This window comes from Kineococcus endophyticus (genome assembly GCF_040796495.1).
Taxonomy (GTDB): Bacteria; Actinomycetota; Actinomycetes; order Actinomycetales; family Kineococcaceae; genus Kineococcus; species Kineococcus endophyticus.
In genome coordinates, this window is sequence record NZ_JBFNQN010000003.1 from 1 (window position 1) to 56,314 (window position 56,314).

Annotated in this window: 57 protein-coding genes, 2 tRNA genes, 1 other RNA gene and 1 riboswitch; of the genes, 28 read left to right on the top strand and 32 right to left on the bottom strand. The window is 70.8% G+C overall.

Features of this window, described 5'->3' with window-relative positions; genetic code table 11:
• Together AB1207_RS04160 and AB1207_RS04165 are read left to right on the top strand one after the other, a co-directional pair.
• Positions 1-115: integrase core domain-containing protein (locus AB1207_RS04160; protein ID WP_367636920.1), on the top strand; the 115-nt coding region annotated here is incomplete at its 5' end.
• Positions 116-335: 220 nt separating this feature from the next.
• Positions 336-1,241 (top strand): hypothetical protein, encoded by a 906-nt coding sequence (locus tag AB1207_RS04165; protein WP_367636537.1) that lies wholly within the window; start codon positions 336-338, stop codon positions 1,239-1,241.
• A 338-nt stretch (positions 1,242-1,579) separates the two neighbouring features.
• Here the strand turns inward: AB1207_RS04165 and AB1207_RS04170 are convergent, their stop codons facing one another.
• Genes AB1207_RS04170 through AB1207_RS04195 form a run of 6 tightly spaced genes read right to left on the bottom strand, consistent with a single transcriptional unit; the run spans position 1,580 to position 6,698 of the window.
• Positions 1,580-2,749: a site-specific integrase gene (locus AB1207_RS04170; RefSeq protein ID WP_367636538.1), complete on the bottom strand. Its 1,170-nt coding sequence runs from the start codon at positions 2,747-2,749 to the stop codon at positions 1,580-1,582.
• Positions 2,749-2,949 carry an excisionase family DNA-binding protein gene (locus AB1207_RS04175; protein WP_367636539.1) on the bottom strand — a complete coding sequence of 67 codons (201 nt, stop codon included), beginning with the start codon at positions 2,947-2,949 and terminating at the stop codon, positions 2,749-2,751. The genes AB1207_RS04170 and AB1207_RS04175 overlap by 1 nt, the downstream gene beginning before the upstream one ends.
• Positions 2,950-2,978: 29 nt before the next feature.
• Entirely contained in the window at positions 2,979-4,418 is a 1,440-nt protein-coding gene (locus AB1207_RS04180; protein ID WP_367636540.1) for a replication initiator, read from the bottom strand.
• Positions 4,419-4,462: 44 nt separating this feature from the next.
• The gene (locus AB1207_RS04185; protein ID WP_367636541.1) at positions 4,463-5,977 is read right to left on the bottom strand and encodes an FtsK/SpoIIIE domain-containing protein; all 1,515 of its coding nucleotides are present in this window, start codon (positions 5,975-5,977) and stop codon (positions 4,463-4,465) included.
• Positions 5,977-6,276, bottom strand: a complete 300-nt coding sequence (locus AB1207_RS04190) for a hypothetical protein (RefSeq protein WP_367636542.1) — start codon at positions 6,274-6,276, stop codon at positions 5,977-5,979. The genes AB1207_RS04185 and AB1207_RS04190 overlap by 1 nt, the downstream gene beginning before the upstream one ends.
• Positions 6,276-6,698 carry a plasmid replication, integration and excision activator gene (locus AB1207_RS04195; protein WP_367636543.1) on the bottom strand — a complete coding sequence of 141 codons (423 nt, stop codon included), beginning with the start codon at positions 6,696-6,698 and terminating at the stop codon, positions 6,276-6,278. The genes AB1207_RS04190 and AB1207_RS04195 overlap by 1 nt, the downstream gene beginning before the upstream one ends.
• A gap of 209 nt (positions 6,699-6,907) precedes the next feature.
• On the opposite strand from AB1207_RS04195, the gene AB1207_RS04200 reads away from it, so the two are divergent.
• Together AB1207_RS04200 and AB1207_RS04205 are read left to right on the top strand one after the other, a co-directional pair.
• Complete coding sequence (locus AB1207_RS04200; protein WP_367636544.1) at positions 6,908-7,567, top strand: DUF5919 domain-containing protein; 660 nt, start codon at positions 6,908-6,910, stop codon at positions 7,565-7,567.
• A 10-nt stretch (positions 7,568-7,577) separates the two neighbouring features.
• Entirely contained in the window at positions 7,578-8,054 is a 477-nt protein-coding gene (locus AB1207_RS04205; protein ID WP_367636545.1) for an NUDIX hydrolase, read from the top strand.
• On the opposite strand, the gene AB1207_RS04210 is transcribed toward AB1207_RS04205, so the two are convergent.
• The gene (locus AB1207_RS04210) at positions 8,042-8,614 is read right to left on the bottom strand and encodes an HD domain-containing protein (protein ID WP_367636546.1); all 573 of its coding nucleotides are present in this window, start codon (positions 8,612-8,614) and stop codon (positions 8,042-8,044) included. The genes AB1207_RS04205 and AB1207_RS04210 overlap by 13 nt on opposite strands.
• Before the next feature lie 627 nt (positions 8,615-9,241).
• Here AB1207_RS04210 and AB1207_RS04215 point away from each other — a divergent pair.
• On the top strand, positions 9,242-10,354 hold the full coding sequence (locus tag AB1207_RS04215; RefSeq protein ID WP_367636547.1) for a DUF4365 domain-containing protein: 1,113 nt from the start codon (positions 9,242-9,244) through the stop codon (positions 10,352-10,354).
• Positions 10,355-10,389: 35 nt separating this feature from the next.
• Here AB1207_RS04215 and AB1207_RS04220 read toward each other — a convergent pair whose 3' ends face one another.
• The 4 genes from AB1207_RS04220 to AB1207_RS04235 all read right to left on the bottom strand — a co-directional run bounded on the left by AB1207_RS04220 (position 10,390) and on the right by AB1207_RS04235 (position 15,831).
• The gene (locus AB1207_RS04220) at positions 10,390-12,081 is read right to left on the bottom strand and encodes a GmrSD restriction endonuclease domain-containing protein (RefSeq protein WP_367636548.1); all 1,692 of its coding nucleotides are present in this window, start codon (positions 12,079-12,081) and stop codon (positions 10,390-10,392) included.
• A 124-nt stretch (positions 12,082-12,205) separates the two neighbouring features.
• Entirely contained in the window at positions 12,206-13,339 is a 1,134-nt protein-coding gene (locus AB1207_RS04225) for an XRE family transcriptional regulator (protein WP_367636549.1), read from the bottom strand.
• Entirely contained in the window at positions 13,340-14,062 is a 723-nt protein-coding gene (locus AB1207_RS04230; RefSeq protein WP_367636550.1) for a hypothetical protein, read from the bottom strand.
• 1,058 nt (positions 14,063-15,120) lie between these two features.
• Entirely contained in the window at positions 15,121-15,831 is a 711-nt protein-coding gene (locus AB1207_RS04235) for a TetR/AcrR family transcriptional regulator (protein WP_367636551.1), read from the bottom strand.
• Between the two features lie 88 nt (positions 15,832-15,919).
• Between AB1207_RS04235 and AB1207_RS04240 the strand changes: the two genes are divergently transcribed.
• On the top strand, positions 15,920-16,783 hold the full coding sequence (locus tag AB1207_RS04240) for an NmrA family NAD(P)-binding protein (protein WP_367636552.1): 864 nt from the start codon (positions 15,920-15,922) through the stop codon (positions 16,781-16,783).
• On the opposite strand, the gene AB1207_RS04245 is transcribed toward AB1207_RS04240, so the two are convergent.
• Entirely contained in the window at positions 16,770-18,239 is a 1,470-nt protein-coding gene (locus tag AB1207_RS04245; protein ID WP_367636553.1) for a flavin-containing monooxygenase, read from the bottom strand. The genes AB1207_RS04240 and AB1207_RS04245 overlap by 14 nt on opposite strands.
• Positions 18,240-18,428: 189 nt before the next feature.
• Between AB1207_RS04245 and AB1207_RS04250 the strand changes: the two genes are divergently transcribed.
• Positions 18,429-19,586, top strand: coding sequence for a GNAT family N-acetyltransferase (locus AB1207_RS04250; RefSeq protein WP_367636554.1), 1,158 nt, complete (start codon positions 18,429-18,431; stop codon positions 19,584-19,586).
• On the opposite strand, the gene AB1207_RS04255 is transcribed toward AB1207_RS04250, so the two are convergent.
• The 3 genes from AB1207_RS04255 to AB1207_RS04265 all read right to left on the bottom strand — a co-directional run bounded on the left by AB1207_RS04255 (position 19,567) and on the right by AB1207_RS04265 (position 22,189).
• On the bottom strand, positions 19,567-20,373 hold the full coding sequence (locus AB1207_RS04255; RefSeq protein WP_367636555.1) for an ABC transporter permease: 807 nt from the start codon (positions 20,371-20,373) through the stop codon (positions 19,567-19,569). The two genes, AB1207_RS04250 and AB1207_RS04255, sit on opposite strands and share 20 nt — an antisense overlap.
• On the bottom strand, positions 20,370-21,362 hold the full coding sequence (locus AB1207_RS04260) for an aliphatic sulfonate ABC transporter substrate-binding protein (RefSeq protein WP_437178873.1): 993 nt from the start codon (positions 21,360-21,362) through the stop codon (positions 20,370-20,372). The genes AB1207_RS04255 and AB1207_RS04260 overlap by 4 nt, the downstream gene beginning before the upstream one ends.
• Before the next feature lie 80 nt (positions 21,363-21,442).
• The gene (locus tag AB1207_RS04265; RefSeq protein WP_367636921.1) at positions 21,443-22,189 is read right to left on the bottom strand and encodes an ABC transporter ATP-binding protein; all 747 of its coding nucleotides are present in this window, start codon (positions 22,187-22,189) and stop codon (positions 21,443-21,445) included.
• A 77-nt stretch (positions 22,190-22,266) separates the two neighbouring features.
• Positions 22,267-22,359: riboswitch (SAM riboswitch) on the bottom strand.
• 74 nt (positions 22,360-22,433) lie between these two features.
• Between AB1207_RS04265 and AB1207_RS04270 the strand changes: the two genes are divergently transcribed.
• The 4 genes from AB1207_RS04270 (at position 22,434) to AB1207_RS04285 (ending at position 27,549) form a co-directional block, all read left to right on the top strand.
• A complete protein-coding gene (locus AB1207_RS04270) occupies positions 22,434-23,156 on the top strand; it encodes a YqjF family protein (protein ID WP_367636557.1) in 723 nt (240 codons plus the stop codon).
• A 173-nt stretch (positions 23,157-23,329) separates the two neighbouring features.
• A complete protein-coding gene (locus AB1207_RS04275; RefSeq protein ID WP_367636558.1) occupies positions 23,330-24,730 on the top strand; it encodes a hemolysin family protein in 1,401 nt (466 codons plus the stop codon).
• On the top strand, positions 24,723-25,733 hold the full coding sequence (locus tag AB1207_RS04280) for a hemolysin family protein (RefSeq protein ID WP_367636559.1): 1,011 nt from the start codon (positions 24,723-24,725) through the stop codon (positions 25,731-25,733). Before AB1207_RS04275 ends, AB1207_RS04280 begins: the two co-directional genes overlap by 8 nt.
• 34 nt (positions 25,734-25,767) lie before the next feature.
• Positions 25,768-27,549: a prolyl oligopeptidase family serine peptidase gene (locus AB1207_RS04285; protein WP_367636560.1), complete on the top strand. Its 1,782-nt coding sequence runs from the start codon at positions 25,768-25,770 to the stop codon at positions 27,547-27,549.
• A gap of 82 nt (positions 27,550-27,631) precedes the next feature.
• Here AB1207_RS04285 and AB1207_RS04290 read toward each other — a convergent pair whose 3' ends face one another.
• On the bottom strand, positions 27,632-28,204 hold the full coding sequence (locus AB1207_RS04290; protein WP_367636561.1) for a TetR/AcrR family transcriptional regulator: 573 nt from the start codon (positions 28,202-28,204) through the stop codon (positions 27,632-27,634).
• A gap of 85 nt (positions 28,205-28,289) precedes the next feature.
• On the opposite strand from AB1207_RS04290, the gene AB1207_RS04295 reads away from it, so the two are divergent.
• Positions 28,290-29,315, top strand: coding sequence for an aldo/keto reductase (locus AB1207_RS04295; RefSeq protein ID WP_367636562.1), 1,026 nt, complete (start codon positions 28,290-28,292; stop codon positions 29,313-29,315).
• Positions 29,316-29,463: 148 nt separating this feature from the next.
• Here AB1207_RS04295 and AB1207_RS04300 read toward each other — a convergent pair whose 3' ends face one another.
• From AB1207_RS04300 to AB1207_RS04310, 3 genes are read right to left on the bottom strand one after another with little or no spacing between them, the layout of a single operon-like run.
• Entirely contained in the window at positions 29,464-30,705 is a 1,242-nt protein-coding gene (locus AB1207_RS04300) for an Nramp family divalent metal transporter (RefSeq protein ID WP_367636563.1), read from the bottom strand.
• 51 nt (positions 30,706-30,756) lie between these two features.
• Positions 30,757-31,224 carry a GNAT family N-acetyltransferase gene (locus AB1207_RS04305; RefSeq protein ID WP_367636564.1) on the bottom strand — a complete coding sequence of 156 codons (468 nt, stop codon included), beginning with the start codon at positions 31,222-31,224 and terminating at the stop codon, positions 30,757-30,759.
• Positions 31,221-32,438: an MFS transporter gene (locus AB1207_RS04310; protein ID WP_367636566.1), complete on the bottom strand. Its 1,218-nt coding sequence runs from the start codon at positions 32,436-32,438 to the stop codon at positions 31,221-31,223. Before AB1207_RS04310 ends, AB1207_RS04305 begins: the two co-directional genes overlap by 4 nt.
• 210 nt (positions 32,439-32,648) lie before the next feature.
• Between AB1207_RS04310 and AB1207_RS04315 the strand changes: the two genes are divergently transcribed.
• A complete protein-coding gene (locus AB1207_RS04315; protein ID WP_367636567.1) occupies positions 32,649-34,202 on the top strand; it encodes a glycoside hydrolase family 140 protein in 1,554 nt (517 codons plus the stop codon).
• A gap of 87 nt (positions 34,203-34,289) precedes the next feature.
• Here the strand turns inward: AB1207_RS04315 and AB1207_RS04320 are convergent, their stop codons facing one another.
• Positions 34,290-35,924 carry an ABC-F family ATP-binding cassette domain-containing protein gene (locus AB1207_RS04320; protein ID WP_367636568.1) on the bottom strand — a complete coding sequence of 545 codons (1,635 nt, stop codon included), beginning with the start codon at positions 35,922-35,924 and terminating at the stop codon, positions 34,290-34,292.
• Between the two features lie 33 nt (positions 35,925-35,957).
• On the opposite strand from AB1207_RS04320, the gene AB1207_RS04325 reads away from it, so the two are divergent.
• From AB1207_RS04325 to AB1207_RS04350, 6 genes are all read left to right on the top strand, one after another.
• On the top strand, positions 35,958-36,707 hold the full coding sequence (locus tag AB1207_RS04325) for a class I SAM-dependent methyltransferase (RefSeq protein ID WP_367636569.1): 750 nt from the start codon (positions 35,958-35,960) through the stop codon (positions 36,705-36,707).
• A 142-nt stretch (positions 36,708-36,849) separates the two neighbouring features.
• On the top strand, positions 36,850-37,161 hold the full coding sequence (locus tag AB1207_RS04330) for a hypothetical protein (protein ID WP_367636570.1): 312 nt from the start codon (positions 36,850-36,852) through the stop codon (positions 37,159-37,161).
• A gap of 50 nt (positions 37,162-37,211) precedes the next feature.
• Positions 37,212-38,930 (top strand): NAD(P)/FAD-dependent oxidoreductase, encoded by a 1,719-nt coding sequence (locus AB1207_RS04335; RefSeq protein ID WP_367636571.1) that lies wholly within the window; start codon positions 37,212-37,214, stop codon positions 38,928-38,930.
• A gap of 8 nt (positions 38,931-38,938) precedes the next feature.
• Positions 38,939-40,333 (top strand): ATP-binding protein, encoded by a 1,395-nt coding sequence (locus AB1207_RS04340; protein WP_367636572.1) that lies wholly within the window; start codon positions 38,939-38,941, stop codon positions 40,331-40,333.
• A gap of 1 nt (position 40,334) precedes the next feature.
• On the top strand, positions 40,335-40,685 hold the full coding sequence (locus AB1207_RS04345; protein WP_367636573.1) for a UBP-type zinc finger domain-containing protein: 351 nt from the start codon (positions 40,335-40,337) through the stop codon (positions 40,683-40,685).
• 214 nt (positions 40,686-40,899) lie between these two features.
• The gene (locus AB1207_RS04350; RefSeq protein WP_367636574.1) at positions 40,900-41,040 is read left to right on the top strand and encodes a hypothetical protein; all 141 of its coding nucleotides are present in this window, start codon (positions 40,900-40,902) and stop codon (positions 41,038-41,040) included.
• Here the strand turns inward: AB1207_RS04350 and AB1207_RS04355 are convergent.
• Complete coding sequence (locus AB1207_RS04355) at positions 41,006-41,590, bottom strand: DUF2238 domain-containing protein (RefSeq protein ID WP_367636575.1); 585 nt, start codon at positions 41,588-41,590, stop codon at positions 41,006-41,008. The genes AB1207_RS04350 and AB1207_RS04355 overlap by 35 nt on opposite strands.
• A 55-nt stretch (positions 41,591-41,645) precedes the next feature.
• On the opposite strand from AB1207_RS04355, the gene AB1207_RS04360 reads away from it, so the two are divergent.
• On the top strand, positions 41,646-42,932 hold the full coding sequence (locus tag AB1207_RS04360; RefSeq protein ID WP_367636576.1) for a uracil-xanthine permease family protein: 1,287 nt from the start codon (positions 41,646-41,648) through the stop codon (positions 42,930-42,932).
• Positions 42,933-42,935: 3 nt separating this feature from the next.
• Here the strand turns inward: AB1207_RS04360 and AB1207_RS04365 are convergent, their stop codons facing one another.
• Positions 42,936-43,937: a potassium channel family protein gene (locus tag AB1207_RS04365; protein WP_367636577.1), complete on the bottom strand. Its 1,002-nt coding sequence runs from the start codon at positions 43,935-43,937 to the stop codon at positions 42,936-42,938.
• Between the two features lie 116 nt (positions 43,938-44,053).
• Here AB1207_RS04365 and AB1207_RS04370 point away from each other — a divergent pair, with 116 nt between their 5' ends.
• Complete coding sequence (locus AB1207_RS04370; protein WP_367636578.1) at positions 44,054-44,422, top strand: hypothetical protein; 369 nt, start codon at positions 44,054-44,056, stop codon at positions 44,420-44,422.
• 50 nt (positions 44,423-44,472) lie between these two features.
• Entirely contained in the window at positions 44,473-44,889 is a 417-nt protein-coding gene (locus tag AB1207_RS04375; RefSeq protein WP_367636579.1) for a hypothetical protein, read from the top strand.
• 59 nt (positions 44,890-44,948) lie between these two features.
• On the opposite strand, the gene AB1207_RS04380 is transcribed toward AB1207_RS04375, so the two are convergent.
• The 6 genes from AB1207_RS04380 to ffs all read right to left on the bottom strand — a co-directional run bounded on the left by AB1207_RS04380 (position 44,949) and on the right by ffs (position 51,049).
• Positions 44,949-46,019, bottom strand: a complete 1,071-nt coding sequence (locus tag AB1207_RS04380; RefSeq protein WP_367636580.1) for an aspartate-semialdehyde dehydrogenase — start codon at positions 46,017-46,019, stop codon at positions 44,949-44,951.
• Positions 46,016-47,311 carry an aspartate kinase gene (locus AB1207_RS04385; protein WP_367636581.1) on the bottom strand — a complete coding sequence of 432 codons (1,296 nt, stop codon included), beginning with the start codon at positions 47,309-47,311 and terminating at the stop codon, positions 46,016-46,018. Before AB1207_RS04385 ends, AB1207_RS04380 begins: the two co-directional genes overlap by 4 nt.
• Positions 47,312-47,413: 102 nt before the next feature.
• Entirely contained in the window at positions 47,414-47,986 is a 573-nt protein-coding gene (locus AB1207_RS04390; RefSeq protein ID WP_367636582.1) for a DUF5063 domain-containing protein, read from the bottom strand.
• Positions 47,979-48,578, bottom strand: a complete 600-nt coding sequence (gene recR, locus AB1207_RS04395) for a recombination mediator RecR (RefSeq protein ID WP_367636583.1) — start codon at positions 48,576-48,578, stop codon at positions 47,979-47,981. Before recR ends, AB1207_RS04390 begins: the two co-directional genes overlap by 8 nt.
• Before the next feature lie 89 nt (positions 48,579-48,667).
• Positions 48,668-50,866 carry a DNA polymerase III subunit gamma and tau gene (locus tag AB1207_RS04400; RefSeq protein WP_367636584.1) on the bottom strand — a complete coding sequence of 733 codons (2,199 nt, stop codon included), beginning with the start codon at positions 50,864-50,866 and terminating at the stop codon, positions 48,668-48,670.
• Between the two features lie 86 nt (positions 50,867-50,952).
• Positions 50,953-51,049, bottom strand: an RNA gene (gene ffs / locus AB1207_RS04405) — signal recognition particle sRNA small type.
• Positions 51,050-51,158: 109 nt separating this feature from the next.
• Between ffs and AB1207_RS04410 the strand changes: the two genes are divergently transcribed.
• The 3 genes from AB1207_RS04410 to AB1207_RS04420 all read left to right on the top strand — a co-directional run bounded on the left by AB1207_RS04410 (position 51,159) and on the right by AB1207_RS04420 (position 52,336).
• Positions 51,159-51,243 (top strand) — tRNA-Ser (locus tag AB1207_RS04410).
• Between the two features lie 109 nt (positions 51,244-51,352).
• The gene (locus AB1207_RS04415; RefSeq protein WP_367636585.1) at positions 51,353-51,652 is read left to right on the top strand and encodes a type II toxin-antitoxin system VapB family antitoxin; all 300 of its coding nucleotides are present in this window, start codon (positions 51,353-51,355) and stop codon (positions 51,650-51,652) included.
• A 48-nt stretch (positions 51,653-51,700) separates the two neighbouring features.
• A complete protein-coding gene (locus tag AB1207_RS04420; protein WP_367636586.1) occupies positions 51,701-52,336 on the top strand; it encodes a LytR C-terminal domain-containing protein in 636 nt (211 codons plus the stop codon).
• Positions 52,337-52,395: 59 nt separating this feature from the next.
• Here AB1207_RS04420 and AB1207_RS04425 read toward each other — a convergent pair.
• The 3 genes from AB1207_RS04425 to AB1207_RS04435 all read right to left on the bottom strand — a co-directional run bounded on the left by AB1207_RS04425 (position 52,396) and on the right by AB1207_RS04435 (position 53,624).
• A tRNA-Ser gene (locus AB1207_RS04425) sits at positions 52,396-52,482 on the bottom strand.
• Between the two features lie 102 nt (positions 52,483-52,584).
• Positions 52,585-53,019 carry a tRNA adenosine(34) deaminase TadA gene (gene tadA, locus AB1207_RS04430; RefSeq protein ID WP_367636587.1) on the bottom strand — a complete coding sequence of 145 codons (435 nt, stop codon included), beginning with the start codon at positions 53,017-53,019 and terminating at the stop codon, positions 52,585-52,587.
• 35 nt (positions 53,020-53,054) lie between these two features.
• Positions 53,055-53,624: a tRNA adenosine deaminase-associated protein gene (locus AB1207_RS04435; protein ID WP_367636588.1), complete on the bottom strand. Its 570-nt coding sequence runs from the start codon at positions 53,622-53,624 to the stop codon at positions 53,055-53,057.
• Positions 53,625-53,738: 114 nt separating this feature from the next.
• Between AB1207_RS04435 and upp the strand changes: the two genes are divergently transcribed.
• The 3 genes from upp (at position 53,739) to AB1207_RS04450 (ending at position 55,558) form a co-directional block, all read left to right on the top strand.
• Entirely contained in the window at positions 53,739-54,374 is a 636-nt protein-coding gene (gene upp / locus AB1207_RS04440; RefSeq protein WP_367636589.1) for a uracil phosphoribosyltransferase, read from the top strand.
• Positions 54,375-54,536: 162 nt separating this feature from the next.
• Positions 54,537-54,698 (top strand): hypothetical protein, encoded by a 162-nt coding sequence (locus tag AB1207_RS04445; protein ID WP_367636590.1) that lies wholly within the window; start codon positions 54,537-54,539, stop codon positions 54,696-54,698.
• 56 nt (positions 54,699-54,754) lie between these two features.
• A complete protein-coding gene (locus AB1207_RS04450) occupies positions 54,755-55,558 on the top strand; it encodes a PH domain-containing protein (RefSeq protein ID WP_367636591.1) in 804 nt (267 codons plus the stop codon).
• 88 nt (positions 55,559-55,646) lie between these two features.
• Here AB1207_RS04450 and AB1207_RS04455 read toward each other — a convergent pair whose 3' ends face one another.
• A complete protein-coding gene (locus AB1207_RS04455; protein WP_367636593.1) occupies positions 55,647-56,246 on the bottom strand; it encodes an Lsr2 family DNA-binding protein in 600 nt (199 codons plus the stop codon).
• Positions 56,247-56,314: the final 68 nt, after the last annotated feature.

The following is a 56,314-nucleotide window of genomic DNA, read 5'->3' on the forward strand; positions in this document are numbered from 1 at the left end:
CAGCAACACCGAGCGCGCCCAGGCACTTGCCCCGTGGCTGGAGCACTACAACACTGGCCGCCGTCACAGCGCCCTCGGTGGCCTGCCCCCGATCAGCCGCCTGTCACCAACGTGATGGCTGGGTACACCTAGAGGGCTGCAGGAAATCGGCCGACTACTCGATAGGGAAATTCGCGAGGCGTTGGCCGACAGGCGGTGAAATCCTACGGTTCTTGTAGACTTAAATTGTCTATGGTCTTTTGTGCGAAGCGCACGGCCCAGTGCCGTCGCGGACCACAGGCTCGGTGTAGGGCAACTGCCACCATGCAATCGGATCGATGGTCTACTCTGCATCAATGTCCATGCACCAACGTCGCGTTTACCGCCCCAACGTATGGGACGCGGAGTTTGGAAGTCGGCTAGCTGGCGCAGAGGATGAGGTCATCCATGTCGAAGAGGGCGTGCTCATCTCTGCAGATAACGCCGTCTTGGTGGAGGCTATAGTCGAAGAGTGGGCCGCTAAGCCGCCAGTACCTCAACTTAATCAAATTTGGAGCGACCGGCGCGAGTATCGTCCCGATTCGGCCAGTGCATCTGTTCTGCAGATCAACTTTCACGCGCCTGTGACGGGAGCCGCCAGCCTTCTTCACGGGAAAAACGTGTTTACCTCGGCAGGAAATAACCAATCGCGAGATCATAGCTGGACTGTTTCGATTAGTGTCGAAGTCAGGGATGAGATGCTAGATGACCCCCGCCTAGAAGAGAACCTTCTGCACAGTTTAAACAGTTGGAAAACAGCGTTGGCAACGTCTTGCCGCGAGGTGTCGAAAGAAGTGGCTGACCATCGCGACGAAATGCGATCTAAGGTCGCAGTTCTCTTGGATCGGCGGCGCCGACGTGTTGAAATAGCGCGATCAGCTACTGTGGCCGCAGACATTAACCTGGAGCGCGTTCTTCCCGGTGAAGTTATGCACATTCCAGTGAGCCGGGAAATCATCAACCTAGAGCAGATTGAACAGTCTGCTGCTAACGGAGTCCCCGAGTACAGGCTCACTGAAGCGATAGCTCAATCCCTGCTGGCCACCATTACGTCTTTTGGTAAAGCTCTTGAGCGACTGCCGCGTACTGCGAGTCGGATCGCTGGGGAAGACGAGGAGTCCATTAGGGACGTCCTGCTTTTCCTCTTAAATGCTAACTGGAGAGGCCTGGCAACAGGAGAGACCTTTATTGGTGAAGGAAAAAGCGACATCCTCCTTCGGTGACGAGACAGGGATGCGTTCATTGCTGAATGCAAGTTTTGGGACGGTCCCGCCAAATTCAACGATGCAATAGACCAATTGCTCCGTCGTTACGTCGTCTGGCGCGATACGCATGTTGCGATTGTGCTCTTTATTCGTGGTCGCAAAGACGTAGATGGCCTTCTCGTGAAGGCAAGGCAGGTGATCGAGGCTCACCCCCTGTACCTCACTTCAGACTCTGAACCGACAGATCACGCGGAACGCCAGACATTCACCATGCGCTCCCATGTCGACCCTTTGCGCGCAATTAGGCTGGATTTCGTGCCAATTGTCATGCCAGCACTCTAGTGTGCTAATTCGTGTCATTGCGACCGTGACGATAGGCCAAAAATGGCATCCATGGTCGTCGCGCCTGATTGCACTACTGGACGGATTTGCTTGCGGTAGACGAGTTCGGTTACTGCGGTGCTGCTATGCCCCACGAGTCGCGAGATTTCTTCCAGCGGTAACCCGCTATCTGAGAGCAGCGACACAAAGCTGTGCCGCAGTTCCCGCGGTGTCCACTCAGCCGCGTCCACGTCCTCCGCGGGGGCAATGGCCGCTCGGAAGTCCCGCCGCACATGCGAGGGATCGAGAGGAGTACCGACCTTCGACGTGAAAACCAGACCGGTCTCGACCCATCGAGCACCAGCCATGACACGGTCGCAGTGCTGCTGCTCACGCTGGGCGTGCAACGCCTCGATGCACCGCTGGGGGAGAGCGAGGGTACGCCGGGACTTGCGCGTCTTCGTGTCGCCACCGGATCGCACTGAACGCCACACCGCCACGTGCGCCGGAATGGGCGGAACGGCGTCCAGACGTCCGATGAGGTCGACGTGGTCCCAGCGCAGCGCGCGTAGCTCCTCAGTGCGAGCCCCCGTCAGCATCGACAGCACGACATACCCGCGGAGACGAGTCGATTCCACCGCCCGCAGCACGGCGTCAGCCTGCTCCATCGTCAGCGCCTTCGACGGCCGGCCACCCTGTCCCCGCGGCACGCTGCACAACGCGACGACGTTCCGCTTCACCTTGTCCCGCGCCATCGCCCGCTTCACCGCCCGGTTCAATACTGAGTGGATGCCCTGCAACGTGCGGGTGCTGAGCGTCTGCGCTTTCTTGGCCAGCCAGCGGTCCACGTCCTCCGCGCTGAGGTCACGAAGACGACGAGCTCCCATGTCCGGGATGACGTGGGTGCGGGCGAGGATCCGGTTCGTGGTGACGGTCGTTTCCGACCGCCCGTGCAGGCCGTAGGCGAGCCAGTCCTCGACGGCCTGGGCCACGGTGTAGTCGTTCGGGGCGATGGCCAGACCGTCGTCCTGGTCACGCAGCACCTCCTTCAGCTTGGCTCGAGCCTCGGTCTTCGTCCGGCCGCTGCCGCGCTTGACGATGCGCTTCCCTGCGGGGGTGAAGCCCAGGCTCACGCTGGCGATCCACCGCTGCCGCTTCTCGTCCCAGTGCAGACCGCCCTCACCGCGACCACGACGGGTGGGCATCAGGCCGCGTCCTCGAGAGAAGCGATGTACTCGACCAGCGCCTCGTAGGGGATGAGTCGGGTGCGCCCTTCGTGCACCGAACGGAGACGACCGGAACGCAGGAGTTCGAAGATGACGCTGCGGCTCAAGCTGAGCGCGTCGGCGGCGTCCTGCACGCGGTAGAGGAGCCGGCTGGGGGCGGTGCGCTGCTCGTGGTTCATCGTGGGCCCTTCGGGTCGTGGGGTAGGGGTCAAAGCTGTGAGGCGCGGCGGGCGCGGGCGCGGTCGTCGGTCCACTTACGGGCCTGCGCGGCGGCGGTGGCGGCTAGGGCGGCGTCCCCAGCGGTCAACCAGCCGATGCCGTCCAAGGACCAGGAGCTGACGACCAACGTCGAGTCCTCGACCTCGGGCGGCTCCACGGCGGCGTTCTGATCCAGTGACGAGGTGGTGCGGCCGGTGAGGCGGTCGCGCAGCTGCTGCACCGACCACCGTTTTCGCGCTGACCGCAACCGGCCAAGGGTGGTGGAGTAGCGGCGGGACTTCGTTGAGAAGTGCCCCCGGAAACCGAGCATTGCCGCCCACTTCGCCAGCGGCAGGTACTTCGTCCCGCCCGTCCGGGCGAGGTGCTGCACCTCAGCGAGCAGTCGGCAGATGTGCTCGACGATGCCCATCCGCCGCGCCGCCTCGGCATCGCGCAGACCCGGCGGAAGGCCGAAGTCGTTGCACGCCTTCGTGGCGTACTTCGCGATGTACGCCGCGACGGTCTCAGGGTGCAGACCATCGTCGGGGTGGTCGGCACGCCCGGCCTCGCGGGTCGCTGCCGTGGTGACGGCGCGAGCATCGACCTGAGTCCCGAACCGCAACCGACGCAGCTCCCCACGGGTTTCGGTGGCGGGGGCGTCGAACCACACCCGCGCGGCGGCGACATGGACGAGGTTGCACAACTGCTGCGCGGACACCGCCGTCAACGGGGCAGGGAACGCGTCGTCGTCAGCAGGAGGGCCGTCCAGGCGGATGAGAGCGTGGAAGTGCACCACCCCGCGGCGCTGGAACTCCGCCACCTTCGCGAACGACACCCGCAGCAGCGCGTGGGTGTCCTTCTGCGTCAACCCCAGGAAGGCGGCCAGAGCCCGACGCAGGGCGATGGTGAAGCGACGCCACAGCTCCGGGGACCACCACTGCCACACGACATGCCCGGTGTAGTCGTAGCACTCCGCGCACAACGGCTGCCCCAGCCGACGGTCGCCCTCGGTGTGGACGGTGCGGCAGCCAGCGGGGTTGCCGTGCTCGCAGACCGCGGATGTCGACCGCGGCCGGCACATGCTCGGACGGCCGTTCCTGCGACGCAGCCCGTGGACGGCACCGAAGGAGGGGGCGGTGAGGGTGGCGAACACCAGCGGATGCGTAGCCACCGATTCCGGAACACCCTTCATCCCTCCCGCGGCACCGGCAGCGAGAAGGTGCCACATGTCGCCCTTGTACTCGTGGGAGCACGACGGGCAGACGCTGGCGCGGCGATTGCCGCAACGGGTGTAGAGCACGCCGTCCGGCTCGTTCGCGGAATCGTAGGTCGAGAGCACCTCGCCGGTGACGCGATCCACGGTGGTGGCCTGCCCGCGCAGGCGGATCGGGCGGGCGCAGTGCCCGCAGTTCGCGGCCTGCTCGGCCCAGCGGTCGAAGGTCGGGGACATCAGCCGGCGACCGACCTCAGCCTCGGCGGTGGGAGACAGGACGTTCACGCGGCACCCGCCTGACGGGCGTGATCATCCGGCTCGGACTGGGGTTCGTCGACGACGGAGAACACCGGCCGGGATCGTGACCTCGTGCTCGGTGCGTGAGTGCGGGCGAGGTCGGTGATGGCCTGATCGTCGTAGTAGGCCGCGCGAACCCGCACGGGCTCACGGACGCCATCAACCTTGACGTACGCGACGCCGGGGGCCGTGTCGGAGATCTGGTGGCACAGCGCCCCGGACTCCCGAGCCCCCTCACCCAGGACCATGTCGACCTGAGACTTCTCGTCCAGGCGCATCGCGATCTTCGTCGGGAACAAGTTGCGCAGGCCGAGGACTTCCTTGCGGGGGTCCTGCAGCGCCGCAACCAGAACGACGCCCGGGGCCCGTCCCTGGGTGGCGATCGCAGCCAGCGCCTTCTCCGCACGGTCGCGGAGCTTGCGGTCCGGGGTGTAGGCGGTGAGCAGCGCAACCTCATCGACCAGAACCACCAGCAGCGGTTCCCGGGTACTTGGTTCGTGGCGGCGGGAGGTGCCGGCCATCCGGGCGGCCCGCTCCGTCATGAGCACCGCGGCGTCTTCCAGCAGCTGCACACCGTCCTCGACGGTGGTCGCGAACCGGGTGAACAGGTCCCGGCCCGGCTGCAGCTCCATCCCAGCCTTGCCGTCCACCGCCCACACCTGCACCAGCCCGTCGCGGATGCCCACGGCGATGCCGCCGAGCAGCGACCAGACCACCGAGCCCTTCCCTGCGCCGGTGACCCCGACGATCAGGACGTGGGTGGCGGCCAGGCGCAGCAGCCATGGCTGACCGTCCTCACGCAGACCCACCGGGACCGCGGAGGCATCCAGGACCTGGGGGATGGGCAGTGGGGTGACGACCTGAGCGAGGGGGTCGCCGTAGAGCCAGGTGACGACGGCAGTACGAGGACCGGTCTTGCGGACCCGGCACGACCAAGCGCCGCACGCGGCGCCCAGGGTCTCCGCCGCCGTTGCCAGGTCGTCGACGGTCTGCCCGGCTACGACGTGCACCCGCCCGGTCAGGACCAGGTGCTCCCGAGAGGCCCACCGCAGCCGCGACAGGCCCGGTGTCCACGACTCCCGCCGACCAGAGCGGCGGTCGGTGACGGCCATCGCCAAACCCACCCGTTCGCACAATCCTGGCCAGTTGCGCCGGATCGCCCGCCGCTTGCGCCGCCGCCACGCGGGCTGAGCCAGGAGACGGTTGAAGGACACCGGCCAGGCGAACCGCCACACCACCAGCACCAGGACGAGGACTACGACGACGATGCCGACCGGGAGGAGGCGGTCGCGGGTGTACGCCCACCAGACCACGACCAGGACGGCCGCGACGAGCGGAAAGCGCCACGCGAGCTGTACGGCGGTCTTGACCATCCACCACACCAGGGACAGCAGCGAAACGATCAGCTCAGCGATCCAGTCGTCAGACCCGGTGGTGGTCTGCGCGGTGCTCGGCTGTGACGGCTGGTGGGTGACGACGCCCTGCGGACGGCCACCCATCACGCCACCTCCGCCGTGCGGAGCAGGGCACGTCCTGCCGGGTGGCGGGGGACGGTGCGAAGTCGGGCGCTCTGCTCAGCGGCGACGGTCGCCAGGCAGCGGCAATCCGCCGCTTCCTGCGGGTCGATCGGGCCGTAGTGCTCGGCGAGCCGTCCGAACAGCTCAGCCTTGCGCTCGAACCACGCCGCTCGCTCACGGAGCGAGGTCTGTGAGCCGGGACGGGAGCGCAGCAGCGCTCCGATCTGCGTGGCGATGCTGTCCCGTTCGTTCTGATCTTCCTGGAGCTTCTGGGACTGCATCAGGCGGCCCGCCCAGCGTCAGTCTTCGCCGCGGTCTTGCCGGGAGCCGACATGCCCGTCGCCTTCAACGACCACGCCAGACGAGGGCGGGCGCGGTTGGTGTCCACGTACGGGGTGGCGGTGAGCCCGTCGAAGACGACGGGGCGGAAGGGCAGGCCCGGCAACGGGGCCGGCGGAACAGGCTGGTGCTCGGCCATGACCTTCACCACGACCTCGGCCTGACCGCGACGAGCTTCGGGGTCGGCGTCCACGACGCGCACCGCCCAGAGCCGTTCACCGGTGTTCTTGTCCCGGGACTGAAAATCGACCTCCCCGGCCTGACGGCGGTCAAAGTCCTGGACCTGCTCGACCTCACCCACCACGTACGCGCCGTACGGGAACACTAGGTCCTGCCCCAACGGAATCGCGCCCTGAATCGCCATATCGTCCTCCTCATGTCAGCGGCCGTCTGCCGTGGCACGAGTCCACTCGTTTCGAAAGGACGTTCGAACAGCCCAGCGGGACGTTTTGGGACGTCTTGAGATAGGGTCAAAACGTCCCAGCGGAAGAGGTGCCATGGAGAACGAAACGACTGCGACGCGCGATGGTCCGCGCCACAGTGACTCTGGAGGACGTTCACCGCGTCACGGGAGTGGACGAGAAGACGGTCCAACGCTGGCTGCGAGGCCGAGTCCCGCATCAGCGTCACCGGTGGGCCGTCGCCAAGCTCGTCACCGAAGACGAGGCGTACCTGTGGCCCAGCAGCGAAGCGCGGGTGGACAGTGGCGCGGGCAGCACCGCGGAGGTCGTCGCCACCTACGCGCACCGCGCAGATGCGCCCAATGCGCTCTGGACACGTCTGATCGACGACGCAAGGCGGGCGGTCGACGTCCTCGGGTACGCCGTCCAGTTCTTGCCCGAGCTCTACCCGGCCTTGGCCACCCGGCTGGTCGCCAAGGCGGGGGACGGATGCCGCGTGCGCATCGCCGTCGCCGATCCGGACAGCCCTGAAGTCGCTGCTCGTGACGCCGAGGAGAAGCTCGGCGGCGGCATCGCGCCGCGCATCCGGTCCTCGTTGCGGCACCTCGACGCATGCGTTCGCCCCGACCTCACCGAGGTCCGTCTGCACCGCACCACCATGTACAACTCGATCTTCCGTTTCGACGACGAACTGCTGTACACCCCTCACCTCTTCGGACGTCCCGGTTACGAGTCCCCCCTCTTCCACCTCCGGCGCGTAGGGCAAGGCGGCGTCTTCGACAACCTGGCGCAGCACATGGACGACGTCTGGGAGACCACGACGCCCCTCTAGGCTCGGAGACGTGCCTCGCGTCGATCACTACCAAGACCCCCACGCCCCGGCCCCGAACAGCCTGGTGCCAGCCGCCAGCGTGGTCGTGGTGCGAGACGGCAAAGTGCTCATGCACCGCCGTAGCGACACCGACCGCTGGTCCATCCCCGGTGGCGGCATGGAGCCGGGTGAATTCATCAAGGACACCGCTGTGCGCGAGGCGCGTGAGGAGACTGGCTATGAGGTCGAGATTGATCGCCTGGTGGGCGTGTTCTCTGACCCCGGCCATGTCGTCAGCTACGACGATGGGGAGGTCCGTCAGCAGTTCTCCATCTGCTTCGCCGGCCACGTGACCGGAGGAAGCCCTCAGTTGAGCGCCGAAACCCGCGAGGTCGGCTGGCACACCCCGGACGATCTCGAAGCCATGAGCGAGGACCGGGTGCACCCGTCGATCCTGCTGCGCGTGCAAGTTGCATTGCGGGACGAGACCAGCGCCTACATCGGGTGAGTGGCCCCCAGCAGTCGACTGGCCGCGGCCAGCTGATGCGATAGCTCAGCCTCTGCGGAACGCAGTCCACGCGTTACGACATGACCCGGGCCGTAGCGCCGCTCCACGTCAAGCAAGCGCTCGGCAAGCGTCATGGCCTGTCCTCGCGGTCCGGTCGTCATGTCGCAGTACGTGAGAAGGTCCCGTACCGCTGTCCCCTCATCGGAGAAGGTGGCCATCAACTCTGATAGGCCCCGAAGACCCGCCTCGAACGACGCGCAGGAGTGGTGAGCGACCAGGCAAGCTACTCGTTCCTGCCCCTGTCCGCGCAGCCACAAAGCCCCGTCAAGCGAGTGGAACTTGGTGACGACCAGCGGGGCGGCGTAGCCGACGTCATGCAGCCACGCCGTCACCACCAGCAGGTCGCCATCCGCAGGCCCTAGGACAGCCGCGGCCTGAGCTGCCTTGCTCGCGACCGCCTGCACATGCGCCCATCGATGCTCGTCGTGCCCGAGCAGCCGGGCCGCGGCAGTCCGCGCAGAGTCGACCGTCAGCTCAGTCAGCTCGTACGCCTCGACCACGGCACCACTCTAGGGACGGGGCAAACCCCAGGAGACCCTCTCGCGGTGCTGTGAGAACTTTCTCTACTCCGTCAAGGCGACGGGCTACGCCCGTCGCGTTGGCCGTGGCACTGCTCGTCACCCTGCGCGCGGCCTGACGGCCGTGCTCGCGCGGCTCACGCGCCCCGCCCAACGCAGGTTATGCGTGAGCCTCACCTCGAACGCTATGAATAGTCAGCACCAGTCCAGTGATAATAGGGTTCTCCCTCCGTCCGGGTTGCGCTGCCCAAGAGCGGGGAGGAGTGCGTCGAGTGCTGGCGTGATTACCGTGTACCGCAGCATCGAAGGTCTTGCCTCCCTAACGGCCTCTTGAGCATTCCATTTTCTAGTCTGACGTAACTAGCTGTCCGGACTAAACTAGACCGACCCGATACGCGTTAAGCGCACTGACCACGGTGTGCTCAACTCAATAACCACTGCCGAAGGAGAGAAAGTGCCGCAGGGAGCTGGAGTCCATGTGTTGATATCCGAAATCACACATCTTTGCCGAGAATTGCCAGAGGCAATTACGACCTACTCAACTCATTCGAGCAGGTGAGCCCGATGATCGAAAAGCCAGCTAGTCCCCGTCATCGAAAGCGACGGCAGGTGAACCACGTTACTGGAGCACTCGGTGTGGACCTAGTCAAAAGAAAGCTACCTACAGAGTGGGTCACCCGTGAGCTAAATCCCGATTATGGCCTCGATGTACATATCGAGGTTTTTGACCGTCTACCGGATGATTCCGGCAACTCGGATACGCTTGGCGAACACTTTTACGCCCAAGTTAAGGGCATCAAGGGAGGCGTCAGGAAACTGACCAAAACCGTGCGTTCGCGGACCAATGTCCTTAAGACTGACCCGCACCCGACGGAAGGAGATGCAGTTGACATCGAGGTCGTGACTTACTCGCTTGATACTAACGAATTGCTTACAATCGAGGCGATGGGTGCCGCCGTTCCAGCCTTGCTCTTCGTGGCCGACCTCGAAGAGGACATCGTTTACTTTGTTTGCCTTAACGACTATATTCAGAAAATTTTGCTTCCCGAGAATCCTGACTACGCCGAGCAGGCACATCACACAATCTACCTCCCAACCTGGAATGTATTGGATTCCACGGATGACAGCATTGCCTATATCTGGCTTCTAGCTCGGCGGGGCAAGTTTTACGCAGCCTTCAATACTTTTGTATATCAGCGCATTGAGTTGGAGAGTGTTGCACCGTCATGGGGTATTATCGCCAATGAAGAAGATCCCCAGCAGGCGCAAATCGACCCTAGGGTCTTGTCCATGATCCAAATATTCCTGCGAGAAAATCTCCGACTGGATATTTGGGAGCACACTGGTCCGGGGTACTGGTCACCCCTCGATGATGTGCGAAAAGGGTATGAGGCATTATCGAAGCAACTTCCCATATTTGTCGATCCTCGACCCATTGATGCCGTGGAACGCTTTGTTCGGCTATTAGTAGATGTCACGCGGCAGGCTGTGAGTCTAGGGCGGATGTATGAAGAAGTTGTCCGAGAATGGCGGCTCCCCACGTCTCTTGCTGCAATGATGGACGACACTGCCGCAAGCAAATACCGCCCGGGCATAAACTCTGAATGCGCAGCGACTGTAGACGGCGAGTCACCGACACACCTGGAGGCGGCAGCGCGAGAGTGCCTGGGTAGAACGCCTGAAGACAAACAGGGCCATGGCGGTGGGGTTGGAAGGCTATGACGCCGTGCGCCCGTCAACCCCACCCACCCAGCGCCTCATGGGCTGAAAGGCATGCCTTCTGTCAGTTGCTTCATGGCTTCCTCGACCAGTTGACGACGTTCGTCCAAAAAGGTCTGATAGTTGTTCGTCAAAAGCGGTCCCGACGGGATGGCGTGCGTCTTCAATCTGTAAAGAATTTCTTCATCACCGAGGCTACTGGCCTCCGACCTTTCTTTCATATACTGGAGTGGTTCTTTGTCACTGATGGTTCGGTTAGTGCGCCACGTGATCAAGGCGCAGTTCAAGGCGAGCGAAGATGGAGTTTTCTCTCCCAATTTTTTCAGGTACCCGTCTGGAAAAACGTGATGATACTCGCGTCGGCCGAGACTGGCGGCGCTGACGCTTGAGCCGTCAGCCAAGTCAATTGCTGAGCCGTAGAGAGACACAGCCAATACGCTCCGCGCCAAGCGGTCTCGCTTCTTGGGCCAAGCCGCCGTTGCTAATTCGTCGCTGGCAGGCAAGGGTAGGTTGAAGATGTCAACCTTATCGGGCGACCTCTTGCCATGGAGCAGGTCTGCAAGTTCACGCACGTCCTTAATAACTTGCGTATGAGCAGAGCTTTCGTACCTTTCAGTAAAGAAAGCACGCCAGAGGTACTTCCGCAAGTTAGTGCGGGCAGCACCCACCGCGTCTGGCTTTAGATCTCTTGTTTGAGACCAGAGAGCAATGAGCGCCGGAACCGGGGTGACGATAGGCAAGCGTGCCGCATCGAACAAACGTTCCTGCTCCAGGAATTCGACGGCTTTGAGTGCTCCGTCGACCAACAAGGGCCACTCATCCACGACTCGGTTCCAGTTCAGATCCAGAATGCTGGGCCGGTCCGGAGTTTGATTCTGCATGAGCGCAGCAGTTCGCAAGACGATGTCCTGAACATCGCCATACCGACTCAAGCCCGCCACTGTCCCCGTAAGTGTGTCGAGTAGGTCGTGCAGGGATGCGCCTACCGCCTCTTCAACATCGGTGGTCACGATATCAAAGGCACTGAGCGGCGTGTGGCCAGTGTTGATGCGCGTAAATACTTCCAAGACGGTTGCTTTCGAAGTACCTACCGGAAGGGAGATTGCCGGCAGATTGAACGAACTAACCTTACCTCGGAGCTTTGTTAACAATTCCATCAGCTCCATGCCCTGAGCGGAGTCACCGCTGGTTGCCGCCTTGATCCACTCCTGAAGTGGTGGCCCGCCAACCGTTTCTGGCAACAAGAGTGTTGCCGGCACATAGCCCTTAGCGAAACATTGCGCAGGGTCATCAGCCCATAAAGGGTATTTCTTCCCCTCTTTGTAAGTGCGCTTGACTGCCGCCACTGCCCTGCCGCCGTAATCTGTACTACTTTCCTCATTTAGAAGGACGTAGTACGTCCGATCCTCATAGTCACCCGTAAGACTACGCCAAAGTGCGGTAAGGCGCTGTTGCCCATCGAGAAGCAATTCATTGAGCCGCTCTTTCGCTCCCGGAGCTCCTGCCAACTCACGATGTTTGAAGGGCGGGTTGTCGCCGACCTCAAGAACCGTTACAGCACCAGCGGGGAGATCATTGATGATGCTCTCCAGGAGAGCCTTGACCTGTCCGTAACCCCATGCCTCAAAGCGTTGGAACCGGGGCAGCTGGACCTGTCCACTCCGAAGTCTAGGCAACCAGTCAGCGACCGATCGATTGCGGGCATCCATGTGCGTCCCTTCGTCATGCACCCAAGTACAAGAACTTGAGGCATCTAGAGTGGAGGTCGAGAACAAGGCAAGTGCACATTGGCCACTACTTGCGCACTCTCGAGCGAAATTGCTGAGTCAAACAGCGCGTGGGGGCGCTAGTAAATCAGTGGCCAACGGCCTTAAGCTTCGGGCGGGGCCATACCGAGCTCACTTCGTCTATGCGCTCTGCGCTGGGGCTTGTCACCCCCAAGGAGGGCACGGTAGTCGGCTCAACACTAAACGTAAGTTCTCCTAGCACCCCCAAAGGAAGCCCCGTCTCGCTCGACATTTTCTTAATTGCAACTCCACGGCTGCTAGCCGCAAAGACTTTTTGGAAGAGAAGCGACCTTTCGCGCTCCATGCCTGCCGGCTCACCCGTCCTGTAGCCCAAGCGCCCAAGGGCAATGACATTGTTTCTATATGACCAATCGGACAGCAACCCGAGCGCATGCAGCCGATAGGCCATGGCCATGGCCGCAACACGCCAATAGGATTTTTCTTGCAATATTCGATCCAAGGTGGTGTTCGAACGCATGCGACGCTTAATTCCTGTCGCTGGGATTAGAAAGCTTGAAGCGAACTCATTGGCTTCTCGTTCAACGTCACGTCCGTTGAGCCGGGTGGTGTCCCGATGCAGCACGAGATGTCCCAGCTCGTGAGCCGCGTCGAACCGCCCCCGCTCGGCGCTCTTCTGCAGGTTTAGTAGCACGAACGGCTCGTCATTGCGCCAGAACGCAAAGGCGTCAAGATGCTCACCGAGTGGCGGCAGCGAGAACACGGCGACGCCCTTTGACTCCAGCAGATGCACCATGTTGGGTGCGGGGGCATCACGATCCAAACCCCAGCGCGAACGAACGTAGTCTGCGGCAAGGGCGGGTTCCATGTCCTGCTCGATATAGGGCACATCGACCGACGGAACTTTGAAAGTCGACAGCACGTAGTCCCGTACTTCGACAGCAAGTTGGGCGGAACAGATTGCCATACCTCGAACACGCGACGCCATCTTAGTTCGCGCACGGAAAGAGACCTCATCCGCTGTTATGTCAGAGACGGGGCCTAGACGAAAGAAACTCTCCGGAAGCATCAAGGCGCCCGCAATGCGGATCAACGTGTCTTCTGTAGGGCTTTGCCGCCCCGCCTCATAATTGTGAATGCTTTGCGGTGTAACATCCACGAGCCGAGCAAGGGCTGATGCCGTGAGCCCGGCGCGCTTTCTAGCAAGAACTAGGCGCGATGGCTCAATCAATTTCACTCCCACTTACAGAGGGTCAACCGGAAAGTTAATTTCGGTCTCTCCGCCACGAATCTCTTCAGGCCCAATAGGATACGCGGAGATCAGGTTTCGCTCGAGCCAAGACTTCACGTACCCGTCTCCTTGCCGCGGGCGAGGCAACGAAATCTCATGGCGGATCTGCATGGTTTGCAGGTCGAAATGCATGAGGTAGACATACACCTGCAGCTTTTCCAACAGCTGACTAATCTCCTCGCTCCGCCTCTCGTGATCTGGGCGGAGAGCCTCAAAGGAGACGCTCGAGCCAAGCACGTCCTGACCAGGACGACGGTTACCTTGGATCAGCCGATGCGTAACCCCGCCCTTGGGGTACTTCGTCGAAGGCGCTTGTCCCTGGACGATTGTGCCCGTCAGCTCATCGCCAGAGGTGAACAGCATGGCCCGTCCGAGATCCTCGTTGATGAAGACAGGGAGATTTAGGACGTCGTCACGCAGGTATCCAACATCCTCAAGCTGATCGGTCAGCTCGGAGAGGCCGCCCTGGTAGGCGTAGGTCCCAGGCCCATTGGCCGAGCCACGCGAAGGTGCGCTCCGGTACTCGACGAGTGCCGCCGCACAAACATGGTGGCACATCTCGGTAGTGAGACGGAATGGCGACAGACGCCTCCGTTCAGATTCCCGCCTCGCGCGCTCTTCCTGCTGACGCTGCCATTCATCATCGCGCCCACTCTGCGAACCGCTGACCGTCATGCACACTCCCCAGCTTATGGAATCGGCACCTCACTTGCGGTAGCAAAACCATAAGTGCTCGTTGGTCCGAAGGCAAGCAGACACGCCGCCGCGCTCAGGCGGCTGCGGGCGCATGCCGCAGGCACTCTCCTCCCCTATCAGAGCAGTCGCCTCCGACACGAACTCCAGGAAGACCGGGCATGACAGGAGACACGTTGCCTCTTCGACCAGCGAGTCCTCCCTTGCAGATGGACAGACTCGATGGGCAGCAGAACGCGCTGACGGCAGTCCTGACGGCAACGCGACGGCAGTCGTCCCGTTGTCCCCGCACACCGGCGCACCATCGCCGCGGGTCAGCCACCCTCCCCGGACCTGCTCGGACTCCTATCCCTACTCTTTTAATCCGCTGCTCACTGCGCACATAGAGGTTGGGGAAGACAGCGCTACCTAGTAGGTGTGCTCGCAGTGCCTAGCGACCTCGAACCGCAGGCGGGTCTCCTCAATGGGCAACGACCACCACGCAGACCGGTAAAGATTAGGCGGCAGGTGTCAGCAAGGCGGATGCAACGCCGGGACTGGTGGTCATCCATGTAGTGCTGCCGCACCCCTCGCTCCGCTGCGGGGCTTGCCACTGGATGTCTGTGTGGCTGCTGGGCATGAGGAGCCCACAGGCCAGGCCGCCGTGTCCAGGCTCTGGCGATGCCGGAGCGCGTCTGTGACCCAGCTGCGATGATGACCGCCTCCTGTCTGACCGCAGGCGAGCAGCGCTGGAGAGACGCCCCGGAGGTCACTCGTGGCACCTCACGAGCTCTCGGTCGACCACAAACCTGCCTCGCGCCCTCCCAAGCTGCTGTCGTCGACGCACCAAGCGAGTGTCTAACTGCGTGACAACAGACCCGGACGACCAGGGACACCTATGGGCTGGAGGAGAGACGGCAGTAGAAGGGGAAGGATGTAGCTCACCTACCTACGAAGCTTCGGGACGAAGAGGCCGCAGGTTCAAATCCTGTCACCCCGACCAGATCGCCATGAAGGGCCCGGATCCGCTGAGCGGATTCGGGCCCTTAGTCGTCTCCGGCTCATCCCTGCGCGGCCTCGATCGACCGCTGCAGCCACTCCTCGAGCAGGCTCTTCTCGGCGTCACTCAGCCCCGGCAGTTCCGCTGCGGTGGCGCGGAAGGCGACGGTCCGCGCCGCACCCGCCTCGACGGGAGCCCCGTCGGTGAGGATGGCGCGCGACACCGCGTCCCACAGGGCGTCGGCGAGGCCGGGGTCGCGGTCGGCGGTCGGGGCGGCGAGCAGGGTCGTGACGGCGCCGGTCCCGGCGGCGTGCACCATCGCGACGGCGCGGGCCTCGCTCACCCGCAGCCGTCCGGCGGCCGCGACGCGGTGCACCCGAGTCCGCAGCACCTCCAGACCCGCCTCGGTGGCGGGGGAGGGGGCCCGCTCGGGGTCGTGCAGGAACCGGAAGAGGGCGGGGTTCGCGAGGCCGAACTCCACGTGGGACGTCCACCCGGCGTGCAGGTCCGCCACTGGATCGCTCTCCGTCGCGGCGACGTGGGCCGACTTCTCCGCCACGTAGCCGTCCATGACGTGCTCGGCGACCGCTTCGAGAAGCCCGTCCTTGTCCCCGAAGAGCCGGTAGATCGCCGGCGCCTGCATCCCGGCGGCCTGTGCGACGGCCCGGGTGGTGACGGCCGCGGTGCCCTTGTCGGCCAGGAGGCTGCTGGCGACGCGGATGAGGCGGAGGCGCACGCCGTCGCGTTCGACATCCTCGGTGGAGACGGTCACGGAACGATGGTAGCGCTTTGCCGTTTCCAGAGGTACGGTGCTGTCAATGGTACCGATCCGGCGGTATCGACGGAAACGAGGAGCCTCCATGTACGTCGTCACCGGTGCCACCGGCCAGCTCGGGTCGCGCATCGTCCACTCGCTCCTGGACCGGGTCCCCGCCGAGCGGATCGGCGTGAGCGTCCGCGACGCCGCGACGGCCGCCCACCTCGCCGCGCGGGGGGTCCGCGTGCGGGCGGCCGACTTCCTCGATCCCGACGCGCTGGCCGGCGCCTTCGAGGGCGCCGAGCGCGTGCTCGTCGTCTCCGCCGCGATCCGCGACGCGGCGCAGGCGGCGCAGGCCCACCGCGCCGCCGTCGACGCGGCTCGGGCGGCCGGCGCGGAGCGCGTCCTCTACACGAGCCACCAGGCGGCCTCGCGCGCCTCGCAGTTCAGCCCGGCCCGAGGTCACGCCGCGACGGAGGAGCACCTCGCCGCCGGCGGCCCGTTCACTGCGCTGCGCAACGGGTTCTACGCGACGACGGTGCCGTACCTGCTCGGCGACGCGCTCACGACGGGGGAGCTCACTGCCCCCGCCGACGGTCCGGTCTCGTGGACCGGGCACGACGACCTCGCGGAGGCGGCCGCGCGCACGCTGCTGGCCGAGAACCCGGCCGAGGGGCCCACGCCACCTCTCACCGGGCCCGATGCCCTGGACCTCGCCGACGTCGCAAGGGTGCTCACCGACGTCTCGGGTCGCCCGGTGCGCCGCGTCGTCGTGGACGACGAGCAGTGGCTGGCCGACCAGGCGGCGGCGGGAGTTCCGGTGGGCGCATCGGAGTTCACGCTCGGCATGTTCCGCGCGTCCCGCGCGGGGGAGTTCTCCGTCGTCGACCCGACCCTGGCCGAACTCCTCGGACGTCCCGCGACGCCGCTGCGGATCCTCCTGGAGGCCGCCGTCAGTGGGCGGTGACCGACGCTCGCTCCGTCACCGCGCCCATCCGCGCCCGCAGCGCGGGCACGAGGTACGCGTAGCTCGCCGGGGTCAGGGGTGTCGTCCACTGACCGCGTCGCACGGCGGCGGGCAGCGGCAGACCGAGGTCGTCGAGCATCTGGTCGAGCACAGCGAACGATCCGCTCGGTACCTGCTGCTGCCGGTGGGCGGCGGCCTGCCGGTGGGTCAGGTGGAACCGGTGGCCCGTGCGCTGCACCTCGTCCCGGCGCGGAGCGGGCACCACGCCCGCCAGGTGGCCGGCGAGCCACACCGCGCCCACCTCCGCCGACAGGGGGCTGCGGTAGGTGTTGCCCCATCCGGCGAACGCCAGGCGGGGGACGTCGGCCGGCAGGATCCGCCGGTGCAGCGCCATGACGCCGTCGGCGTCCAGCAGGCGTTCACGCACGGACGCGTCCAGCGGGGAGAGGTCCTGGTCGAAACCCGTCGCGGCGACCACGACGTCCGCCGGCACGCGCGACCCGTCGGACAACTGCACGTCCCCCGCACCCAGCGCGGTGATCGACCGTTCGCGGCGGACGGTGATGCGACCGCTGCGGACCGCCTCGAAGAACCCGTCCGTGACGAGGCTGTCCGCGTAGGGCAGGGGCGTGTCGGGCAGCAGACCGACTCCGCGCGCACCCGTGCGGCGGGCGATCCGCTGGGCCAGGGACCAGAGCACCGCGCGCCGCACCGGAGCGTCGACGGTGGCGAGCAGGGTCTGGAAGCGGGTCGTCCGTTCCGGGGCCATCAGGTGTTCCCCGAGGCGGGTCAGGAGCAGGTGGCGGAACGTCAACGATCCGGCGATGCGCTTGGGGACCTTCCACCGGACGGCCCGGGCCACGACGGTCGTCGAGCGCGCCGTCCGCGACGCGGCGACGGCGACGTCGCACGCGGTTTTGCCCCAGCCCACGACGACGACGTCGCGCCCCGCGAGGACGGCACCGTCGCCGAGCTGGGTGGGTTCGACGACCTGCCCACCGGTGGCGTCGAACACGTCGCGGCCCGGCCAGTCCGGCACGTGCGGGGTCGAGAACACGCCGTTCGCGAGCACGAGCCAGTCGACGTCCAGGAGGGAGACGCCCTGCGCGTCGCGGACCTGCACGGACCAGCCGTCGCCGGCGGGGACGGCGCGTTCGACCGTCGCACCGAGGCGGACGCGGTCACGGACGCCCTTCACGTCGGCGTAGTGCTCGAGGTAGGCGCGGACGTGGTTCCCGGTGGGGTGCAGGGGGAAGTCCGCGGGCATGGGCACGTCCGAGAACGCGTAGGAGACGCGGTCGTCCTGGGTCGACACGTCGGGGTAGCGCCGGGTCGAGCTCCACACGCCGCCGAGGTCGGGCGCCTTCTCCAGCACGGTGACCTCGTGGCCGAACTGCGTCAGCACGGCGGCGGTGACCAGGCCGGACGGCCCGGCGCCCACGACAGCGATCCTCATGCCGCCAGCGTCGGACCCCGTGGTCGCCGTCGGATACCGGAGTCACCCGTTCGTCGGGAACCCGGGTGCGCCGAGGAGGTGATTCGTCCCCCGTCCGGCCCTGCACGGACGCACCGGGTCATCGACCTCACCCGTCCGCACCCCGCAGCATCGGGGCAGACCACCGCTCACCGAGGGAACGAGTGCCGCATGGACCTGCACGTCACCGAGCACCGGCAGCTCACCGCGGTGCAGAAGCTCGCCCACGACTGGCAGGCGCTGCACGACGCCGCCGGCGAGGCCAACCCCTTCACCGGACCCGACTGGGCGCTCACCTGGCTGGACCACTTCGCCGGTGACCCCCGCCACGAACCGCTCGTGCTCGAGGTCCGCGACGGCGACCGCCTCGTGGGCATCGCCCCGCTGTACCGCCGCTCGGTGCTGCGCGGCCTGGCGACGCTCGTGCAACCCATCGGCACCGGCAGCCTGTGGATCGGGCCGTTCGAGCAGCCCGCCCTGCTGACCGACCCGACGTGCGCCCGCGACGTCGCGCGCGCCGTCGTCGGCCACCTCTGCGCCGACCCCACGGGCTGGGACGTGGCGCAGTTCGCGCTCGGCGAGAACGTCCCGTGGTTCGAGCCGGAGTGGCTGCCCGACTGGTCCTTCACCCTCCTGCAGCGGCGCACCCGGCCGTCGGCGGTGCTGCGGCTTGAAGGCGTCGACAACGTCTACGCCGGCCGCCGGAACCTCAAGGAGTCGTTGCGGCGCGCCCGGAACCGGCTCACGCGCGACGTCGGTGCCGACGGCTGGTCCGTGCGCCGGGTCACCGACCCCGCGCTCCTGCCCGCCGCGTTCGACCGGCTCGTCGCCCTGCACGGGGAGCGCTCGCAACTGCGCGACGGCCGCCCCGTGCACGCCGACATCTACGCCGACCCGCGCGTGCTCGGTTACCTGCGCGACGTCGTGACCCGCGCCGGGGAGCACGGCGGCGCGAGCGTCTACGAACTGCTCGTCGGCGAGACCGTCGAGGCGAGCCAACTCGTCCTGCACACCCGCTCGGCCAGCTACTCCTCGACGTCCGGGGTGTCCGAACGCGCGTGGCCGTACTCGGCCGTGACCTACCTGCTGTCCCTCGCCGTGAAGGACGCGCAGGAAGCCGGGCACCGGGTGCTGAACCTGTCGACGGGCCCCAACCAGGCCAAGCTCCGGTGGACCGACGAGGTGCGCACCTCCACGGAGTTCGCCGTCGTCGGGCCGCGCCGCCGGTCCAAGGCGCTGACGCTCGCCCTCGACGCGCACGCCGTCCTCGCCGGGTTCGCCGAGGCGCGGCGAGCGCACCGGGTCCGGCTCACTCCCGGGAAGCCTTGACCCGGTTCTCCACGACGCCGAGGACCAGGTCGGTCGCCTTGCCCAGGAGCGCCAGCAGGATGATCGCCAGGAACACCTGGTCGGTGCGGGAGGTGTTCTGCCCGTTCGTCATCTGGTAGCCGAGGCCGATGGAGGACGAGATCAGTTCGGCGGCGACGAGGAACAGCCAGCTCTGAGCGAGCCCGAGCCGCAACCCCGACAGCAGGGCCGGGGCGGTGGCGGGCAGCAGGACCGACGTGAAGAGGCCCAGCCCGCGCCGGCCGTAGGCGCGGCCGACCTCGACGAGCGCGGGGTCGAGGTGGGTGAGGGAGGAGACGACCGTCGTGTAGACGGGGAAGAACGCCCCGATCGCGACGAGGGTGATCTTCGGGGGTTCGCCGAGCCCGATCCACAGCCCCAGCAACGGGACCCAGGCCAGGGACGGCACGGCGCGCAGGGCGCCGAGCGTGGGGGACAGCAGGCGGTAGGCCGTCGCGGAGGACCCCGTCAGACCACCGACGACGAGCCCCGCCACCGCGCCGCAGGCGAACCCGACGAGCACGCGCTGGACGCTGATCGCGATGTTCAGCTGCAGCGCGCCGGTCGCCGACAGCTGCTGTGCGGCGGTGAGGACGTCGGCCGGGGAGGGAAGTTGGCTCGGCAGGAACAACCCGGCGGCCGTCGTGACCCACCAGGCCACGACGAGCGCGACGGGGACGACGGCTCCCAGCCACCAGCGCGACCGCGGCCGCCGGGTCGGGGCGCGGTCCGCCGCCGCCGGCGCAGCACCAGCGTCCAGCACGCTCACGCGGCGCTCGCCTTCTGTGCGAACTCCGGCACGAGCAACGTGTCGAGGGCCTTGCGCGCCGCGTCCTCCGACGGCACGTCGCCCGTCGCGGCCATCAGCGGGACGATCCCCGACAGCACGGTCCGCTGCGCGTCGCCCGGAACCCCGTCCAGGTCGAGCGTCGTGCGCTCCAGCACGCGGGCGGCCACCTCCGGGGACAACTGCGCCGTCGTGGCGTAGAGGGTGGCGAGGTCGGCGGGGTTCGCCAGCGCCCACGCACGGGCCTTCGCGTACGCGTCGACGACCTGCTGGACGAGGTCGGGGGAGTTCTGCACGAACTCCTCGCGTGCGTTCAGCACGCCGTAGGTGTTGAAGTCGACGTTGCGGTACAGCAGCTTCGACCCCGCCTGGAGCTCGGTCGCGGCCATGTTCGGGTCCAGGCCCGCCCACGCGTCGACGTCCCCGCGTTCGAGTGCGGCGCGTCCGTCGGCGTGCTGGATGTTGAGGATCTCGACGTCGGTGCCGGACAACCCGGCCTGGGCGAGGGCCTGCTGCAGGAAGAAGTACGGGTCGGTGCCGGTCGTCGCGGCGATCTTCTTGCCGCGCAGACCCGCGACGTCGGTGACCGTCGAGTCCTTGCCGACGACGAGCGCGGTCCACTCCGGCTGGGAGTAGACCTCGACGGTCTGCACGGGGGAGCCGTTCGTGCGGGCCTGCAGCACGGCCGACCCCGCGGTGGAGGCGAGGTCGAGGTTGCCGTTGCGGAGGAACTCGTTGGCCTTGTTGCTGCCCTGGGACTGCTCCCACTGGACGGTCAGCCCGGCGTCCTCGAGCAGCTTCTGCTCCCGCACCACGAGGCTCAGCGGGTTGTAGAGCGCGTAGTCGAGGCGGACGCGGTCGCCACCGCCCGAGCCCGATGCGGGCGCGGCGGCGGGGCTGCCGGAGGACGACTCGCCCTGGACGCAGGCGGCCGCGGTGAGCGCGAGACCGCCGAGACCGAGGCCGAGCAGGGCGCGACGGGAGGTGCTGGACGTGGACGAGGGCAGCGTGGACACAGGTCTCCCAGGGGGTGGGGGGTGAGGTGGGTGCGTCAGGCGGAGCGCGGGACGCCGAGCAGGTCGAGCAGTTCGACACGCAGCCGGGCCGTGGCGGCGTCGGCGCGGTCGCGCGGGCGGGGGGCGTCGACGGCGAGGTCACGGACGATGCCGGCACCGTCCCCGGTCTCGTCGGAACGGCCGAGAACGAGGACCCGGTCGGCGAGGTGCAGGGCCTCGTCGACGTCGTGGGTGACGAAGACGACGGTCGCGCCGGTGCTGCGCTGCACGTCGTCGAGGAGGTCCTGCATCTTCAGCCGGGTCAGCGCGTCGAGCGCCGCGAACGGCTCGTCGAGCAGGAGCACCCCGGGGCGGCGGACGAGGGCGCGGGCCAGGGCTGTCCGCTGGGCCATGCCGCCGGAGACGCGGCGCGGTCGGTGGTCGGCGAACTCCTCGAGCCCGACGACCTCGAGCCAGCGCAGCACCTCGGCCCGGCCTGCGGCGCGGTCGGTCCCGCGGGGCAACCCGAAGGCGACGTTGCCGGCGAGGTCGCGCCACGGCAGCAGGCGCGGCTCCTGGAACACGACGGCCGTGCGCGGGTGGACGCCGCGGACGGGCTGCCCGGCGACCTCCACCGCCCCCGACGTCGGGGTGTCGAGGCCGGCGATCAGGCGGAGCAGCGTCGACTTCCCGCAGCCGGAGGCGCCGACGAGGGCCACCGTGCTGCCGGCGGCGAGGTCGAGGTCGAGCGGGGCGAGGACCCGGCGGCCGCCGAAGGAGCGGCTGACCCCGCGCAGGGTCACGCCGGCGGCGTCGACCCGGCCGGTCGGCGCGGTGGGGGCGGGGGCGTTGCCGGTCACGGGTGTCGTCGTCACGATCTCCTCCATCGGTCCCGGCATGAGCACCACACCTCACGAGGAGGCGGTTGCTGCGGCGTCGTCGAGCCAGGTCTCTCGGCCGCTCTGGATGGTGGCGTCACTGTAGGCCAGCTGTGGGGGTGCTGCCGAACCGGTCGCCGGACCGGGGGTCCTCGGGCACCCTGATCCGGTGATCGACCGCCTGCCCTCGCCCGAGGCCGTCGCCCTCACGGGGCCGGTGATGATGCACCAGCACTGGGACGACCTGGCCTTCCTGCACTGGGCCGTCGACCCCGAGCGCATAGCCCCGTTCATGCCCCCCGGGGTGCGCCCCGACGTGCTGGACGGCGCCACCTACGTGGGGCTCATCCCCTTCACCCTCCGCGGCGCCGGGCCGGGCCGGCGGGTCAGCGTGCCGTACGCGGGGACGTTCCTGGAGACGAACGTCCGCTTCTACTCCGTCGACGACGAGGGCCGGCGCGGCGTCGTCTTCGCGAGCCTGGACGCGAGCCGGCTCGCGGTCGTGCTGGGCGCGCAGCTGGCGTTCGGGCTGCCCTACCGGTGGTCGCACATGCGCCACGCGATCCGCGTGCAGGAGGGCGCGCGGGAACTGCTGTGGACGTGCCGGACGCGGGAGGGCGTGACCAGCCGCGTCGCCGTCCGCGAGGGCGGCACGGCGGTCGACGACCTGGGCGTGTTCCTCACGTCGCGCTTCGGCCTGCACGCCGAGCACCTCGGCCGGACCTGGTGGATCGCGAACGAGCACGAGCGGTGGCCGCTGCGGTCGGCGGAACTGCTGGAGCTCGACGACGGTCTCGTGGCGGCCGCGGGGGTCCAGGTCAGCGGCGCGCCCGACCACGTCGCGTTCGCCCGCCGCGTCACGACGCGGTTCGCCCTGCCCCGACCGGTCTGACCCGGTCCTCGACGGCGTGCCGAGGGAACTCGCTCGTGCGATGCTCCGTTCACCGTTGACAGACCGTTCCCGAGACCCAGGAGAGGACCGCCGCCGCCGATGTGCGACGACGATCACGCCGACGACCCTTCAAGTCCCTGCGCGGGTGCGCCCGGCCACGGTGAGGTGACCCCGTGACCGACGTGCTCGCCCTGCTCCTCGGTGTCGTGGTGGTCCTCGCGATCACCGCGGCGACGGCCTACTTCGTGGCCCAGGAGTTCGCCTACATGTCGGTGGACCGCTCGGGCCTGGGGGCCCGTGCCGAGTCCGGTGACCCGGGCGCCGGACGCGCGCTCGCGGTCACGCGCCGCACCTCCTTCATGCTCTCCGGAGCCCAGCTCGGCATCACCGTCACGGGCCTGCTCGTGGGCTACGTCGCCGAACCCCTCATCGGGGAGTCCCTCGGGTCGCTCCTGGGCGGCGTCGGCATCCCCAGCGGGGTCGGCATCGCCGTGGGTGGCGTCGTGGCGCTCGTGTTCTCCACGTTCGTCCAGATGCTGTTCGGCGAGCTGTTCCCGAAGAACCTCGCCATCGCCAAGCCGGAACCGGTGGCGACCTGGCTGAGCCGTTCCACGCTGGCCTACCTCAAGGCGTTCGGCTGGCTCATCTGGTTCTTCGACCAGTCCTCCAACGCCCTGCTGCGCGCGCTGAAGATCGAACCCGTCCACGACGTCGAGCACGCCGCGACGCCGAAGGACCTCGAGGCGATCGTCGAGGAGTCCCGCGAGAGCGGTGACCTGCCCGACGACCTGGCCGTCCTTCTCGACCGCATCCTCGACTTCCCGCAGCAGGACGTCGAGCACGCGATGATCCCGCGTTCGCGCGTCGACACCGTCGACGAGTCCGCCGACCTCGGTCTCGTCCGCGCGCTCATGGCCGTCGGCCACTCGCGCTACCCGGTCCTCGCGGCCGGCTCGGGTGACGTCCTGGGCGTCGTCCACCTCGCCGACCTCCTCGCCACGCAGGAGGAGGACAGTGCGCCGGTGACCCGCATCATGCGGCCCGCGCTCGTCGTCTCGACGCTCACGCGGCTGCCGGACGTGCTGCGGCAGCTGGGGGAGTCGCGCAACGAGCTCGCCTGCGTCGTCGACGAGTACGGCGGGTTCTCCGGCGTCGTCACCGTCGAGGACCTCGCCGAGGAACTCGTCGGCGAGATCACCGACGAGCACGACGAGGACAACCCCACGTACATCCCCGTCGAGGGGGACGGCGTGTGGGAGATGTCCGGGGAGGTGCACGTCGACGAGGTCGAACGCTCGCTCGGCGTGGACCTGCCGCGCGGCGACTACGAGACGATCGCCGGTCTCGTCATCGCCGCCCACGGCGGGCTGCCCGAGAAGGGCGCCGAGCTCGACGTGGAACTCCCGCTCGACCTCGGCGAGCTCGACCCCGAGCAGCAGGTCCTGCACGTCCGGGTCCTGTCCGTCGAACGGCACGTGCCCGGCCGGGTGCGACTGGAACTGACCGGCGCCGCGACCGCGACCGACGTTGCCACCGACACGGAGGACACCACGAAGGAGGTGACGCATGACTGACAACCCCCTCGTCGTCATCGTCGCGACGGTCGTCATCGTCGCGGCGAGCGCGTTCTTCGTGGCCGTCGAGTTCGCCCTGCTGGGCGCCAAGCGGCACCGCCTCGAGGAGGCCGCGGGCACCGTCTCCGGCCGCGCCGCGCTGCGCAGCTCCCACGAGCTGACCGTCCTGCTGGCCGGGTCCCAGCTCGGGATCACCGCCTGCGTCCTGCTGCTGGGGGCCATCAGCAAACCGGCCGTCCACCACTGGCTGACCCCGCTGTTCGAGTCCGCCGGGCTGCCGCTCGTGGCGGCCGACGTCCTCGGGTTCGTCCTGGCGTTGTTCGTCGTGACGTTCATCCACCTCGTCGTGGGGGAGATGGCGCCGAAGTCGTGGGCGATCGCCCACCCCGAGCGGTCGGCCCTGCTGCTGGCCGTCCCCATGCGCGGTTTCATGTGGGTGTTCCGCCCCGTCCTGAAGCTGCTCAACTCCGCGGCCAACGTCCTGGTGCGCAAGGTCGGCGCGACCCCCACCGAGGAGGTCGTCGTCGGGCACAGCCCGGACTCGCTGCGGCACCTGCTCGAGCACTCCACGAACGTCGGGGCGCTCGACGCGAAGTTCTCCGCCCAGCTCTCGGGGGCGCTGGACCTGCAACGGCTCACGGTGCGGGACCTGCTGCGCCCCGGCGCGACCCCGGCGAGCGTGCCGGCGGGCGCGACGGTGGAGCAGGTGCGGGACCTGTCCCGCAGCACCGGCCACCTGCGGATCCTCGTGGGCTCGACCGACGACCTGCACGGGATCGTCCACGTCCGGGACACCCTCACCGAACCGGACGAGGCGCCGACGGCGGAGTTCGTGCGGCCCGTGTTCACGCTCGACGGCGGCACCACGCTGCACGTCGCGCTGACGCGCATGCGGGAGACGAGCAACCACCTCGCGGTCGTGACCGACGAGGGACGGGTCGAGGGTGTCGTGACCCTGTCCGACGTCCTGCGCCGGCTGTTCCCCGCACCCGCGCCCGCCTGACCTGGCCGGGCGCGCGGGTGGCACGATCGGTCGGGTGAGCGAACCTGAGGTCCCCGTCTGGGAGAAGCGGTTCCGGGCCGGTCGCGTCGGACTGCCGGAGTGGGCGCTCCAGGCGCCCGACCGCTGCGTCGTCGTGGCCAGCGTCGCGGGAGTGCTGGAGGTGCACTCCTTCGACGCCGGCACCGGCGAGCTGCGGCGGCTGACCGACCGGCCGGAAGGCACGTCGAGCGCGACGATCGACGACGCCGGCGAGTTCGTCTGGTGGTTCGACGACACCGCTGGCGACGAGTACGGCGTGTGGCGGCGGCAACCCTTCGGCTCGGCTCCCGGCGAGGGCACCGAGGACGCCCTCGGGCTGCCCGCCGCCTACCCGGCCGGGCTGGCGATCGGGCGCAGCGGGACCGTCGTCGTCGGGTCCCAGGACGACGAGTACGGCACCCGCATCGACGTCGTCACCCCCTCGGGGACCCGTCGGCTCTACGAGCACCGTGAGGACGCCTGGGCCGGGGACCTGTCCCCGGACGAGCAGTGGGTCGCGATCGCGCACTCCGAGCGCGGCGACTCCCGCCACCCCGACCTGCGCGTGCTGTCGCTGGCCGACGGCTCGACCGTCGCGGAACTGTCCGACGGCCCCGGCAAGGGGGTGTCCCCGATCGGTTTCTCCCCGGTGCGCGGCGACGCCCGGCTGCTCGTCGAGCACGAACGTGCCGGCCGTCCCGAACTGCTCGTCCTGGACCTGCAGACGGGACGCGAGGTGCAGATCGCGTTGGGCGTTCCCGGCGAGGTCGCCGGGGCGGAGTGGACGCGGGACGCGACCGGCCTCGTCGTGCTGCTCGACCACGAGGCCCGCACCCTGGCCTACCGCCTCGACCTCGGGACGGGGGTCGTCACGCAGGTCGGCCCCACGACGGGCAGCGTCGGCGGCGCGACCGCCCGTCCCGACGGCGACGTGTGGCTGACCTGGTCCTCCGCGGCGCAGCCCTCGACGGTGCGCCGCCTCGACGGGTCCGTCCTGCTGCGCGCACCCGGGGAACCGGCCCCGCCGTCGGTCGAGGTGTCGGACGTGTGGGTCGACGGGCCCGGCGGCCGGATCCACGCGCTGCTGCGCCGTCCCGCGGGTTCCTCCGGCCCGCTGCCGACGGTCGTGGAGGTGCACGGCGGGCCGACGGCGCACGACGCCGACGCGTTCCGGCCGTACTGCGCGACGTGGGTGGACGAGGGTTTCGCCGTCGTGCAGGTGAACTACCGCGGGTCGACGGGGTACGGGTCGGCCTGGCGCGACGCCCTCGAGGCGCGCGTCGGCCACGTCGAGCTCGAGGACGTCGCGGCGGTCGCGGACCACCTCGTCTCCACGGGGGGCGCCGACCCCGACCGGCTCGTCCTCGCGGGGGCGTCGTGGGGCGGTTTCCTCACGCTGCTCGGCGTGGGGACGCAGCCGGAGCGCTGGGCCGTCGGGCTCGCCGGGGTTCCCGTCGCGGACTACGTCGCGGCGTACGAGGACGAGATGGAGGGGTTGAAGGCGTTCGACCGCTCGCTGTTCGGCGGGTCGCCCACCGACGTGCCGGAGAAGTACGCCGACTCCTCGCCGCTGACCTACGTCGACGCCGTCCGCGCCCCGGTGCTCGTGCTCGCGGGTCGCAACGACCCGCGCTGCCCGATCCGGCAGATCGACAACTACCTCGAGCGGCTCGCCGCCCGTGGGGCGACCCACGAGGTGTACCGGTACGACGCCGGCCACGGCTCGCTGCTCGACGACGAGCGGGTGCGGCAGATGCGCGTCGAACTGGACTTCGTGCGGCGGCACCTGCCGGCCTGAGCGCGGGGCTGGCGGGGCCGGGTCGTTGTCCAGCGCTGGCGCGCTGGCTCCAGCGACACGTCGCTAGGTTCGGCGCTTCGCGTCAACGACCCGGAACCGGGGGGCCCGTCCGGGCGCCGAAGCGGAGGCCTGCGAGGAGGAGGTCGACGACGCGGGCGGTGTAGTCCTCGTCCGGCGTCGAGAGCCGCGACAGCGTCGTCAGGAGCTCCTCCGGGCTCAGCGGGTTGGCGACCTCGCCCGCGGCGGCGGCCGCGTCGAGCAGTCCCTCGAGGGCGGGCACGAGGTGCCCGGAGAAGTAGGCGGGCAGCGGCTCGAAGGCCGGGTCGCCGGAGTGCAGGGCGGTGGACAGGCCGCGCTTGGCCGCGACGAACCCCGTGTAGCGCAACAGCCAGCGCCGCAACGCCTCCAGAGGTGGGTGCTGCTGCGCCAGGACGGGGGCCTCGGCGGCGCACGCGTCGACCTCGTGGCGGAAGACGGCGACCACCAGGTCCGAGCGTTGCGGGAAGTGCCGGTAGACCGTGCCGACCCCCACGCCGGCCTGCGCGGCGATCTCGCGCACGGGGGCGTCGACGCCCGCGGTCGCGAAGACGTCGCGGGCGGCGGCGAGCAGGGCGTCGACGTTGCGCTGCGCGTCGGCGCGGACCTTGCGTTCCACGGGTGGACCCCCCCTTGCGTAACCGGAACAACGTTCCGTACTGTTCCGGAAGAACGTTCCGCTTCATCGTCCCACGGAGGACCCCGTGCAGTACCGCACCCTCGGCCGCACCGGCATCAAGGTCAGCCCCTTCGCCCTCGGCGCCATGATGTTCGGCCCCGTCGGCAACCCCGACCACGACGACTCCGTCGCGATCGTCCACCGCGCCCTCGACGCGGGGGTGAACTTCCTCGACACCGCGGACTTCTACTCCCACGGCAAGTCCGAGGAGATCGTCGCGAAGGCGATCGCCGGCCGCCGCGACGACGTCGTCCTCGCCACCAAGTTCCACCTGCCGATGGGGCAGGACCCCAACATGCGCGGGAACTCCCGCCGCTGGATCGTGCGGGCGGTCGAGGACTCCCTGCGCCGCCTGGGCACCGACCACGTCGACCTATACCAGGTCCACCGCCCCGACCCGGACACCGACGTCGAGGAGACGCTCTCGGCGCTGACCGACCTCGTCCGCGCGGGCAAGGTGCGGGCGATCGGGACGTCCAGCTTCCCGGCCAGCGAGATCGTCGAGGCCCAGTGGGTCTCCGAACGCCGTGGGCTGGAACGCTTCCGCACCGAGCAGCCGACGTACTCGCTGCTCAACCGCGGCATCGAGAACGAGGTCCTGCCAGTCGCGCAGCGGTACGGCATGGGCACCCTCGTGTACTCGCCGCTCGCGGGCGGGATGCTCACCGGTCGCGTCCGCCGGGGCCAGGCCCCGGACGTCAATCGGGCCGCGATGTTCCGATACTTCGGCGACGAGCGCCGCCTCGAGGCCGTCGAGCAGTTCGTGGCGCTCGCGGACGAGGTCGGCGTGAAGCTCACGCACCTCGCGCTCGCGTTCGTGCTGGCCCACCCCGGCGTGACGTCGGCGATCCTCGGCCCCCGCACCCGCGAGCAGCTCGACGACCTGCTGGCCGCGGCGGACGTCGCGCTCGACGACGCCGTGCTGGACCGGATCGACGCGATCGTCGCGCCCGGTGAGGACGTCGGGCTGCTGGACATGCAGTACCGGACGCCTGCGGTCACCGACGCCGCCCTACGTCGTCGCCCGCTCGCCGCCCGTTCCGCCGCCTGACGGTGCTGCCGCGGGTGTGGGCGCGTTGCCTCCCCGCGGTCGGTGATCGGCCGCGGGGAGGCAACGAGGTCCTCGGTGGCCGCGGGGAGGCAACGAGGTCGGTCATCGACCGCGGGGAGGCAACGAGGCGCCCCCCGCGCGGGCGCACTCAGCCGAAGAACGTCAGGTACAGCAGGGCCAGGTTGAGCGCCACGACCAGCCCCACGGCCACGACGGCGAACACCTGCGTCAGGGGCCGGTTCGCGTGCTCGCCCATGAGGTCGCGCGAACTCGTGAGCCGCACGAGGGGGATGAGCGCGAAGGGGATCCCGAAGCTCAGGACGACCTGGGACACGACGAGGGCGCGGGTCGGGTCGACCCCGATCCCGAGGCACACGAGGGCGGGGATCAGGGTGACGGCGCGGCGCAGCAGCAGGGGCACCTCGATGCGCAGCAGCCCCTGCATGATGACCGCGCCGGCGTAGGCGCCCACCGACGTCGACGCCAGGCCCGAGGCGAGCAGGCCGATCGCGAACAGCAGGGCGGCGCCCGTGCCGAGGTGGGCGGCGACGGCGGCGTGCGCGCCCTCGAGGGTGTCGGTGCCCTCCACCCCGCGCAGGGCCGAGGCGGCCAGCAGCAGCATCGAGATGTTGACGAGTCCGGCGACGACGAGCGCCGCGACGACGTCGATCCGCGTCGCGCCGAGGACCCGGCGGGTGTCGCGGGCGGCGACGGTGCCGTGGTGGTCGCGGGCCATCGCCGAGTGCAGGTACACGGCGTGCGGCATGACGGTCGCGCCGAGCATGCTGGCGGCGAGCAGGACGGTCTCGGCGCCGTCGAAGCGGGGGACGAGACCGGCAAGGGCCTCGCCCGGATCGGGCGGGGACAGGAAGTTGCTCGAGACGAAGCCGACGACGATGACGAGCAGGAACCCGATGATCACCGCCTCGAAGCGGCGCACGCCCGTGCGGTTGTGCAGGGCCAGCATGAGCAGCGAGACGATCCCGGTGATGACCCCGCCGACGAGGAGGGGCAGGTCGAAGAGCAGGTACAGGGCGACGGCCCCACCGATGACCTCGGCGAGGTCGGTGGCGATCGCGACGAGCTCGGCCTGCGCCCAGTAGGCGAGGCGGGCCTTGCGGCCCAGCCGGTCCCGCAACGCCTCGGGCAGGGTGCTGCCGCTGACGACGGCGAGCTTGGCGGACAGGTACTGCACGAGGACGGCCATCCCGTTCGCCGCGACGAGCACCCACAGCAGCAGGTAGCCGTAGCCGGCGCCCGCCGTGAGGTTGGCGGCGACGTTGCCCGGGTCGACGTAGGCGATGGCGGCGACGAACGCCGGGCCGAGCAGGCGCAGGAGCCCGGCGCGTCCGGCGTGGGCGGGCGCTGTGGCGCGGGCGTCCGTCGTCATGCCCCCATCATGCACGAGAGTTCGGCGCGCCGAACTCTGGTGTTCGTGAGGTCACAGGTCCTTGGCGTAGCAGACGGACAGCGGGCTGTCGGCCCACGGCCCGAAGTTCGTCGTCCGCGCGTAGCCGAGCGCCTCGTACAGCGCCATCGCCTCGGGCTGACGGGTCCCCGTCTCCAGCCGCACGCGAGCGGCACCGGCCTGCCGGGCCGCCTCCTCGAACGTCCCGACGAGGGCCCGGGCGACGCCGCGGCCGCGGAACCGCTCCTGCACGAACACCCGCTTCATCTCCACGGTGCGGGTCCAGTCCGGTTCGTCGACGTCCACGCGGGCGATGCACCCGGCGGGCTCGCCGTCGACGGTCGCGAGGTGGAACACGACGTCCCCGTGGATCGGGTAGTCCTCCCACGGTTCGCCCGGGTCGCGGTAGCGGCGGTTCAGTTCGAGCACCGCCGCAGCCACGAGCGCGTCGAGCTCGGGGTCACCGACCTTCCGCTCCTCGACGTGGAGGCTTCGCGTCACTGCTCCACGCTCGCACGCACCCGCCGCCGGCGCTGGACGGGGAGGGCCGCGACCTGCGGGTCGATGGGCGCGCGACCGTTCTTGTCCGCGCGGGTGGCTTCGCCGAGGATCGCGAGGCCCAGCAGGGCCAGGACGAGCGCGACGAGCGCGGGGGAGGCGTAGCCGAAGCCGGCGTCGATGACGAGACCGCCGAGGAAGGCGCCCATCGCGTTGCCGATGTTGAACGCGGCCTGCATCGCGGCCGAGGCCATCGACGCGCCGCCGCCCGCCGCGAGGATGCCGCGGGTCTGGATCGGGGCGGACATGACGAACCCGACGAACGCGAACGAGAACACGCCGGCGGCCGCGACCCACGCGTGGTCGGCGAAGAGGAACAGCAGCCCGAACACCACGGCCTGGGCGACGAACCCGACCGCGAGCGTCCGGTAGGGGCGCCAGTCGGCGAGCCGGCCGCCGACGAGGTTGCCGAACGTCGCGCCGAGGCCGAACAGCACGAGCACCCAGCTGACGGACCCCTCGGAGTACCCGGCGACCTCGGTGAGCAGCGGTGCGACGTAGCTGAGGACGGTGAACAGGCTCGCGAACCCGACCGTCGTGATGAGCAGCGTCCACCACACCTGACCGCGGCGGAACGCGGCGAACTCCGAGCGCAGCGACCCGGTGCGGGTCTCGACCTCCGGCACCATCACGGCGATCGCGGCGATGGTCACCAGGCCGATGACGCCCACGAGCGCGAACGTCAGCCGCCAGCCGAGCTGCTGCCCGACGTAGGTCCCGGCGGGGACGCCGACGACGTTGGCGACGGTCAGCCCCGTGAAGACGAGGGCGAGGGCCTGGCCCTGCCGTCCGGGCGGGGCGATCTTGCGGGCCACGACCGCGCAGGCACCGAAGAACGCGCCGTGCGAGAGGCCGGAGAGGAAGCGTGCGCCGATGAGCGCCTCGAACCCGGGGGCGAGGGCGGTCGCCGCGTGCCCGGCCACGAACAGGCCCATCAGCGCGGTGAGGACGCGCTTGCGCGGCCACGAGTGCGTCAGTGCGGTCAGCGTCGGGGCGCCGACGACGACCCCCAGCGCGTACGCCGAGATCAGCCAGCCGGCCGCGGCGATCGACACGTCGAAGCTCTCCGCCATCTGGGGCAGCAGCCCCATGGCGACGAACTCGGTCGTCCCGATGCCGAAGGCACCGACGGCGAGGGCCAGGATGGCGAGAGGCACAGGCGGGTCTTCCTCAGGTTCGCAGGGGGGTCGCGGGAGGTGGGAGCGACGTCGGTCCTCCCCGGCATCATCGCGTCCCGGGGCCACGATGTTCCAGCCGGTCGGCACCTGGGCCCGGAATCGTTGAGGGACAACCCGTCCCGGGCGTGGCGGGATCACCTCACGGATCCCTCAGGCGCGCGCCGCCGGACGACGGTCCAGGATGGCCGGGTGACGAACCCCACGACGCCGTGGTCCCCGCACGAGATCGTGCTCACCGCCGAGCGAGACCACCCCGATCCCTACACCGGTGTCGAGGTGTGGGCCACGTTCACCCACGAGGCCGGACGCACCCTGCGCCGCCCCGCCTTCTGGGACGGCGGGACGACGTGGCGCGTGCGGTTCGCCTCGCCCGGCCTGACCGGCCGGTGGACGTGGGAGAGCGCCGCCTCCGTCGACGACGCGGGCCTCGCGGGGGTCACCGGCGCGGTCGAGGTCGCGGGCGAGGGTGACGGTGTCTTCGGTCGCCACGGGTTCTGGCGCATGTCGGACGAGGGCCGTCACCTCGTCCACGCCGACGGCACCCCCGCGTTCCTCGCCGCCGACACCGCGTGGGCGTTCCCGTGGCGGGCGACCCCGGAGCAGGCCGAGACCTACGCCGCCGACCGCGCCGCGAAGGGGTTCAACGCCGTCCTGCTCATGAGCGTGCAACCCGACTCCGGCGCGCGCGGGCCGGCCGACCGGACCGCCGACGAGGGGTTCGCCGTCGCGTTCGAGGACCTGCCCGACCTCACGCTGCGCCGGCTGCGGCCGGAGTACTTCGCCGAGCTCGACGTGCTGGCCGCGACGCTTGCGCGGCACGGGATCGTCCCCGTCTGGCAGCCGGTGTTCCAGGGGTTCGGCTGGAAGGGGTTGCGCACCGCGGGCGCGGAGGTGCCGCCGGAGGACTACGCGCGGTACTGCCGCTACCTCGTCGCCCGGTACGGCGCCGCACCCGCCGTCTGGCTCGTCGGCGCGGACAAGCTCGGCGACGAACCCCAGGTCGCCGCCGGGGGAGCCGAGGTCCACGCCTGGGACGACCTCGCCCAGCCCACCGGGATCCACTACGCCCCCTTCGGCAGCAACCGCGCCCAGCAGGACGCCGACTGGCTCGACTTCCAGTGGTGCCAGACCGGCCACCTCGGTGACCACGTGCCCGAACGCGTCGCGGACATGGCGCGCAACCTGCCCGCCAAGGCCGTCGCCAACGGGGAACCCTCCTACGAGGGGACGCGCGTCGAGGGTTTCGCCGGCGGCTGGTGGCAGGGCCACGAGGCGTGGAGCAACTTCTGCGCCGGCGCGGCGATGGGCGTCGTCTACGGCGCGGGCAGCCTCTGGCAGTGGCAGCTGCGGCCCGACGAAGCCGGTCAGTCCCCGTACTTCTCGGCCCCCGGCGCGGGCTGGCGCGAGGCCCTCGACTTCGAGGGGTCGCGGTACCCCGGGGTGCTCGCCCGGGTCCTGCACGGCCTGCCGTTCACCGGTGCCGTCCCGGACTGGACGCGCACCGGGAACCCGCGCAACGTCGTCGTGCCGGGGGTGTTCTTCCTGTCCTACGTCGCCGACGGCGGGAACCTGCGGATCGCCTTCCCCGCCGACGTCCCGCGGCCCTACCGGGTCGTGGACCCGCGGACCGGAGACGTGCTGGAACGCGGTGAGCTGGCGGGGGACGGCATCGTGCGCGGTCCCGGCGGCGCGCCCCGCGTCGTGGTGTTCTGCGACGACTTCAGCGGGTCCGCGATCGCCTGACGCCGACCCTCCGGGGGGTGGCTCGTCGACGCGAAGGGCCGGACCTACCGGCCTCTTGCGTCAACGACCCGGACGGGAGGGCGCGCGTCAGAGCTCGGTGACCCGCCCGCCGTCGACGACGAGGCGCCGCGTCACGTGCACGGCCTCGAGGAGGCGGCGGTCGTGGCTGACGAGCAGCAGCGTCCCGGCGTAGCTCGCGAGCGCCTGTTCCAGCTGCTCGATGGCGGGCAGGTCGAGGTGGTTCGTCGGTTCGTCCAGGACGAGGAGGTTCACCCCGCGCGCCTGCAGCAGGGCGAGGGCGGCGCGGGTGCGTTCGCCGGGGGACAGGCTCGCGGCGGTGCGGCCGACGTGGTGGGCGCCGAGGCCGAACTTGGCCAGCAGCGTCCGGACGTCGGCGTCGGGCTGGTCGGGCACCTCGTCGCCGAACGCGCGGGCGAGGGTGCGCTCGTCCAGGAACGCGCCGCGGGCCTGGTCGATCTCGCCGACCTGCACCCCCGAACCGACGGCGGCGGAACCGGAGTCGGGGTCGACGCGGCCGAGCAGGAGGTTCAGCAGCGTCGACTTCCCGGCGCCGTTCGGGCCCGTGACGGCGATGCGGTCACCCGCGTCGACGGCGAGGGTCACGGGGCCCAGCGTGAACTCCCCGCGTCGCACGACGGCCTCGCGCAGCGTCGCGACGACCGACCCCGACCGCGGGGCCGCCGCGATCGACATCTGCAGCGACCACTCCTTGCGGGGTTCCTCGACGACCTCGAGGCGTTCGATCATCCGGTCGGTCTGCTTGGCCTTGGCGGCCTGCTTCTCGCTGCCCTCGCGCATCTTGGCGCGGATGTTCTTGTCCGGGTCGCCCTTGCGGACGGCGTTGCGGACGCCCTGCGCCATCCAGCCGCGCTGCATCCGGGCGCGCGCCTCGAGCCCCGACTTCGTCTCGGCGTAGTCCTCGTAGGCCTCGCGGGCGTGACGTCGCTGCACGTCGCGTTCGGCGAGGAACGCGTCGTACCCGCCGCCGACGACGCGGACGAGCTGCTGGGCGAGGTCGAGTTCGACCACGCGTTCCACGGTGCGGGACAGGAACTCGCGGTCGTGGCTGACGAGGACGGCGGGGGAGCGCAGGTCGGTGACGAACCGCTCCAACCGGGCGAGGCCGTCGAGGTCGAGGTCGTTGGTGGGTTCGTCGAGCAGGAACACGTCGTAGCGCGACAGCAGCAGCGCCGCGAGCCCGGCGCGCGCGGCCTGCCCGCCGGACAGCGACGTCATGAGGGCCTCGGCGGACACCGTCAGCCCGAGGTCGGCGAGGACCTCGCCGGTGCGCTCGTCGAGGTCGGCGCCACCGAGCGCGAGCCAGCGGTCGAGGGCGTCGGCGTACCGGTCGTCGGCGCCCGCGACCCCCTCGCCGAGGGCCGCGGCGGCGTCGTCCATCTCGGTCGTCGCGGCGGTGACCCCCGTGCGGCGGCCGAGGAACTGCCCGACGGTCTCGCCGGGCCGTCGGTCCGGTTCCTGCGGCAGGTACCCGACGGTCGCGGTCGGCGGGGACAGCGAGACGGTCCCCGTCTCCGGGTGGTCCAGCCCGGCCAGCAGCTTGAGCAGCGTCGACTTGCCCGCCCCGTTCGCGCCGACCAGGCCGACGACGTCGCCGGGGGCGACGACGAGGTCCAGACCGGAGAACAGCGCCCGCGTCCCGTGGGTGGCGCTGAGGTCCTTGGCGACGAGGGTGGCGGTCACACGCGGCATTCTCCCCCGGAGCAGGATGGGGCCGTGGCCACCACCGGACCCAGCGAGCCGTACGACCTCGACGCGCACGCCCGTTCCTTCGGCGCCGCCGCGGACGCCTACGCCCGGGCCCGGCCCGGTTACCCCGACGACGCGGTCGACTTCCTCGTCGGCCCCGCGCACCGGGTCCTGGACCTCGGCGCCGGGACGGGGAAGTTCACGGCCTCCCTCGCCGCGCGCGGTCTGGACGTCGTGGCCGTCGAACCGTCGACCCGGATGCTGGCGCAGCTGCGGGCCGCGCTCCCGGGCGTCGAGGCGCACGAGGGCAGCGCGGAGGCGACGGGACTGCCGGACGCGTCGGTCGACGCGGTCGTCGTGGCGCAGGCCTGGCACTGGGTCGACCCGGCGCGTGCGGTGCCGGAGGTGGCGCGGGTGCTGCGGCCCGGCGGGACCCTGGGGTTGGTGTGGAACGTCCGGGACGAGTCGGTCCCGTGGGTCTCGCGGGTCTGGGAGATCGCCCAGCAGGGCAGCGAGCACGAGATGCGCGCCTCGGTCGACACCGTCGGGGACCCGTTCGGGGCGCCCGAGCACGTCCGGACCTCCTTCGAGCACACGACCGACCGGGCGGGGATCCTCGACCTCGTCGCCTCCCGCAGCTACGTCATCGTGCTGCCGCCGGACGAGCGCGCCGCGGTGCTCGACGGCATCGCCCGGGTCCTCGACGAGGAACTCCCCGACGGCGGCGCGATCCGGGTCCCGTACGTCACCCACTGCTCGCGCTTCACGCTGAGTTGACTTGTGTCACAGGCAGTCACGGCGACACGCGGGCTGCGGCGGGTATCGCCCGATCGGCTCCGGAACCGGGTCCCGGTGGGGCAGACTCCCCCCAGGGTGCCGGGGGGCGCCGATCCGAGCGGGTGACCAACGGGGGTGCGGCGTGACCGTCGTGGAGTGGGAAGAGACCGGCGCGTGGGACGGGACCGGACCGGTCGTCCGCCGTCCTCGGGTGGACCGTCACCGGCTGGCCGCGGCCGGGCTGTCGGCGCTCTGGCCGGGTCTCGGGCACGCCTACCTGGGCCGCACCGCCGCCGCGGTGGCCCTCGTCACCGCCCAGGTGCTGCTCGTCGTGCTGACCGTCCTGCCCGAGGCCTGGCGGGTGACCCTGCCGGCCTGGATCGCGCTGGTGGCGCTCGCCGCCGTCGGGGCGTGGCGGGCGGCGCGGCGCCCGGAGGACCGTCCCGAGGCGTGAGGCCCCGGCCGTCCCTTGACGGTCACTAGAAGGTCTGGGAGTTTCCGTCCGTGGCCCCAGACGACGCACCGGACGGTCCCGCAGGCGGCTCCGTCCGCCCGGTCCTGCTGACCGTCGACGACGACCCCGCGGTCTCCCGCGCCGTCGCCCGCGACCTGCGGCGCCGCTACGGCCGCGACTACCGCGTCCTGCGCGCCGACTCCGGCGCCGACGCCCTCGGCGCCCTGCGCGAGGTGAAGCTGCGCGGCGAACCCGTCGCGGCCGTGCTGGCCGACTACCGCATGCCGCAGATGGACGGCGTCGAACTCCTCGAAGCGGCCATGGACCTCTTCCCCTCGGCCCGGCGCGTGCTGCTCACCGCCTACGCCGACACGACGGCCGCCATCCGCGCCATCAACGACGTCGACCTCGACCACTACCTGCTCAAACCCTGGAACCCGCCGGAGGAGAAGCTCTACCCCGTCCTCGACGGCCTGCTGGAGCGGTGGAACGCCGAACCCGTGCGGCCACCGGACGAGGTCGTCGTCATCGGGGACCGCTGGTCGGCGCGCTCGTTCGCCGTGCGCGACTTCCTCGCGCGCAACGAGGTGCCCTACCGCTGGCTGCTGGCCGGCCAGCCCGAGGCGGAACGGCTGCTGACCGCCTCCGGCCAGCCGTCCGACGGTGCCCGCACGTTGCCCGTCGTGCTGGCCCCCGTTGCCGACGGCTGTCCCGAGGTGCTGCTCGACCCCGACGACACGACCCTGGCCGACCACGTCGGCCTGACGACCCGACCGCAGCGAGAGTTCTACGACCTCGCCATCGTCGGCGGCGGACCGGCCGGGCTGGGCGCCGCGGTGTACGGCGCCTCGGAGGGCCTGCGCACGGTCCTCGTCGAGGAGCACGCCACGGGCGGGCAGGCCGGGCAGAGTTCGCGCATCGAGAACTACCTCGGGTTCCCCGACGGGTTGTCCGGCGCCCAGCTGGCCGACCGGGCCCGTCGCCAGGTCGCCAAGTTCGGCGCCGAGACGCTGACGGCCCGAACGGTCACGGGTCTGGAACGCTCCGGCGGGTCCCGCGTGGTCCGGTTCTCCGACGGCACCAGCGTCGCCGCCCACACCGTCCTGCTCGCGACGGGCGTCGCCTACCGGACGCTGGAGGGCCCGGGCCTGGCCGAGTTCACCGGCCGTGGCGTCTACTACGGGGCGGCTCTCAGTGAGGTGACCGCCTGCGCCGACGAGGACGTGTTCGTCGTCGGCGCGGCGAACTCCGCCGGGCAGTCGGCCGTGAACCTCGCCCGCGCCGCGCGCAGCGTGACGATGCTCGTGCGGGGCCCCTCGATCGAGGCGTCGATGTCGGCGTACCTCGTCGAGCAGATCCGCGCGCTGCCGAACGTCCGCGTCCTCACGTGCACCGAGGTCACGGCCGCCGCCGGCGACGAGCGGCTGTCCTCCATCACGCTGCGGGACAGGCAGTCCGGTCGGGAACGCACGGTGGACGCGCAGCACGTGTTCGTGTTCATCGGCGCCGCCCCGCGCACCGGGTGGCTCGACGGCGCCGTCCAGCGCGACGACCACGGGTTCGTCCTCGCCGGACCGGACCTCGTCGTCGACGGGCAGCGACCGCCGGGCTGGAACCCCGCGCGCGACCCGTACCACCTGGAGACGTCGATGCCGGGGGTGTTCGTCGCGGGTGACGTCCGCGCCGACTCGGTGAAACGGGTCGCCTCCGCCGTCGGGGAGGGCGCGATGGCCGTCATGCTGGTCCACCGCTACCTGGCCCAGCAGTGAGCCGAGCGGTGAGCACGCTGACCCCCGAGGAACTGCGGTCCCTGTTCCTCTTCGAGTCCCTCAGCGACGGTCAGCTCGCCAAGCTCGCCGCCTCGGGCCACGTGGTGACCGTCGACAGCGGCTGGCTGTACCGCGAGGGCGAGGCCGCGACGTGCTTCTACGTCCTGCTCAGCGGGGCGGTGTCGCTGCACCGCCGCAGCGGTGCCGACGACCTCGAGGTCGGCCGCACCCGGCAGCGGGGCGTCTACTCCGGCGCGTGGGAGGCCTACCTCGGCGAGGACGCCCCCGCCGGGTACACGTCGTCCCTGCGGGTGCTGGAACCCGCGGAGTTCTTCGTGCTGCCCGCCGCGAAGTTCGGCCGGGTCGTGCGCGAGTGGTTCCCGATGGCCGTCCACCTGCTGGAGGGCCTGCGGATCGGGCTGACCGAGGCGATGCAGCTCACCGGCCAGCGCGACCGGTTGCTCGCCCTCGGGTCCCTCACCGCGGGCCTCACCCACGAACTCGGCAACCCGGCGGCCGCCCTGGCCCGCACCCTGCACCAGGTGCAGGACGAGCTCGGTTCCCTCCAGGCCGCGGTCGGCCGGCTCGCGCCGGGGTTGCCGGACGTGCCGTCCGCCGGGACCGCACCCGTCCCGGGAACCCCGCTGCGCCGTTCCGAGGCCGAGGACGACCTGCTCGACGCCCTCGAGGAACGCGACGTCCCGGAGGCCGACGACCTCGCGGCCGTCCTCGTCGAACACGGGTTCGGACCGGCGGACCTGCCCACCGACCCGGACGCCGTCGGCTGGTTCGCCCGGACCGTCGCCGTCCGCTCGCTCGTCGCCGAGGCCGTGGCGGCGTCGGCCCGGATCAGCGCGCTGCTGTCGTCGGCGGGCAGCTACGCGCAGCTCGACCGCGCCCCCGAACGCTGGGTGGACGTGCGCGAACTCCTCGACGGGTCCATCGCCATGCTCGGGGCCGGCGCGGGCCGGGCCGTCGGGGGCTCGCGGGTCGTCACCGACTACGCCGACGTCCCGCAGGTCCTCGGGCACACCGGGGAACTCACCCAGGTGTGGACGAACCTGCTCGACAACGCGCTCGACGCGCTCGGCGAGGCCGGCGGCACCGTCACCGTCCGGGTGCGTCCGGACCGCCCGTCCGTCGGCGTGGGGGAGGGCGTGTGCGTGGAGGTCGCCGACGACGGCCCCGGCGTCCCGCCCGAGGTGCTGCCCCGCATCTTCGAGCCCTTCGTCACGACGAAGGACGTCGGCGAGGGAACCGGGCTCGGCCTGGACATCGCCTGGCGCGTCGTCGTGCACCGCCACCACGGCCGCCTCGCCGTCCGCAGCGTCCCGGGCGAGACCGTCTTCAGCGTCTGGCTGCCCGTCCAGCCGCCCACCGCCCCCACCACCTCGGAGGACTGACGTGACCGACCCGATCGATCCGACCGCAGCGCCGAGCGGCCCCGGCTGCGCCGACTGCGAGAGCGCCGACCCGCAGGGCTGGTGGTTCCACCTGCGCCGCTGCGCCGCGTGCGGGCACGTCGGCTGCTGCGACTCCTCGCCGGGGCAGCACGCCCGCGCCCACGCGGCGCAGCCGGGTCACTCCGTCGTGCGCAGCTACGAACCGGGGGAGGAGTGGTTCTACGACTTCGCGACCGACGAGACGTACGCGTCGGGCCCCGACCTCGCCCCGCCCCTGGCCCGTCCCGCCGACCAGCCCGCCCCCGGCCCCCGCGGCCGCGTCCCGTGGAACTGGACCACCCTCCTGCACTGACGTGCGCCCTCCTTCCCGCGTGGAAAACACTCTTTCCGCCCTTCCGTCGCGGTTCTGAGGGCCGGAAGCACAACTCCCGCCCTCCTCGGTCGAGGGCGGAAGGTGTGCTCTGCGCCCTCAGGAGCGCACTCGAAAGGGCGGAAAGAGTGTTTTCCACGCGGGCCCGGTCCCGGCGGAGGGGGTGGGCGGGCGGTGGGGCGCTTAGGCTCGCGGTGTGAAGTGGGTGCTGATCCTCATCGTCGTCGCGATCGCGGTCGTGATCGCCGTCCGCAAGCTGAAGGGGTCCGGGACGTCGCTGCGCGACGCGGACCCGCGCAAGCTCAGGGACGAGTTCCGGAAGCACTCCGGCGACTGACGACCACCAGCACGACGAGCGCCACGGCCGAGCCGGTGGTGCCGAGCACCATGTCGCCGAGGGTGTCCTCGTAGGCGGTCTCGATCTCGGTGCCGTGACGGATGAACGTCCACCACTCGCCGATCTCCCACAGCAGCGCCAGCAACGCCCCGCCGCCGACGGCGGTCACGGCCCGGACCCACCGCGGCCTGACCGCGACGAGCCCCAGCACGACGCCGAGCCCGAGCGTCAGCAGGCACCAGTTGCCGAAGTGCAGCAGGTCGTCCCACCAGACGACCCGGTCGTACAGGTCGAGCGTGTTCCCCGTGACGTCGACGAGGAACGGCAGCATGACGAGCGTGAAACCGCCCCACGGCGCGGGACGGGACCCCCGGTGCACGGCGAACCACACCCCGGGGACGAACAGCATCATCAGCGGGTAGAACACGAGCCGGGCGCCGAAGGCCTTCCCCGCGAACTGCGGCAGGTCCCGCGCGAACGTCGCGACGAGCAGTTGCCCCACCGTCAGGGCGAGGACCAGGGCGGGAACGGTCCACCGGTGCGTGCGCATCCCCTTAGTCTTCCGCGGGGCCCGCGGCGGACGGGCCGGAACGAGAGGACGCGCGATGGCAGGGACCACCTCGAGGACGGGCTGGCGGCTCCACGGTGACGGACGGTCGGTCTCCCCGGGTGAGGTCGTCGCCCCCGACGAACGCCTCTCGTGGGGCCGGACCGTCGGCATCGGGTTGCAGCACGTCGTCGCGATGTTCGGCTCGACGGTCCTCGTCCCGGCGCTCACGGGGTTCCCCGTCGCCACGACGTTGTTCTTCTCCGCCGTCGGCACCGCGCTGTTCCTGCTGGTCACGCGCAACCGGCTGCCCAGCTACCTGGGGTCCTCCTTCGCGTTCATCGCGCCGATCCTCGCCAGTTCGTCGGGGTCGGCGACCGGCGGCGTCCTCGTCACCGGTCTGCTGCTGGCCGTCGTCGGCCTCGTCGTGCACCTCGTCGGGTCGCGCTGGATCGACGTCGTCATGCCGCCGGTCGTCACCGGCACGATCGTGGCGCTCATCGGCCTGAACCTCGCCCCCGCGGCCTGGGGGACGACCGAGACCTCCGGTTTCCGGGCCGACCCGCTCGGCGGGATCGTCACCCTGCTCGCGATCGCCCTGACGAGCGTGCTGTTCCGCGGGCTGCTCGCGCGCCTGGCCATCCTGCTCGGGGTCGCCGTCGGGTACGCCGTCGCCGCTGCGCGCGGGCTCGTCTCCTGGACCGCCGTCGAACAGGCCGCCTGGGTGGGCCTGCCGGAGTTCCGGGCGCCGCAGGTGCACCTGGACGAGCTCGCGCTGTTCCTGCCCGTCGTCTTCGTCCTCGTCGCCGAGAACGTCGGGCACGTGAAGTCGGTCGCCGCGATGACCGGCCGCGACCTCGACCCGCTCGCGGGCCGGGCGCTGCTCGCCGACGGCCTCGCCACGACGCTGGCCGGCCTGGGCGGCGGCTCGGGGACGACGACGTACGCGGAGAACATCGGCGTCATGGCGGCCTCGAAGGTGTACTCGACCGCGGCGTACTGGGTCGCGGCCGCCGGGGCCCTCGTCCTGTCGTTCTCGCCCAAGTTCGGGGCGCTCATCGGGTCCATCCCGCCCGGGGTCCTCGGCGGCGCCGCGACGCTGCTGTACGGGATGATCGGTGTCCTCGGCGCCCGGATCTGGGTGCAGAACAAGGTCGACTTCTCCGACCCCGTGAACCTCACGACCGCGGCCGTCGCGCTCATCGTCGGCATCGCGAACTACACCCTCACCACGTCCGGCGGGCTGACGTTCGCGGGCATCGCGCTCGGCACGGTCGCCGCCATCGGCCTCTACCACCTCATGCGCGCCGTCGGCCGGGCGCGCGGGACGGTCAGCGCGAGCTGACGGTCAGCGGCCGGTGACCTGCAGCAGCCGGTCACCGGCCTGCAGCGTCTCGACCTGGTGGTACAGCAGGGTCTTGCCGTCGCGCAGGACCGCCAGGACGGGGACGTCGAGGTCGGCCGGGCGACGGCCCTCGTCCTGCGGGCGCAGCGGCACCTCCTCCAGGTCCAGACCGGAGCCGAAGGACACCAGGTCCTCCACGACCGCGACGGCGGCCGGGCTGCCGGCGGCCAGGCCCAGCAGCCGGCCCGTCGTCTCGGACGTCACGACGACGGAGTCGGCGCCCGACTGCTTCAGCAGGTCCGCGTGCTCGGCCTCCCGCGCGGTGACGACGACGGTCGCGCGGGCGTTGAGCCGTCGCAGCGCGAGGGTCGCCAGGATCGCCGTGTCGTCCCGGTCGACGGCCACGAGGACCGTGTGGGCCCGCCCGGCCAGCGCCGTCACGAACGTCTCCGAGCGCGTGACGTCGCCCGTGACGCACAGGTAGCCGTCGCGGGCGGCGTCGGCCGTGGCGATGGGGCTGCGGTCGACGACGAGGATCCGGTCGGCGGGGGTCCCCGTCGACCGCAGCTCCCGCACCGCGTTGCGGCCCTTCGTGCCGTAGCCGAGGACGATGACGTGGTCGCGCATGCGGGCCCTCCACCGCGCGAGGCGGATCTCGGTGCGGGAGCGCTCGGTGAGCGCGGAGATGGTCGTGCCGACGAGGACGACGACGAACAGGATGCGGACCGGCGTCACGAAGAGCGCGTTGACGAGCCGGGCCCCGTCGGTCACCGGGACGATGTCGCCGTAGCCGGTCGTCGAGAGCGTGACGGTCGTGTAGTAGAGCGCGTCGAGGCCGGACAGCGTCCCGTCGACGTTGTCGCGGTAGCCGTCGCGTTCGAGGTAGACGACGCCCCAGCTCACCAGCACCAGGGCGAACGCGAACGCGAAGCGGCCCACGATGGCCAGGACCGGCGGGGTCGGACGCCGCACCGGCAGTCGCAGTCGGGAGACGGTCTCGGCCACGTCCGCAGTCTGCTGCACCGCGCGCCTCCCGTCGCGCGGGTGATCACCCTCCGGCGTGTGGACGGGCGGGGGACCCGGCCCGGTGCCACGATGGCGCCGACGAGCGGGGGCACTGCGTGCACGGACACGAGTGGGACGACGACAGGGCGTGGCAGGGCGCTGCGCCCGCTGTCGTCGCCCCCGCCGCTCTCGCGGCCACGCCGTCACCCCTGGCCCCGGCTCGCCGGCCCGGACTGGCCGTGCTCCTGACGTTCCTCTGGCTCGGGGCCGGCAACTGCTACGCCGGCCAGGTCGGGCTCGGCGTGACGCTCGCGCTCGTGCAGCTCGTCTGCCTGCCCCTGGCGGGTCTCTTCGCCTCGATCACCCTCGGCGTCTCGCTGCTCGTCTCGGTGCCGGTGTGGTTGGCTGCCGTCGCGGTCGCCGGGGCCTCGGCCCACGCCCGCTGCCGGGAGCTGCTCGTCGGCCCGGGGCCGGACGGGTCCTGACACCCGGCGCGACGACTGCCACGATGGCGGTCCGACGGACGGGGGACGACGTGAGCGGTTTCCAGCCGGGGCCGAGTGACGGCCGCGCGTGGCAGGACCGGGATCCGGTGCAGGAGCGGCAGGCGTGGCAACCGCAGCCACCACCGCAGGGCCCCGTCGTGCCGTACGGGCAGGCCCCCCGCCAGGTCGTGGTCGTGCCGGCCAAGAACCCCGGGCTGGCGGTGCTGTTCTCGTTCCTCTGGCTCGGGGCCGGGAACTGCTACGCGGGACAGGTCGGGCTGGGCGTCGCCTTCATCGTCGCGCAGGTCGTCTGCGCGCCGATCGCGGCGCTCCTCGCCACCGTCACGGTCGGCTTCTCCCTGTTCTTCACGGTTCCGGTGTGGATCGCCGCCTTCGCCGTCTCGGCCGCCACCGGGTACGCCCGCTGCCAGGCCCACAACGCGGCCCTGGGGATCCGGGGGCTCTGAGCACAGGACGACGAAGGCCCCGACCGCGATGGCGGTCGGGGCCTTCGCGGCAGCGCGGCTCAGGCGGTGAGCTCGGCCGCGATCAGCTCGGCGATCTGCGCGGTGTTCAGCGCGGCACCCTTGCGGAGGTTGTCGCCGCAGACGAACAGGTCGAGCGTGTTCGGGAAGTCCAGCGCCTGGCGCAGGCGGCCGACGACGGTCGGGTCCCCGCCCACGGTGCGCGCCGGCGTCGGGAAGACGCCGTTCGCGAGGTCGTCCTGCACGTCGACGCTCGGCGCCGCCTCGAGCGCCGCCGTCGCCTCGGCCACCGTGACCGGCTGCGCGAACGTCGCGTGGACGGCGAGGGAGTGCGTCGTCTGCACGGGCACGCGGACGCAGGTCGCGGACACCTTGAGGTCGGGGATCCCGAGGATCTTGCGGGACTCGTTGCGGACCTTGAGCTCCTCGCTCGTCCAGCCGTCGTCCTTAAGCGACCCGGCGACCGGGATGACGTTGAGGGCGAGGTGGGTCTGGAACGGGGAGTCGTCGCCCAGCTTCTCGGAGACGACCTTCGCGGTGTCGCCCGCGGTCGACCCGAGCGTCCGCTGGCCGGCGATGACCTCGATCTCGTCGTACAGCCGGTCCACACCGGGCTGCCCGGCGCCCGAGGCCGCCTGGTAGCTGGCGACGACGAGTTCGGTGAGCTGCCACTTCGAGTGCAGGGCGCCGAGGGCGTCCATCATCGTCAGGGTCGTGCAGTTCGGGTTGGCGATGATGCCCTTGGGGCGGTTGCGGGCGGCGGCGCCGTTGACCTCGGGCACGACGAGGGGGACCTCGTCGTCCATGCGGAACGCACCGGAGTTGTCGACGGCCACCGCGCCGCGCTCGGCGGCGATCGGCGCCCACACCGCGGACACCTCGTCGGGGACGTCGAACATCGCGACGTCGACGCCGTCGAAGACCTCGGGCGTCAGCTCGCGCACGACGACGTCCTCGCCGCGCACCTGCAGGACCTTGCCGGCCGAGCGGGCGGAGGCGACGAGACGGATCTCGCCCCACACGTCGGGGCGCTCGGACAGGATGCCGAGCATCACCGTGCCGACGGCGCCCGTGGCGCCGACGACCGCGAGGGTGGGCTTGCGGGTGCTCATCGTCCGGTACCTCCGTAGACCACGGCTTCACCCTCGGCGTCCAGGCCGAAGGCGGTGTGCACAGCGCGGACGGCGTCGTCGAGCTGGTCGGCGCGCGTCACGACGGAGATGCGGATCTCCGAGGTGGAGATCATCTCGAGGTTGATCTCCTTCTTGGCCAGGGCGTCGAAGAACGTCGCCGAGACGCCCGGGTGCGAGCGCATCCCGACGCCGATGAGCGAGACCTTGCCGATCTGGTCGTCGTACTCCAGGCGGTCGAAGCCGATGGCCGGCTTGACCTTCTCGAGTGCGGCGGTCGCCGTCGCGCCCTCGGACTTGGGCAGCGTGAAGGAGACGTCCGTGCGGCCCGAGGCACCCACCGAGACGTTCTGCACGATCATGTCGATGTTGATCTCGGCCTCGGCGACGGCCTTGAAGATCGCGGCGGCGGTCCCGGGGTTGTCCGGCACCCCCACGACGGTGATCTTGGCCTCGCTGCGGTCGTGCGCGACACCGGAGATGATCGGCTGCTCCACGGGTTCCTCCCCGGTCTGGTGGGTCCTGAAGGCTTCGGGGATCGGGGAGTCGGTCACCCAGGTCCCCTCGTGCGGGCTGAAGGAGCTGCGCACGTGGATCGGCAGGTCGTAGTTCCGTGCGTACTCGACGCAGCGGAGCATGAGGATCTTGGCGCCGCAGGCCGCCATCTCCAGCATCTCCTCGCTGGCGATGCGGCTGATCTTGCGGGCCGTCGGCACGATGCGCGGGTCGGCCGTGAACACGCCGTCCACGTCGGTGTAGATCTCGCAGACGTCGGCCTTCAGTGCCGCGGCCAGCGCGACGGCCGTCGTGTCCGAACCACCGCGACCGAGCGTCGTGATGTCCTTCGTGTCCTGGCTGACGCCCTGGAACCCGGCGACGATCGCGATGGCGCCCTCGTCGAGCGCGGACCGGATGCGGCCCGGCGTGACGTCGATGATGCGGGCCCGGCCGTGCGAGGAGTCGGTGATGACGCCGGCCTGCGAGCCGGTGAACGACCGCGCCTCCAGGCCCAGGTTCGAGATCGCCATGGCGAGGACCGCCATCGAGATCCGCTCGCCCGAGGTCAGCAGCATGTCCAGCTCGCGCGCCGGCGGCATGGGGCTGACCTGCTCGGCGAGGTCGATGAGCTCGTCCGTCGTGTCACCCATCGCCGAGACCACGACGACGACCTCGTGGCCGGCGCGCTTGGTCGCGGCGATGCGCTTCGCGACACGCTTGATGCCGTCGGCATCAGCGACCGAGGAACCGCCGAACTTCTGCACCACGAGAGCCACGAGCGGGATTCTACGGAAGCGCTCACGGTGCTCCGGGCCGTGCTCAACCGCGGGCTGACCTGCTGGGCAATGTGTCCAGCGGGCAGCGGCCGGTCCGTCGGTTCAGGGGTGCAGCGCGTCGAACTCGGCGTCGGCGGCCGTCTCGGCGTCCACGTCGAGCCGCAGGTGGGCCAGCAGCGACTGCAGCACGCGCAGCGCCGCGGTGGCCCGAGGGCCCCAGGAGGACAGGTAGGAGAACTGCCACCACCACAGCGCCTCGGTGACGTCGCCGCGCTCGTGGTGGCGCAGGCCGTGCTCGAGGTCGGCGGCGATCGAGGCCAGGTCGTCCGACAGCGCGCCGCGCACGAGCTTGGCGTTGGTCAGCGGGTCGACGACGTCGGCGTAGTCGTCCAGGCCCTCCAGGACGTTGGCCAGGCTGGTCCGCACGGGGTCGACGTCGGGGTCCGGGCCCGCGTCCGGCTCGAAGCGGCGCGCGGGGACGATGTCGTCGACGGCCCCCAGGCGCGCCCCGGTGAGGAGGGTCTGGCTCACCGCGAGCAGCAGGACCGACAGGGCCGTGGAGTCCATGCGGCCCGTCGCGACCTCGGTGACGCTGGAGAGGTAGGCGCGGACCTCGGCCGCCGTCGCGTCGGCGAGCCCCGTGAGCTCGTCGGACTCGGGGGTCTGGTCAGCCATCGAGGGACCTCCGTCCGGCGAACGCCCGTCCGAGCGTCACCTCGTCCGCGTACTCCAGGTCACCACCGACCGGGAGGCCGGAGGCCAGGCGGGTCACCCTGATCCCCATGGGCTTCAGCAGCCGCGCCAGGTACGTCGCGGTGGCCTCGCCCTCGAGGTTGGGGTCCGTCGCGATGATCGTCTCGGTCACCTCGCCGTCGGACAAGCGGGAGAGCAGCTCGCGCATCCGCAGGTCGTCCGGGCCGATGCCCTCCATGGGGCTGATCGCACCGCCGAGCACGTGGTAGCGGCCGCGGAACTCCCGCGTCTTCTCGATGGCCACGACGTCCTTGGCCTCCTCGACGACGCAGATGACGCTCGGGTCGCGGCGCGGGTCGCGGCACACCCGGCACAGCTCCTCCTGCGCCACGTTGCCGCAGACGGTGCAGAACCGGACGCGGCTCTTGACCTCGGTGAGCACCTCGGCGAGGCGCTTGACGTCGTCGGCGTCGGCCGCGAGCAGGTGGAACGCGATGCGCTGGGCGCTCTTGGGTCCCACGCCGGGGAGCCGACCGAGCTCGTCGATCAGGTCCTGGACGACTCCTTCGTACACGTCCCGAGCCTACGTGGCCGTCCGGGCAGGACCGGACCACCGAGCGTCACCGCGTGTGGTCCGGCGCCGCCTCGTGCCGTCGCACGTCGTCACGTGTCGTCGCTGAGCACCCGGCCGCCGAGGATCTGCTCGACGACCGCGATCCCCACGAGCCCGGCGTCCTCGGCGTCCTCGTCGTCGCGGCTGGGGGTGTCGTCCTCCGGCGCGACGGCGACCGCCGCCGGTGCGGGGGGAGCAGACGCCGCCGGCGTCGGTGACGGCGCGGACGAGGGTGCGGCCGGTTCCGCGCGGCGGGGGCGGGACAGCTGCTCCTCGCCCGGGTCCTCTATCGGTTCCTCCGGCGGGGGGACGTCGGCGTAGTAGTCGTTGCCCGCGGGGGCCGGCGCCGGAGGCGTGGACCGCTGCGACGGGGGCGCGGGGGGCTGCTGACCGCCGGCCGGCCCTCGGGAGGGCTGCGCGCCGGTCGGGGCGGGGGCGGCCGGGGCCGGGGCGGCGGGGGCGGGCGGACGTGCCGGGGCCGACCACCCACCCCGGGACGGGCGCTGGCCCCCGCCGCGGGCACCCCCACCGCCCCCGGCTGCCTCGCCGCCGACGGCGACGACCTTGGCCTCGATGCCCGTGACCTGGAACAGCGCCTCGGCGACGAACCCGGCGTCGTTGCCGCGCGCGAAGCGGGCCGCGAGCTGCGGCGAGCGGAACTGCAGGCTGAGGACGCCCCCGCGGAAGTCCGCGACTGTCGCGTTCTCGGCCACGAGGGACCACGTGAGCCGCTTGACGGTGAACAGGGCACCGAGCACCTCGGTCCACAGGCGGCGGACCGTCTCCGCGTCGCCCCCGGCCGCGGGTGCGGACGGCGGTGGGGCGTCGACGGGGACGGGCGTCGGGGCGGGGGAGCCGGGCAGCCCGCCCGTCGTGGGGGCCGGTGGCTCGGCGGTCGGACGTGCCTCCGGGGCGGGGGAGCCAGGGGTGCGGGCGGCCGGCCAGCCGCCCCCGGTGGTCGCCGGTTCGGGCGTCGGCGTCGGCGCGGGGTCGGTGGGGGTAGGCGTCGGGGCGGGCGCGGGCGCGGGTGCCGGGGTGGCGGCGGGCGCAGGTGCGGGGGCGGCGGAGCTCACGGCGGCCGGCACGCCGCCGGCGGCGGAGATGCGGCGCTCCAACCGGTCCAGCCGCGTCCCGAGGCCGCCGTCGGTGTCGGCACCCGGCAGCAGCAGGCGCGCGCAGAGCAGTTCGAGCTGCAGCCGCGGCGACGTCGCGCCCGTCATCTGCTCCAGCCCGGCGGCCACGACGTCGGCGGCGCGGGACAGCTCGTTGCGCCCCAGGTGGGCGGCCTGCGCCTGCAGCCGTTCGAGGGCGTCCTCGGGGACGGCCAGGGCGTCCCCGGCCGCGTCACCCACGGCGGCGACGATGACGAGGTCCCGCAGGCGCTGCAGCAGGTCGTCGGCGAACCGGCGCGGTTCCTGGCCGGTGTCGACGACCCGTTCGACGGCCCGGAAGACCGTCGCGGCGTCCCCGGCCGCGATCGCCTCGACGACGTCGTCGAGCAGGGACGCGTGCGTGTACCCCAGGAGGGCGACCGCGATGTCGTAGGTGACGCCGTCCTCGCCCGCCCCGGCGATGAGCTGGTCCAGGACCGACAGGGTGTCGCGGACGGACCCCCCGCCGGCGCGGACGACGAGGGGCAGCACGCCCTTGCCGATCTGCACGCCCTCCTTCTCGGCCAGCTCGCCGAGGTACGTCGTGAGCTGGGCCGGGGGCACGAGCCGGAACGGGTAGTGGTGGGTGCGGGAGCGGATGGTCGTCAGGACCTTGTCCGGCTCGGTCGTGGCGAAGACGAACTTCACGTGCGGCGGCGGCTCCTCGACCGTCTTGAGCAGCGCGTTGAAGCCCGCCGCCGTGACCATGTGGGCCTCGTCGAGGATGTAGACCTTGAAGCGGTCGCGCGCGGGGGCGAAGGACACGCGCTCGCGCAGGTCGCGGGCGTCGTCGACGCCGTTGTGGGAGGCCGCGTCGATCTCGACGACGTCGATGCTGCCCGGGCCGCCGTTGGCCAGGTCCAGGCAGGAGTCGCACGTCCCGCACGGCGTCGGGGTCGGGCCCTGCGCGCAGTTCAGGCAGCGGGCCAGGATGCGGGCGCTCGTCGTCTTGCCGCACCCGCGGGGCCCGGAGAAGAGGTAGGCGTGCGTCACGCGGCCCTTGGACAGCGCGTGCATGAGCGGGGTCGTGACGTGCTCCTGGCCGATGACCTCGGAGAAGGCCTCGGGCCGGTACCGGCGGTAGAGCGCTGTCGTCACGGGTCCGAGGCTAACCCGCCCCTCCGACACGCCCCGCCGTCGTCGTCCGGGGGTGTGGACAGGGCTGAGGACGGGGGCTGCGGGAACGAAGGGACCCCCCGCACACCCGCCAGAGCCCATCTACCCTTGCTGCCTTCCGGCCCTGGGGGGGTTTGACGGGGTGACGCCGCACGAGGGGTCTGCGACCACCGTACGACAGCTCCCGGCCCCGGGTCCAACCGCCCTCCCGCAGGGGTGCGGGACACGGGGGCCGTCACGAGCACCCGTCACGGCGCGCTACGCTGGAGCCACTGGAGGATTCGCCTAGTGGCCTATGGCGCACGCTTGGAAAGCGTGTTGGGTTAACGCCCTCAGGGGTTCAAATCCCCTATCCTCCGCCGCGCGAGGCCCGTCCCGGACACGTTCCGGGGCGGGCCTCGCTGGTTCTCCGGGCCCCTCGGCGCGGTGCCGCAGCGCTCCGCCACCTCACCCCTAGACTCCAGCACCGTGATCTTCCAGGCCGTCGGCGAAGGGCGCCCGTACCCCGACCACGGGTACGAGACCGTCGCGCAGTGGTCCGAGGTGCCGCCGCGGCAGGTGCGGCTGGACGAGCTCACGACCACGAAGCGGACGTTGGACCTCGACGCGCTCCTCGCGGAGGACTCCACCTTCTTCGGCGACCTGTTCGCCCACGTCGTCTCCTGGCGCGGCCGCCTCTACCTCGAGGACGGCCTGCACCGGGCCGTGCGGGCCGCGCTGCACCAGCGCCAGGTCCTGCACGCGCGGGTCCTCACCCTGCCGGACTGAGGGCCGGACTGAGCGCAGGGGCGGGGACACGGGGCACGAGGGGGAGCAGTGGCACGCGAACGTGACGACAGCAGCGGCGGCCGGGACGACGCGCGAGGGGACGACCGGGACGACCACGTGCTGCCCGACGTCGACGACGACCTCGACGTCGAGTCCTACGAGCGCCTGACGGGGCGACGGCGGGCCCGGCTGGTCCGCCAGCGCATCGTGTTCACCGTCGTGGTGGTGCTCGTGCTCGCCGTCGGCGGCGGCGCCTACCTCGTGTACAGCGACCGGTGGCAGCCCAGCCGCACCACGACCCCCTCGGCCGCACCCTCGACGAGCTGCGTCCCGGCGACCCCGCCGGCCCTGCTCACCCCCGGCCAGGTGACCGTGGGCGTCCTGAACGGCACGAGCCGCCGGGGTCTGGCCGCGTCGGTGGCGGGGGAGCTGCGCACGCGCGGGTTCGTCGTGGGCACGGTCGGCAACGCGGGCACCCCCACGGGACCGGCCACCGCGGTCGTCACCTACCCCGAGGCCGCCGTCCAGCAGGCCGTCACGGTCGCGGCGCGCTTCCCCGAGGTCCAGCTCGTCGCGGACCCGGCGGCGACGGCCGTCACCGTCAGCCTCGGCGACGGCTACCAGCAGATGCTCGGCGAGGGCGCCCTCGTGACGCCGCTGCCGCCGGGCTCGCCCACCTGCTGAGGGACCCCAGCGACGAGGAAGGGCCCCGGAACCGCAGTTCCGGGGCCCTTCTCGTGACGCGGTGACGGTGGGATTTGAACCCACGGAGGAGTTGCCCCCTCACACGCTTTCGAGGCGTGCTCCTTAGGCCGCTCGGACACATCACCCTGTTCACGTCGCGGACCGCTGGTGCAGGCACCGGCGTTCGCGTCGCGGGACCACCCTACACGGCGTGACGGGCCCTCCGTCACGCCCGCGTCACACCCGCGTCAGGCCCGTCGCTGCGCGAAGAAGTCGTCGAGCAGCGCCCGGCACTCGACCTCCCGGACACCGCCGGCGACCTCGACGACGTGGTTCAGCCGCGGGTCGCGCACGACGTCGCGGAGGGAACCCGCCGCCCCGAAGCGCGGGTCCCAAGCGCCGAAGACGAGCCGGTCCACGCGGGACAGGACGGTCGCCCCCGCGCACATGACGCACGGTTCGAGGGTGACCACGAGGGTGCAGCCGGACAGGCGCCACTCCCCGCGGGCCCGGGCCGCCGCGCGCAGGGCGAGGACCTCGGCGTGGGCGGTGGGGTCGGCGGTCGCCTCGCGTTCGTTGCGGCCGCGGCCGAGGACCTGCCCGGTGGCGTCCACGACGAGGGCGCCGACGGGCACGTCACCGCTGTCCAGGCACCGGCGCGCCTCGTCCAGGGCCTCGCCCACCCACGTCGACCACTGCGGGGGGACGGCGGGGCCGTTCAGCGCAGGGACTCCAGGACGTCCGCGAAGCCGAGCAGTTCACCGATCTCGACCGTCGCCTCCGCCGGGTCGGCGCTCGAGGTGGCCAGGCGCACGAGGACCTCCGCGGAGACCCCGAGGTCGCCGAGCAGTTCGGGGTCGCCGGCCCAGACGTCCTCGGCCACACCGGACTCCGAGCGAGCGGGTTCGGCGGTCCCCTCGTCGGCGTCGCCGTCCTCCTCGAGCCCGGTCTCGCCGTCCGCCTCGCCGTCCTCGTCCCGGGCGGCGTGCACCGGACGGCCCGTCGCGGCGGGCAGTTCGGCGAACAGCGGCGCGTACGCGCTCTCGGCCGCGGCGACCGCGTCGGAGACGAACACCTTCACGTCGATGTCGCCCTCGGTGCGCACGAGGGCGAACCACTCGTCCTCGCGTTCCAGGACGGCCAGCACGGGACGGTCGTCGTCGACGGCACCGCGCAGGGCGTCGCCGAGTTCGTCGGGGGAACCCGCCTCGAGGTCGATGTCGACCGACCGCCAGTCGCGGTCGTCGCCGGAACCCTCGGGGGCAAGGACTGCGGTGAAGTACGCCACGTCCCCATCGTGGCAGGAGCAGGCGGGCCGGGGCCACCGCTGCGGGTGGTGTCCGTGCTGGTGGGACGCCCGCGGCTCGTCGGGCGGGGCCGGAGCGGCGTACTTTGGGGCCTCATGCGCCTGTCCGTCATCGACCACCCCCTCGTCGCCCACAAACTGACCGCCCTGCGGGACCGCGGCACCGATTCCCCGACGTTCCGCCGCCTCGCCGACGAACTGGTGACGCTGCTGGCCTACGAGGCCACCCGGGACGTCGCGGTGGAACCGCACCCGATCACGACCCCGGTGGGTCCCACGACGGGGGTGCGCATCCGTTCCCCCAAACCCATCGTGGTGCCCATCCTGCGGGCGGGCCTGGGGATGCTGGACGGCATGGTGCGACTGCTGCCGACCGCCGAGGTCGGCTTCCTCGGGATGATCCGGGACGAGGAGACGCTGCAGGCGACGACCTACGCGAACCGGTTGCCCGACGACCTCACGGGCCGGCACTGCTTCGTGCTGGACCCGATGCTGGCGACGGGCGGAACCCTCGTGGCCTCCATCACGTACCTGCTGGAGCGGGGCGCGCAGGACGTGACGGCGCTGTGCCTGCTCGCCGCCCCGGAGGGGTTGGAGGTCGTGCGGACGGCGTTCGACGAGCACGCGCAGGTCACGGTCGTCACCGCCGCCGTGGACGAACGCCTCGACGAGAACGGGTACATCGTCCCCGGTCTCGGCGACGCGGGGGACCGCCTCTACGGCGTCGTCTGAGACGCTCCTCCCGCCCACCCGAGCCCCGTGCCGCAGGTCCTGCGGCGCGGGGCTTCGTGCTGCCGGGGCCTTTCCGGCAGGATGTCCCCCGATCAGCGCAGTCGTGTCCTCGATCGGTGAGCAGCAGGGCGTTCCCGGAGAACGCCGGAAGGGAGCCGGCCCGTGAAGTGGCGCCGAGTTCTGTGGTGGGTCCTGGTCGTCTTCGCGTTGTACGCGGTCTACCGCTCTCCGGAGCAGGCGGCGGACTTCGTCCGCGGTGTCGGGGAATGGCTGGGCCGGGCCGTCAACAGCATCATGAGCTTCTTCAACGGGTTGCTCAGCTGAAGCACGACCGGCACCGCGACGAGCCGGACCTCGACGAGGAGGGCCGGGAACTCGTCATGTACTCCGGCACCCGGCTGCGCAAGTCCCGGCGGGACGGCACGTGGCGCGTGGTGCACGGCGAGGACGGGCCGGACGGCCCGGGCGGCGGGGCGTCGCGCCTGCCGGAACTGGACGACGACGACCCCCTGCCGTCCGGTGAGCTCGACGGTGACGACGAGGACCTGGACGAGGACCGGGACGGCGCGGTGGGGGGCTCGCGGCGCGACGTCGGCCGGGCGGGCGACCCGTTGTGGGAGCGGCCGCCGAAGCGCGTCCGGCGCTACGTCCTGAGCACCGAGAAGCGGCTGGTCTGCCTGCGGCGCCACCTCGTCGTGCTGGCCGAACCCGTGCTCAGCTGCGTCGCCGGGCTCGGCGGGTGGTTGTGGCTCGTCGTCCGTGCGGGGGACGTCCCGTACCTGCCGAACGTGACGTTCCTCGGCTGGCTGGTGCTGCTCGGCCGGGCCGTCTGGAAGTGGCTGCAGTGGCGCGGGGACTGGTTCATCGCCACCGACAAGCGGCTGCTCCTGACGTACGGCGTCGTGAAGCGGCAGGTCGCGATGATGCCGCTGTCGAAGGTCACCGACATGAGTTACAACCGCTCGCTGCTCGGGCGCTTCCTCGGGTACGGCGAGCTGGTGATGGAATCGGCCGGCCAGGACCAGGCGCTGAGCGACGTGGACCGGTTGCCGATGCCCGACCAGGTCTACGTGCGCATCTGCGAGCAGCTGTTCGGTGAGGTGGGCGCCGTGGACCTGCCACGACGCCGGGGGACCCGGGTGGGACGCATCGCCCGCAAGGCGCTGCCACCGCGGTTCCGCTGACGGTTCCCCGGCGGCGGGAACCGGTGGACGTGCGAGAGGGGGCGGGATCCGAAGATCCCGCCCCCTCTGCGTGCCAGTCGAGCTCAGCTCACTGAGCGGCCTTGAACTGGTCGATGATGCTGGAGGAGATCGGGCCGCGCGGCGCGACGGCGATCCCGTTGGCGGCGGCCCACTCGCGCACGGCTCGGGCGTCCACGGCGCCGGAGGACGACGCGGGGGTCGACTTCTTCGCGGCGGCCTTCTTGGTGGTGGTGGTCGAGGCGGCGGTCGACTTCGCGGCCGTCGTCTTCGCGGCGGACTTGGCGGCGGACTTGGTCGTCGCCTTCTTGGCCGGGGCGGCCGCGGGCGCCGGGGTCTCGGCCACGGGGGCCGGGGTTTCCTCGACCGGGGCGGGGGCGGCCTTCTTGGCGGTCGCCTTCTTCGCGGCGGCCTTCTTGGCCGGAGCGGCCTTCTTCGCCGGAGCGGCGGCCGGGGCAGTGGCGGCGGGGGTGCCGGCCAGCGCGGCGGGGAGGTCCTCCCACGTCACGGTGGTGGCGGCCTTGGCCGTCGCCGGGTTCCACGAGACACCGTTCGCGTTCACCGTGAAGGTGCCGATCTTGCGACCGTTCCGCTTGACGGGGATCTCGAGGTCGACGGCACCGACGGGCAGTTCGGTGGCCACCTTCAGTGCGACGTCGTGACTTGCCATGCTGGGCTCCCGGGGGAAGTGGCTGGATTCAGGCGTCTGCAATGAAACCACAGTTCTCCGTGAGTTCG

Coding starts and splice junctions, on each gene's coding strand:
- AB1207_RS04165 (WP_367636537.1), top strand. CDS start 336: ATGTCCATGCACCAACGTCGCGTTTACCGCCCCAACGTATGGGACGCG.
- AB1207_RS04170 (WP_367636538.1), bottom strand. CDS start 2,749: ATGCCCACCCGTCGTGGTCGCGGTGAGGGCGGTCTGCACTGGGACGAG.
- AB1207_RS04175 (WP_367636539.1), bottom strand. CDS start 2,949: ATGAACCACGAGCAGCGCACCGCCCCCAGCCGGCTCCTCTACCGCGTG.
- AB1207_RS04180 (WP_367636540.1), bottom strand. CDS start 4,418: ATGTCCCCGACCTTCGACCGCTGGGCCGAGCAGGCCGCGAACTGCGGG.
- AB1207_RS04185 (WP_367636541.1), bottom strand. CDS start 5,977: ATGGGTGGCCGTCCGCAGGGCGTCGTCACCCACCAGCCGTCACAGCCG.
- AB1207_RS04190 (WP_367636542.1), bottom strand. CDS start 6,276: ATGCAGTCCCAGAAGCTCCAGGAAGATCAGAACGAACGGGACAGCATC.
- AB1207_RS04195 (WP_367636543.1), bottom strand. CDS start 6,698: ATGGCGATTCAGGGCGCGATTCCGTTGGGGCAGGACCTAGTGTTCCCG.
- AB1207_RS04230 (WP_367636550.1), bottom strand. CDS start 14,062: ATGACGGTCAGCGGTTCGCAGAGTGGGCGCGATGATGAATGGCAGCGT.
- AB1207_RS04240 (WP_367636552.1), top strand. CDS start 15,920: ATGTACGTCGTCACCGGTGCCACCGGCCAGCTCGGGTCGCGCATCGTC.
- AB1207_RS04245 (WP_367636553.1), bottom strand. CDS start 18,239: ATGAGGATCGCTGTCGTGGGCGCCGGGCCGTCCGGCCTGGTCACCGCC.
- AB1207_RS04250 (WP_367636554.1), top strand. CDS start 18,429: ATGGACCTGCACGTCACCGAGCACCGGCAGCTCACCGCGGTGCAGAAG.
- AB1207_RS04280 (WP_367636559.1), top strand. CDS start 24,723: ATGACTGACAACCCCCTCGTCGTCATCGTCGCGACGGTCGTCATCGTC.
- AB1207_RS04300 (WP_367636563.1), bottom strand. CDS start 30,705: ATGACGACGGACGCCCGCGCCACAGCGCCCGCCCACGCCGGACGCGCC.
- AB1207_RS04355 (WP_367636575.1), bottom strand. CDS start 41,590: ATGCGCACGCACCGGTGGACCGTTCCCGCCCTGGTCCTCGCCCTGACG.
- AB1207_RS04360 (WP_367636576.1), top strand. CDS start 41,646: ATGGCAGGGACCACCTCGAGGACGGGCTGGCGGCTCCACGGTGACGGA.
- AB1207_RS04380 (WP_367636580.1), bottom strand. CDS start 46,019: ATGAGCACCCGCAAGCCCACCCTCGCGGTCGTCGGCGCCACGGGCGCC.
- AB1207_RS04390 (WP_367636582.1), bottom strand. CDS start 47,986: ATGGCTGACCAGACCCCCGAGTCCGACGAGCTCACGGGGCTCGCCGAC.
- upp (WP_367636589.1), top strand. CDS start 53,739: ATGCGCCTGTCCGTCATCGACCACCCCCTCGTCGCCCACAAACTGACC.
- AB1207_RS04450 (WP_367636591.1), top strand. CDS start 54,755: ATGTACTCCGGCACCCGGCTGCGCAAGTCCCGGCGGGACGGCACGTGG.
- AB1207_RS04455 (WP_367636593.1), bottom strand. CDS start 56,246: ATGGCAAGTCACGACGTCGCACTGAAGGTGGCCACCGAACTGCCCGTC.